At 56.5% G+C, this 42313-nt stretch carries 33 protein-coding genes; 15 read left to right on the forward strand and 18 right to left on the reverse strand.

Going from position 1 to position 42313, the window contains the following annotated elements; translation table 11 throughout:
* On the reverse strand, positions 1-732 hold a 732-nt coding region (locus QM579_RS08190; protein WP_414998678.1), incomplete at its 3' end, for a pyridoxal phosphate-dependent aminotransferase.
* 182 nt (positions 733-914) lie between these two features.
* Positions 915-1355: a universal stress protein gene (locus QM579_RS08195; protein WP_414998679.1), complete on the reverse strand. Its 441-nt coding sequence runs from the start codon at positions 1353-1355 to the stop codon at positions 915-917.
* 299 nt (positions 1356-1654) lie between these two features.
* Here QM579_RS08195 and QM579_RS08200 point away from each other — a divergent pair, with 299 nt between their 5' ends.
* Complete coding sequence (locus tag QM579_RS08200; protein WP_414998680.1) at positions 1655-2191, forward strand: hypothetical protein; 537 nt, start codon at positions 1655-1657, stop codon at positions 2189-2191.
* A 333-nt stretch (positions 2192-2524) separates the two neighbouring features.
* Here QM579_RS08200 and QM579_RS08205 read toward each other — a convergent pair whose 3' ends face one another.
* From QM579_RS08205 to QM579_RS08215, 3 genes are all read right to left on the reverse strand, one after another.
* Positions 2525-3127, reverse strand: coding sequence for a hypothetical protein (locus tag QM579_RS08205; RefSeq protein WP_414998681.1), 603 nt, complete (start codon positions 3125-3127; stop codon positions 2525-2527).
* A 257-nt stretch (positions 3128-3384) separates the two neighbouring features.
* A complete protein-coding gene (locus QM579_RS08210; RefSeq protein WP_414998682.1) occupies positions 3385-3582 on the reverse strand; it encodes a hypothetical protein in 198 nt (65 codons plus the stop codon).
* Positions 3583-3645: 63 nt separating this feature from the next.
* Positions 3646-3870: an SHOCT domain-containing protein gene (locus QM579_RS08215; protein WP_414998683.1), complete on the reverse strand. Its 225-nt coding sequence runs from the start codon at positions 3868-3870 to the stop codon at positions 3646-3648.
* Between the two features lie 305 nt (positions 3871-4175).
* On the opposite strand from QM579_RS08215, the gene QM579_RS08220 reads away from it, so the two are divergent.
* Both QM579_RS08220 and QM579_RS08225 read left to right on the forward strand, forming a co-directional pair.
* Complete coding sequence (locus tag QM579_RS08220) at positions 4176-6254, forward strand: ATP-binding protein (protein ID WP_414998684.1); 2079 nt, start codon at positions 4176-4178, stop codon at positions 6252-6254.
* 236 nt (positions 6255-6490) lie between these two features.
* On the forward strand, positions 6491-7852 hold the full coding sequence (locus QM579_RS08225; RefSeq protein WP_414998685.1) for a sigma-54-dependent transcriptional regulator: 1362 nt from the start codon (positions 6491-6493) through the stop codon (positions 7850-7852).
* A 321-nt stretch (positions 7853-8173) separates the two neighbouring features.
* Here the strand turns inward: QM579_RS08225 and QM579_RS08230 are convergent, their stop codons facing one another.
* The 7 genes from QM579_RS08230 to QM579_RS08260 all read right to left on the reverse strand — a co-directional run bounded on the left by QM579_RS08230 (position 8174) and on the right by QM579_RS08260 (position 17099).
* Positions 8174-8938 carry a 4Fe-4S dicluster domain-containing protein gene (locus QM579_RS08230; protein WP_414998686.1) on the reverse strand — a complete coding sequence of 255 codons (765 nt, stop codon included), beginning with the start codon at positions 8936-8938 and terminating at the stop codon, positions 8174-8176.
* A 9-nt stretch (positions 8939-8947) separates the two neighbouring features.
* Positions 8948-10645: a hydrogenase gene (locus QM579_RS08235; protein ID WP_414998687.1), complete on the reverse strand. Its 1698-nt coding sequence runs from the start codon at positions 10643-10645 to the stop codon at positions 8948-8950.
* Positions 10646-11004: 359 nt separating this feature from the next.
* On the reverse strand, positions 11005-12498 hold the full coding sequence (locus tag QM579_RS08240) for a proton-conducting transporter membrane subunit (protein WP_414998710.1): 1494 nt from the start codon (positions 12496-12498) through the stop codon (positions 11005-11007).
* Positions 12499-12503: 5 nt separating this feature from the next.
* Positions 12504-13127, reverse strand: coding sequence for a hydrogenase-4 component E (locus QM579_RS08245; RefSeq protein ID WP_414998688.1), 624 nt, complete (start codon positions 13125-13127; stop codon positions 12504-12506).
* 4 nt (positions 13128-13131) lie between these two features.
* On the reverse strand, positions 13132-14073 hold the full coding sequence (locus tag QM579_RS08250) for a respiratory chain complex I subunit 1 family protein (RefSeq protein ID WP_414998689.1): 942 nt from the start codon (positions 14071-14073) through the stop codon (positions 13132-13134).
* Positions 14070-16118 carry a proton-conducting transporter membrane subunit gene (locus QM579_RS08255; protein ID WP_414998690.1) on the reverse strand — a complete coding sequence of 683 codons (2049 nt, stop codon included), beginning with the start codon at positions 16116-16118 and terminating at the stop codon, positions 14070-14072. Before QM579_RS08255 ends, QM579_RS08250 begins: the two co-directional genes overlap by 4 nt.
* A 24-nt stretch (positions 16119-16142) precedes the next feature.
* Positions 16143-17099 carry a UDP-glucuronic acid decarboxylase family protein gene (locus QM579_RS08260; RefSeq protein WP_414998691.1) on the reverse strand — a complete coding sequence of 319 codons (957 nt, stop codon included), beginning with the start codon at positions 17097-17099 and terminating at the stop codon, positions 16143-16145.
* Between the two features lie 190 nt (positions 17100-17289).
* Between QM579_RS08260 and QM579_RS08265 the strand changes: the two genes are divergently transcribed.
* The 8 genes from QM579_RS08265 (at position 17290) to gcvH (ending at position 25421) form a co-directional block, all read left to right on the forward strand.
* Positions 17290-18111, forward strand: coding sequence for a TatD family hydrolase (locus QM579_RS08265; RefSeq protein WP_414998692.1), 822 nt, complete (start codon positions 17290-17292; stop codon positions 18109-18111).
* Positions 18112-18829: 718 nt separating this feature from the next.
* Positions 18830-19666 carry a phosphate ABC transporter substrate-binding protein gene (locus tag QM579_RS08270; RefSeq protein ID WP_414998693.1) on the forward strand — a complete coding sequence of 279 codons (837 nt, stop codon included), beginning with the start codon at positions 18830-18832 and terminating at the stop codon, positions 19664-19666.
* Positions 19653-20615: a PstC family ABC transporter permease gene (locus QM579_RS08275; RefSeq protein WP_414998694.1), complete on the forward strand. Its 963-nt coding sequence runs from the start codon at positions 19653-19655 to the stop codon at positions 20613-20615. The genes QM579_RS08270 and QM579_RS08275 overlap by 14 nt, the downstream gene beginning before the upstream one ends.
* Positions 20612-21499, forward strand: coding sequence for a phosphate ABC transporter permease PstA (gene pstA / locus QM579_RS08280; RefSeq protein ID WP_414998695.1), 888 nt, complete (start codon positions 20612-20614; stop codon positions 21497-21499). The genes QM579_RS08275 and pstA overlap by 4 nt, the downstream gene beginning before the upstream one ends.
* Complete coding sequence (locus QM579_RS08285; protein WP_414998696.1) at positions 21496-22260, forward strand: phosphate ABC transporter ATP-binding protein; 765 nt, start codon at positions 21496-21498, stop codon at positions 22258-22260. Before pstA ends, QM579_RS08285 begins: the two co-directional genes overlap by 4 nt.
* 316 nt (positions 22261-22576) lie before the next feature.
* Entirely contained in the window at positions 22577-23563 is a 987-nt protein-coding gene (locus QM579_RS08290) for a lipoate--protein ligase (protein WP_414998697.1), read from the forward strand.
* A gap of 270 nt (positions 23564-23833) precedes the next feature.
* Entirely contained in the window at positions 23834-24916 is a 1083-nt protein-coding gene (gene gcvT, locus QM579_RS08295) for a glycine cleavage system aminomethyltransferase GcvT (protein WP_414998698.1), read from the forward strand.
* A gap of 118 nt (positions 24917-25034) precedes the next feature.
* Positions 25035-25421 carry a glycine cleavage system protein GcvH gene (gcvH, locus tag QM579_RS08300; RefSeq protein WP_414998699.1) on the forward strand — a complete coding sequence of 129 codons (387 nt, stop codon included), beginning with the start codon at positions 25035-25037 and terminating at the stop codon, positions 25419-25421.
* Positions 25422-25588: 167 nt separating this feature from the next.
* On the opposite strand, the gene QM579_RS08305 is transcribed toward gcvH, so the two are convergent.
* The gene (locus QM579_RS08305) at positions 25589-25768 is read right to left on the reverse strand and encodes a hypothetical protein (protein WP_414998700.1); all 180 of its coding nucleotides are present in this window, start codon (positions 25766-25768) and stop codon (positions 25589-25591) included.
* Between QM579_RS08305 and gcvPA the strand changes: the two genes are divergently transcribed.
* Positions 25762-27093: an aminomethyl-transferring glycine dehydrogenase subunit GcvPA gene (gene gcvPA / locus QM579_RS08310; protein ID WP_414998701.1), complete on the forward strand. Its 1332-nt coding sequence runs from the start codon at positions 25762-25764 to the stop codon at positions 27091-27093. The genes QM579_RS08305 and gcvPA overlap by 7 nt on opposite strands.
* Positions 27090-28538, forward strand: coding sequence for an aminomethyl-transferring glycine dehydrogenase subunit GcvPB (gene gcvPB / locus QM579_RS08315; RefSeq protein ID WP_414998702.1), 1449 nt, complete (start codon positions 27090-27092; stop codon positions 28536-28538). Before gcvPA ends, gcvPB begins: the two co-directional genes overlap by 4 nt.
* A 288-nt stretch (positions 28539-28826) precedes the next feature.
* Here the strand turns inward: gcvPB and secA are convergent, their stop codons facing one another.
* Both secA and QM579_RS08325 read right to left on the reverse strand, forming a co-directional pair.
* A complete protein-coding gene (gene secA, locus QM579_RS08320) occupies positions 28827-31400 on the reverse strand; it encodes a preprotein translocase subunit SecA (protein ID WP_414998703.1) in 2574 nt (857 codons plus the stop codon).
* A gap of 638 nt (positions 31401-32038) precedes the next feature.
* A complete protein-coding gene (locus QM579_RS08325) occupies positions 32039-32404 on the reverse strand; it encodes a molybdenum cofactor biosynthesis protein MoaE (RefSeq protein WP_414998704.1) in 366 nt (121 codons plus the stop codon).
* An 85-nt stretch (positions 32405-32489) separates the two neighbouring features.
* Between QM579_RS08325 and QM579_RS08330 the strand changes: the two genes are divergently transcribed.
* A complete protein-coding gene (locus QM579_RS08330) occupies positions 32490-35240 on the forward strand; it encodes a hypothetical protein (protein WP_414998705.1) in 2751 nt (916 codons plus the stop codon).
* Between the two features lie 544 nt (positions 35241-35784).
* Here QM579_RS08330 and mdlC read toward each other — a convergent pair.
* Positions 35785-37398, reverse strand: coding sequence for a benzoylformate decarboxylase (gene mdlC, locus QM579_RS08335; RefSeq protein ID WP_414998706.1), 1614 nt, complete (start codon positions 37396-37398; stop codon positions 35785-35787).
* A gap of 281 nt (positions 37399-37679) precedes the next feature.
* On the opposite strand from mdlC, the gene QM579_RS08340 reads away from it, so the two are divergent.
* The gene (locus QM579_RS08340; RefSeq protein WP_414998707.1) at positions 37680-38027 is read left to right on the forward strand and encodes a DVU0772 family protein; all 348 of its coding nucleotides are present in this window, start codon (positions 37680-37682) and stop codon (positions 38025-38027) included.
* 302 nt (positions 38028-38329) lie between these two features.
* Here the strand turns inward: QM579_RS08340 and mgtA are convergent, their stop codons facing one another.
* Both mgtA and QM579_RS08350 read right to left on the reverse strand, forming a co-directional pair.
* Positions 38330-41032, reverse strand: coding sequence for a magnesium-translocating P-type ATPase (gene mgtA / locus QM579_RS08345; RefSeq protein ID WP_414998708.1), 2703 nt, complete (start codon positions 41030-41032; stop codon positions 38330-38332).
* A 735-nt stretch (positions 41033-41767) separates the two neighbouring features.
* The coding region (locus QM579_RS08350) for a hypothetical protein (RefSeq protein WP_414998709.1) at positions 41768-42313 on the reverse strand (546 nt) is incomplete at its 5' end.

The following is a 42313-nucleotide window of genomic DNA, read 5'->3' on the forward strand; positions in this document are numbered from 1 at the left end:
CAAAATGCCGTAGCCCACACGCATGCCAGCCAGGCCGAAGCTCTTGGAAAAGGTGCGCATGAATGCCGCATTTTCTGGCAGTTCGCCACTGGCAAGAAGAGAAGAATCCGGTTCGCTTTCCGCAAAGTCCATATAGGCTTCGTCAATCACAAGCAGGCAGGCGGGCGCAATTTGGGCGAGTTTGGCGGCCAGTTGCGCCACTTCATCACGAGGAGGGCAGTAGCCTGAGGGATTGTCTGGCGTGGTGATGAAAACAAGACGGGTATTGGCGTCTACCTTGGAAAGCAGCCCGTCAAAATCAAAAGAAAAATCAGCATTGAGAGGATGGCGGCGCACTTCAACGCCACTGATGCGGCCCTGAATGGGGTAGATGCTGAAGCACGGTTCAAAGCAAACCAGGTTGTGCACGCCGGGTTCGGCCAGAATGCGAATGAGCAGGTCTATGATTTCGTCGGAGCCGTTTCCCACAACCACGTGCCGTGGATCAAGCCCGTGGCGTTTTGCCAGAGCTTCCACCAGACGGGGATTGCCCCCCTGGGGATACCGAAAGCCCATGCCTGCATGGCGTTGCACGGCTTCACGGGCCAGAGGCGGCATGCCCAGCGGATTTTCGTTGCTGGCCATCTTGATGACCTGGGCAAGATTGTACTTTTGCTGGATTTCGGCAATGGACAGGCCGGGAACATAGGCCTTCAGGGCAAGAATTTCCTGCCGCACGCTGATCTGGGACATGTCTTCTCCACAGCCGGGGCATAGGCTCTCGGCAACAAGGGGATTGTTTACGGGCCGTGTCTCTTTTGTGTAGAGACACGGCCCTGAGTGCTGTTTTGCCTGGGTACCCTGTTCCGCGCTCGGGTCAACCCGGCGAAACGGTATGCCTTAAATCACCGCCGTGGCGGGCGGGAGGCATGTTTTTAGGAAGGACGAACGGTCAGTACGGGCATGTCGGCGTTTTTGACCACCTTTTCAGCAACGGAGCCGAAGAGGATTCTGTCAATACCCTTACGGCCATGCGTACCCATAACAATGACGTCAGCCGCTTCTTCCTTGGCATGAGCCAGGATTTCTTCGGCGGCGTAACCGATGAGAACCTTGCCTGTGGCAGTTACGCCGGCAAAATTTTCGGCAACGAAAGATTCCATTGATTTTTCAGCGCCAGAAACTATTTCGCCTACAAAGTTTTCAATGGTGTTGGGAGGCACATGAAAGCCAACGTACTGGCTCAGCGAGGGAGCGGTGTATACAACCACGACGCTTGCGTTCAATCCCTTTGCAAGCAGCACGGCGTATTCGGCTACATCCTTGCTGTGTTCGGAGAGGTCTACCGCGCAAAGAATCTTTTTGATTTCCTTCATGGCAAGCTCCTGTTCCCCGTGGGATGATAAGGTTAAAAAAGCACAGCCTGTGAATTACGTTCAGTTTGACCGCCATGCTGGCGGGGTTGAGGCTGTTTCGCGTAATCTTTGTTAAATTCTAGGTTTTTTTACAGCAATAGACAAGGTCTTTTGCAGAGCATATGCTTGGGGCAAGGGAAAAAATTTCCCTTCAAAATGTATGGCAAGGTTATAAAATCAGGCAGTTGAGTGATATAGAACCTTGGCAGGCTTTTTGCATAATAAGGCTACAAATGCGGAACGCCAACCCTGGAGGCGACATGAAGATCAATAATGAACAATTGGAAGCCCTGCTTCGCCAGCAGGAGCAGTCCTCCGGCACAGTCCGCAAGCCGGGCAGCCAGGGAGCAGGCTTTGAAGCCGCCCTGGCCGAACAGTTGGGGCTTGGCGGCGTTGGGGCGTCTTCTACTGCCGAGGGTACGCCCTCTATTGGCAGCATGCAGACGGCCCAGGCTTCCCAGGCGTCCATGATAAGCCAGATGCTGCTTGGCGCTACCGGTGAAGCTGATGAAGCAAACCCCACTGAAGATGTTCTGAAGGATGCCTTTAATCAGGCTTCCGGCACATTGGATATGTGGGATTCTTACGTCAGCACCCTGGGTAATGCCGGCGAAAATGGTTCCCTGCGCCAAGCATATGCCCTTTTGCAGGGCATTGACGGCCAGGTTGCCTCACTGAAGGAAAACACTGCGGGCTTGCGCGGGCAAAATCCCGGCCTGGATACCCTGGTGAACAATCTGGAGGTGCTTGCCACCACAGAAAAGTTCAAATTCAACCGCGGGGACTATAACGTCTAGCTTTTCCTTGGCATCGCAATGCAAAAAGGCCGTGAACATCAGGGGTTCACGGCCTTTTTGGTTTGTGGGAGTGGAGTGTGAAGGGATTTGCGTGTCAATTCTTGCGTGTCAGGGTTTTCATGTTTGAATTGGCTCCGCCAGTCTTTGGTGGGCTGGTTTGTTCTGGCGGAGCCGTTCAGGGAACGTTTATTCTGAGGGTGGCTTTCTCAGGATTGCTATGGGTTTGTTATGCCAGGCCAGTACAGGCAAATTGTGACTGGTCCGGTTTGGCTTGGTCTGTTTGAGAGGGCGGCTGTTTTACAGCCGCCCATTTTTTTGCTTGGGCTGGAAAAGTTAGTTCTTCTTGGCGTCAGCGGGCGCGCTGGTTGTGGTTTGGTCCATCATGCCGTTCATGTACTGGCCATTACCGTGCATGCCGGGGCCACCGTGGCCGCCGTGGCCCTTGCCGCCCATCATGCCCTTGCCGCCCATGCCGGGGCAGTCCATGCCGCCCATACCACCCATCATACCGCGGCCCATGCCGTGGCCACCCATAAAGGGCACGCCCTTGTCCTGCATCTGCTTGCGCATGGCGCTGTCAAGCTGATACAGCTTGTTGTCCACGTCCTTCACGTCTTTCTGCAGGCTCAGGATTTTGGGGTCGTCTGCCTTTACACCCTGGTAAAGAAGGGCATTGATTTCAGCCTGTTTGCCGTACTTCTGCTGGAACAGGGGCTGCATCTTGGGGCCAAATTCCTGATGTATAGCCTGCATGGCGTTCATCTGCTCAGTGGTCATATTCATGTGCGGTCCCATGTGGGGGCCCATCTGAGAGCCCATCTGGCCGCCCATCGGTCCCATGGGGGCTTGATCCTGGGCGCTGGCGATGCCAGCGGTGCCGAGCAGGGCTACAAGGGCGAGAGCTGCGGAAGTGGAAGCAAGTTTAGATCTTTTCATGGTGATGTCCTTTATGGGTTTCGGCAGAGGCCGAAGTTTTTTGTTTGCGTTGAGGGCGTTGCCGCCATCAGGCGTCGTTACTGTGTCTGCAAGTGGGTAATATAGGGGGCCGTATATGCCGTTTCTGCCTTGCCAGCCCGACCCCCTAAGGCCGCTGCAGCCGAACAGTGACGCCGCTGTTGTGTGTATCTGCCAAGAACTTTTTTAAGGCGTCTCATGTGTTGTCCTTGGTTTTGCAGGGCGTCTGCAGCCGGGGCTTACCAGCCCATGTGATTTCCGCCGTGGGGGCCGTGGGAGCCATTACCACCGTTGCCGTTGCCATTGCCGCACCAGGGAGAGGCAGTTCCGGTGCTTGTGGCATTTTGGGCCTGGGCAGGCAGAGCGGTGAGGGCCAGGGCGAACACAAAGGCCAGGGATGCAATAAGCAGGGAAGGTTTGAGGGTAGAGGTTTTCATGACAGTCTCCTTTGTTCTATCTATATGTTAGGTGGTCTTGACCATTTCCTGTTGCCAGGTGGGTCAGATCACGTTTTTGAGCTTTTCGTATTCTTCCTGCGTTATTTCGCCGGAAGCAAGGCGGTGTTTCAAAATGTTCAGTGTATCCCGGCGGTCAAAGTTACAGGGTTTGCGGCTGAAAAGTCGGCATACAAAGTAAATAGCCAGAGCCAGTACCGCGACCGCAATAAGCATTCCTGTCCAACCGCCGCCCCATCCGAAGTAATCCATAAAATTGCAAGTATGCATATATCCTCCCGGTGAGGTCGGGCGCGCCCTGCATCCGGGCTGGGTGGCGCTGTCACCTGTTTGCGCGTTTTCACGCGCTCTTGCCCCCTATAAGGCAAAGCGCGTGCCAAAGTTGTTCTGTTCTTGTAAATACTTGTAATATATTATTTTATTTATATGGGGCGCTCTGAGGGCGCTATGCAGGAATCCGTGATTTGTCCGTTTTTTACTCATGTGGCATTTACTGTGTCCTATTTTTACCACCGGGCTTGACCCTCTGGGTAAAAAATACATAATACAGGCATCCCACTTCGTAAGGACGCCCCATGAAGAGCAGATTTTCAAGAGTATTTTCCGCCAGAGGATTAAAAGCCCTGCACTTGGGGCTTTCTCCCTGGATGGTTGTGGGCATGGCGATCATTCTTGGTCTGGCCATTTCAGCCCTGGCCGTGCGCAGTAACCAGCGCGGCAAAACCTATATGATTCAGAACCTCATGGACCGGGCCGAAGCCCTTATATGGGCTCTGGAGGCTGGCGCTCGCACTGGCCTGTGCACGCCCCTGGGCACCCCGGACGGCTTGCAGTCACTGCTGACAGAAACAGCCAAACAGCCCGGCATTGTTTTTATGGCAGTGGCCGACAATGCAGGCGAAATACAGGCATACAGCGTGCCCTTGCGTGTTCGCGAAAGAAACCGGGCCGGAGTTGACGCGCTCATACCGGGGCAAGGAAGCTCTGACAGCAGCGGAAGCAGCGCGCAGGTACAGCAAGGTGAAAAGGCTCTGGCCCTCATTATGCCCACGGGGGTGCAGGTGACGGAAAAACCCGCGTGGCGCTTGCGTCAGTGGGGAGACAGGAAAGTTTTTGAGGTATACCGGGCTTTTGTGCCTCTGGAAGACGATCGTCCCATTCCCATGCCCATGCGTGGGCACGGACAACACATGAGCCGGAACCGGGGAATGATGGGAACAGATATGCCGCATGGGCCCATGTCGCCCAGAAGAATGGTTCCCCCGGACCATGCCCCGCCAATGGGTGAAAATATGTATGGCGGCATGGGTGGTTTTTCGCCTGGCGGCAGACCGGGAGGAAGCGGCGCTGAAGCCTTGGGAGGCTCCAGCGCGTGGAAGCCTGCTCCTCTACAGCCGGGGCAACCCAGACAACAACAGGGCGTAGTTGTGGTCGGCCTTGACCTTAAACCGTTTGAGGCAGCCCTGGCAGCCGATTTACGCTACAACGTTCTGTCAGCGCTTATGGTGGCTGCCTTGGGTCTGGCTGGCTTTGTGTCCCTGTTCTGGGCGCATAACTACCGGCGCTCGCGCCGCATGCTCCGCGACTCCCGCGCAATGGCCTCGGAGGTGATGGCCAATCTGCCGCTGGGTCTTTTGACCAGCGATCCGTCAGGTAGGGTAGCTATGGTCAATGACATTGCCCTTGGCATGTTCGAACTCGACCGTGCCACAGCTGTGCATGCTCCGTTGACAGGGCTGCCCGGGTTGGACTGGACAGCGCTTGTGGCGGAACTTGCCGGGGGCCGCAAGGTGTTTGAACGTGAGTGTGTGCTTACAACCGGGCGCACGGGCGCAGTCATCAGCCTCAGCGCAGCCTCCATAAGCAATCAGGATGGGGTTTTTCTGGGTAATGTGTTCATTCTGCGGGATATTACCGAAGTCAAACGTCTGCAGGCAGACGCGCAGCGTAATGACCGCTTGTCTGCTTTGGGGCATCTGGCCGCTGGCGTGGCGCACGAAGTGCGTAATCCCCTGAGCACCATCAAGGGCGTGGCCTTGTATATCGCCAAGCGTATGATGCCGGGAGGCCGCGAAGAGGAAGCCGCGCAACGCATGATTGACGAAGTAGACAGGCTGGACCGCGTGGTTTCCGAACTGCTGGAATTCGCCAGGCCGGGGGCCATCAATACGGCTGATGCCGACCTTGCCGAGGTCATCAACCGTGCCCTGCGTCTGGCCGAGGCAGACGTGAGCGCCAGAAATATACAAGTCAGCCTTAACGTGCCTTCCGGTTTGCCTCCGGTGCGTGTCAATACAGAGCGCCTTACCCAGGCCCTGCTCAATCTCTTTCTCAATGCCGTACAGGCTATGGGTGAGGGCGGGCGCCTGCGTGTTGGGGCGCGCCTGTCGCCAGACGGACAGACCTTCAGCATCACTGTGGGCGACAATGGCCCCGGAATCCCGCGGGATATTCAGGCGGCCATTTTCACGCCGTATTTTACCACCAAACCTTCGGGCACTGGCCTTGGCCTTGCTATTGTTTATCAGATTGTCGAAGGCCACGGCGGAAGCGTCAGCGTGAATTCAGCACCGGGACAAGGCACTGAATTTATTCTTGTGTTTCCGGTGCGTGGCAAGGATGTAGCGACTCCGGCGGGTCTGCATCAGAAGTAGGGCATATTCACATTAAAATGCCCTGGCCATTGGGTGAGCGCAGCTTCAGCCGTTGCTCCCGAGTGTTACGAATGAAGACAGTTCGTCTGTTTATTTGCTCTCTTAAGCGCCGTAACGAATGTGTTTTAAGCTTTGAGAATATGCGTTCTCAAAGCTGATCTGCCTCAGATTCGGGGCGCCGGGCCAGGCGGCGCGGCGCCATTTGATACAAACCAAGACTATTGAGGAATGCCTTCATGAGTGCAACTTCGGCTGTTAAACTGCTGGTGGTGGACGACGACCACAACCACCGCGAAATGTTGCGCGCCCTGCTTGAAGAGTGGGGCTATGATCTCGTCACTGTAGATAACGGCGAAGAAGCCGTGGCCCTGTGTCAGGAAAGCCCCTTTGACCTCATCCTTATGGACGTGCGCATGGGCGGCATGAGCGGCATTGAGGCCACCCGCGCCATCAAGAGCTATAACCCGGCTATCCCGGTCTTGATCATGACTGCGTACTCCGATGTGGCCAACGCAGTAGAAGCCCTCAAGGCTGGCGCTTACGACTACCTCACCAAGCCTTTGGCCTTTGACGCCCTCAAACTTGCCCTGCAACGTTCGCTTGATCACGCCAATCTGCGGGATGAGGTACGCGCTTTGCGTCATGAGCTGGCCGCGAATGTCGATTCCCGTAACGTCATTGGTCAGAGCCCGGCCATGCGTCAGGTGCTTGGGCTGGTTTCAGCCATTGCGCCTTCCGAAGCTACTGTGCTCATCACTGGTGAATCCGGCACGGGCAAGGAAGTCATCGCCAAGCTCATTCACGCCAACAGCAATCGAGGCAAGGGGCCGTATGTGGCGGTAAACTGTGCCGCTCTTTCGGAAACTCTGCTGGAATCCGAGCTGTTTGGCCACGAAAAAGGAGCCTTTACCGGAGCGGAAAAGCGGCGCGAAGGGCGCTTTCTGGCGGCCAACAAGGGCACTATCTTTCTGGATGAAATTGGCGAAATTCCCCTGTCTATGCAGGTCAAACTGTTGCGCGTCATTCAGGAGCGTGAACTGCAACGCGTAGGCGGTGACCAGACTCTCAAGGTAGATGTGCGCATTCTGGCAGCTACAAACAAGGATCTGGCCCTTGAGGTGGAAGAGGGGCGTTTTCGGCAGGATCTTTACTATCGGCTTAATGTGGTTTCCTTGCAGCTGCCGCCCCTGCGCGAGCGGCATGAGGATATTCCCTTGCTGGCCATGCATTTCATGAAGATTTTTGCAGAGCGCAACGGCAAAATGGTCAAGGGATTCACCCCCGCGGCTATGGACCGCCTCGTCAAACACACATGGCCCGGCAACGTGCGCGAGCTGGAAAATGCCGTAGAACGGGCCGTTGTGCTGCTGGTGGGCGAATATATCAGTGAGCGTGAATTGCCGCCTACCATTGCCGAGGCCGAAGAAGAAAGCCCGCGTCCGTCACGGCTGGATTTTGCCAACATGACGCTGGATGAAATTGAGCGGCTGGCCGTGCAGGATACCCTTGAACAGGTCGGCGGCAACAAAAGCGAAGCTGCGCGCCGCCTGGGCATCAACCGCAAAACCCTTCTGGCAAAGCTGGGCGATGGGAAGTAGGCGAGTTATTGCATGGTAAGCGGCACAGTGAACGACTTGAAAGTTTTGAGAGCTGTATTCTCAAAGTTAAGTTGCGTTAATTGGTCCCCGAATATTTTGGCATCGCACGGTAGCATAGTAGATGCTTTTGAGGCCAAGGGGCGCTCCCCGGAGACTCTGTTTCAGGTCAGGAGAATTACTGCAAAAGATTGAAGCAGGAGTATGCAGTCCCGGTGAGGCTCCTTTGGAAAAAAGTTCCTCTCTGCAACACATTTCAGGATAAACGTCTTCTATAAGGCGGATCATCTCTTTGGGGTGATCCGCCTGTTTCTTACGGAGATTTTATTTCCGCAGGGCCAGCAATCCGTCGAGTATGGTCCAGGGATTGGGCGGGCAGCCCGGCACAAAAAGGTCTACGGGCAAAATATCCGTAATGCCGTTATTGCACTGTGCTCCGTCGCGGAAAAGCCCGCCCGATATGGCGCAGGCTCCTACCGCCACTACTAGACGCGGTTCGGGTATGGCGTTGTAAGTATCTATGGCGGCCAGACGCATATTTTCAGAAACAGGCCCGGTCAGCACAATGCCGTCCGCATGACGCGGCGAAGCGACAAAGTCGATGCCAAATTTCGGCAGGTCGTAAACCAGGGTGCCGAGCACATTGCAGTCGGCCTCACAGGCGGCACAGCCCGCAGCACTGATCTGGCGCAGCTTGAGCGAGCGCCTGAAGACGGAAAATTTGCCGGGCACGGCTGGCGTAGCCCCCAGTGGAGCAGGCTGACCCGGAACAACCAGCAGGTCTTCACGCCTGAAGACAGCCATGCGGTGCTCACCCGTGAAAGCTATGGCCTGTTTGGGGCAGGCAGCGCGGCAGGCCCCGCAAAAGGTGCAGCGTCCCATGTCCAGCGTGGGCGTGCCGTGCGGCGCAGCTTCCGTGGGCAACAAGGCCCCTGTGGGGCAGGCTGCGTAGCAGGCGCGGCAGTCGCCGCAGTCAACAGCCGTGAGGCTGGGTCTGCCCATAAACTGGGGCGACAACGTGGGCTGCTTACGGGGATAATCCAGAGTATGGTACTTCTGGCGAATGCGTTCCTTGATAATGCGCAGCATGTCAAAACCTCACAGGTCATGCCCGCAATAAGAGAGGTTGAAACTCTTGTTGCAGAGGGGAAAGTCTGAAATCTGGTTACCACGCAGAGCTATGGCCAATCCTGTCCAGTTATGGAACGAGGGATCTATTGCCTTGTAGACCAGCAGGCGGCCTTGCGAGTCAGTGACGGACACGTGGCAGACTTCGCCACGCCAGCCCTCCACCTGGGCAACAGCAAGCGTATGTGGTGGCAGATCTGTAAAATCGCGGGGCGTATCAGAATTTTTTTCTGGCGTAGCGAGGGACGAGTTGTCCTGACGATCTGCTGGATCGGCGGAAGGTGCGCCTGCCTGTACTGGCAGGGCAGACAAGCGGGGGAGGTCAAGTTCCAGCAGGCGCAAGCTGTCGTCCAGCTCGCGGCTGCGCACTTTGGCCCGGGCCATAACGTCGCCCGTTATTTCCAGCCGGGGGGCGCATCCTTCACAGGGTAGATTGCTGAGCGGCGCGTGAAAGCGGGCGTCCACATCCAGGCCGCAGGCGCGGGCGGGCACTCCCACCATATTCAATTGGCGGGCGGTGCCAGTTTCAAGCATGCCAATGTCCACAAGGCGGTCGCGCACTGTCACGGCTTCCAGCATGACATCTACTGCCCCACGCACGTCCTGCCAGGCTGCCCGCGCCCGGTCGAGCAGGTTTACGCATTCCTGCGAATCAAGGCCGTATGCCACGCCGCCGGGGCGCAACAGGCCTCGCCCGAAGCGATTGCCGCACAGGCTGGCGGTCATGTTCAGAAAATCTCCACGAATCCGGCCATTCCAGGAGGACGTGGGTAGAAAACCAGCATCCCCGGCAAGGGCTCCCAGATCGCCTGTGTGGTTGGCCAGACGTTCCAGCTCCAGACCAATGCGGCGCAGCAACTGGGCGCGTTCGTCGGGGGCGTGCCCCGTCATGCGCTCAAGCAGGACGCAATGGGCCGTGGCATGGGCAACGGTACTGTCTCCGGCGGCGCATTCCAGCAAGTGAAGGCGCCGGGCGGCGGGGCCATAAACAAGCATGTCCTCCAGCCCGCGGTGCTGGTAGCCCAGGGCAACTTCCAGATGCAGTACATTTTCGCCATAGCATTGAAAGCGGAAATGCCCCGGTTCGATGATTCCTGCGTGCACCGGGCCTACGGCCACCTCGTGCACCTCCGCCCCCTCAACCCGGTAAAAGGGGTAGGGTTGGGCGGTGGGCTGGGGCGTTGCCGTATTTTCCGTTACAGCGGCTGCTGGCAGGCCTTCAGCTGCGGGGCTGGTTTCGTTGCCAGCTGCTGCCGCCGCATTGCGGGCCTGGGCCTCTGAGCTGTCAGGGGTGCGCCTTACGCTTTTGAGCCAGGGGTGATCTACTGGCTCCACACCCCATTGTTCATAAATTTCACGCTCAAAGTAGTGCATCTGGGGCAAATCGGGCGTCAGCGACATGAAGGCCGTCACCGGATTCGTACAGCGGGCCATGAGGCGGCGCGTGCCGTCATGTGCCAGAACGCAGCACAAAACAATGGGCACGGGGCGCGTGGGGGCAATGCCCGCGTCGCGCTGCCCGTTAACGATTTTTTCTTCCGGGATGCCGAAAAAAGCCAAGACGCGCCAGCCGCCAGCCAGGGCATGACGGACATGATCGCGCAGTTCCGCCACGGAAAAGCGCGTTACTTTTTTCAGGTCAACCGCCTCGCGGTAGTCGAACGACATTATATCCTCCTAGAGCAGATCCACTTTGAAAATATATATTCTCAAAGTGGATGACACGCTCACTACGGCGTTTAACCGCGCAAATGAATAGCGGTGCTGTCTTCATCCGTAGCTTCCTGCGTCGCAACGGCTGAAGCTACGCTTACGCCTCCGCGGCGGGCGTCTGCTCACGCAGCCACCGGAGCATTTCAAAGTTGAAATGCTCTAAGGAAGCACTGATTAAAGAGCCTTTTGGAAACGCGCAGTTATTTCGTTTGGCAAGGCGCGATCTTTTTTTGAACCAGGAGTGGACTCTTCCGTCCCCGACTGTTTCAAAAAAGCGAAGGAACGCCGCCAAACGGAATAAAATCAGCGTTTCCCTAACCGCCTATAAGGGCTGCGGCCTGCCGCAAGAAATTCCACAACCAGTCGGGTATCCACAAACCGAGGGTAAGAACGGCCACCCCCAGAATCAGGGGCGGCAGCACGCTCAGCAGGGGTTCCTTTTGGCTTTGAGGCATGTCTACGGGGCGATTGCCCTGCACCATGCGCAGCACTGCAACGGAAAGGCCGACAAAAATTACGGCAAGGGCCAGCAGATAGGTTGTGGCAATCAGGGGAGAATCCGCTGCCAGCATGCCCTTGAAGATGATGAACTCACTGATGAAGATGCCGAAGGGCGGTGAACCGGCCACGGCCAGAAAACCAGCCATCCATAACGCCCCGGTCACGGGCATGGTCCAGCGCATGCCCCGGATGTCATAGCTTGAAAACGTGTGGTAGCGGGCCAGAATATTGCCGGAAAGCAGAAAGAGCATGCATTTGGTCAGCGAGTGGCAAACGGCATGCAGCATGGCCCCTGATACGGCCAGCCCGCCCACGCCTACGCCAAGCGCCAGTATGCCCATGTGTTCTACGCTGGAGTATGCCAGCATGCGTTTGTAGTGGCCCTGCCCCACAATAAAGATGGCCGCTGTAATGAGCGACAGAAGACCGAAAAAGCTGAGCAACCCGCCGCTGAATCCCCCAAGCCCGGCAGCCAGCATGATCTGGTGACCGCGCAGAATGCCAAGCATGGCGCAGTTGAGCAGCGCGCCGGAAAGCAGTGCAGAAACCAGCGAAGGAGCCTGACTGTGCGCGTCGGGAAGCCAGTTGTGCAGTGGGGCCAGACCCATTTTGGTGCCGTATCCCACAAGCAAAAAAATAAAGGCCGCTTTGAGCCACGTTTCTTCCGCTGCCCGGGCATGGCTGACAAACCAGCCCAGCTGGTCCATACCTTCCACCATAGCTTCCATACCTTCCGGCGTATAAAAAGCCACGGAAAGCAGAATGTTGCCTACCATAGCCAGAGCAATGCCCACAGAGCAGATGATGAGGTACTTCCACGTAGCCTCAAGAGAACGTTGATGCCTGTGAAAATATATGAGCGGCGCGCTGGAAAGTGTGGTGCCTTCTATGCCTACCCATAAAGCGCCCAGATGGGGAGTGGTGGTTACAAGCGTTATGGATGAAAGAAAAAAGCAAAGGCAGGCGGCCAGACGGCGTTGCGGCGCGTTGGTGAAACCGGGGCCGCCATGAATATCTGCGTGAACTTCCAGCCGGTCTTCTTCACGAAGGTAGTAGACTGCGTAAACAGAAGCCGCCAGAAAAAGAAGGCTGGCAAGCATGAGAAAAAGCGTGCCAAGCGGGTCGGGGGCCAGCAGACCGTTCAGGGCTTTGGGTTCGGCTCCTGCACCAACGGCATGCGTCGTCCAGGTGGCCAAAACTACATGTCCAAGAGCCGTCAGGGGCAGAAGAACCCGGCACATGGCCTTGGTGCCGAGCAGGATGATACATCCCGCACCCAGCGGAAGAAAAAGCAAGGCTTCCAGCATGTCCATCAGTCCCTGAGGTTGCGAAAACGGCCCACGTCAATGGATTCAAAGGTGTTGCCGATGTGGTTGATGGCAATGCCCATAACAAAAACAGCCACAAACACGTCCAGCAGCAGGGCCAGTTCAAACCACATTGTGCCTGAGGTCATGAGGGGCATGCCCAGCAGAAAAATTCCGTTTTCTGCAATCAGGTATCCGATGACCTGAGACAGGGCCGTTGTGCGGCCTACCACCAGAATAAGCCCGCAAAAAAGCGTAGTCAGGGCCGTGGGCAGCAGTTGCGGCGGAAAAAGGGCGGGCAAATTCACCAGCCGCGCTTCAAGCCACAATGAAAGCACAAGGCCGCCCATGCCAGCCAGCACTCCCACTGCCACGTGCAGACGGGGCTTCATGCGCTGGTGCGAATGCAGGCGCTTGCGGGTGCGCCAGAGCAGACTGGGCAGAAGAGCGCCCTTGATAAGCAGCACAGCTCCGGCCAGCAATGCATGTTCCAGGCTCAGCAGCATGCCTGCCAGCAGTATGCCCTGAAAGGCAGTCAGGCGTATGAGCCACATGAGCCGTGTTGTGCCCAGCATGAGCAGGTTGTTCAGCATGAGCATGAACAGAAAACTTTGCAGTGCGGATTCCATGCCTCTACCTCGCCTGCGTCAGGATAAGGGCCAGGGCTGCCATAGCCGATGCGCTGCCAAGCAGGTAGGGCACACGGTCCATACGCAGACGGGCCATGACGGATTCCACAATGCCCACAATGACTGCCAGCAACAAAACAATGACAACGCGCAGGCCGGCCTGTTGCCACAGGGGCAGGGCGGGCGTCAGCAGGCCAGCGATAAGAGCGGCGAAAAACCAGAGTTTGAGAGCCGCGCCGTAAACGATCATGGCCAGATTGGGGCCAGAGTGGTCCAGTACCATCGCCTCGTGGATCATTGTCAGTTCCAGATGGGTATTGGGATCGTCCACAGGAATACGGCAGTTTTCAACCAGCAGCAGAATGAAGAGAATGCAGGGCAGAAGCAGCAACTCTGCCCGGCCCGTAAGCCAGGCTCCTGCGATTTGTCCGCCGAACAGGGACGAAAGCGAAAACGCCGTGTACGGGCCGTGCCCCATATCCAGCGTTACACTGGTAAGCACAAGAAGAATCAGAAAAAAAAGAGGTTCTGCCAAGGCGGAAAATGTAGCTTCGCGGCTTGCGCCCATACCTTCAAAGGCAGCGCCTGTGTCCAGGGCTGACAGCATGATGGCAAAGCGCCCCATGCCCAGCAGGTACGCGGCCAAAATGAAGTCCCCGGTGAAGGCCAGGGGCGAGGTAGCGCCGCCAAGAGGCAGCAAGGCTATAGCGCACAGGGTTGTAGCCAGAGATATGGCGGGGCCGCAGGCGAAAATCCAGGTGGTGGTGCGGCTGATGACCTCGCCCTTGCGCATGAGCTTTGCAAGATCATAGTAGGTTTGCAGTATGGGCTTGCCGTGCCTGCCCGCAAACTTGGCCTTTATCCTGTTAATGATGCCGGGCAGCAGAGGTGCAAGCACAAGGGCCAGCACAAACTGCACAAAATAGACGATTAGGCTCTGTTTCATGCGCTCAACCCCCATATAAGCAAGCCCACCACAGTGGCCAGGATATACAGGATGTAGAGGTGAATCTTGCCGTGCTGGATAATTTTGCAGGCATTGCACACACGCTCTATGCCCTCGAACAGAGGGGTGTAAAAGCCGTTGCGCAGGCGGTCAGGCGCGGTGACGCTGGCCGTGGCCCTTTCCGGGAACAGCCGGGAATCCAGATTCAGGCGTACGTTAAGGCCCATGCCAGGCGCAAAAACTTTACCCAGCGGTTCGGAGAATCCGGCGTCAGTATACTGAATGCGGGCGGTTCCACCCTGATAACCACAGCTCCATGTAGGCATGGAAGCAACCTTGCGCCGCTTGAGCATCCGCTTGCGCAGAATGATGCCAGCCAGGGAGAGGCCAAGGGCAATGGAACCCACAAGAGAGACCATAGCCAGGCTTGTGCGTGCCTGCTCCTGCCCCATTGCGGCTCCTGCCTGCATGTCATTGGGCATGGGTAGGGCGGCAAGGCCCGTCATGGAGGCGAGATCAAAAAACGCCGGGGCAGCCAGCCCACCAGCTATGCAGACGATGACCAGAAGCGCCAGAGGCCAGAGTATTCTCCAGCCCAGGGGGCGGGCATTGGCTGCAAAGCCTGTGCGGGGCTCTCCCAGAAAAGTGATGCCGTAGGCCTTGGTGTAGAGGGCAACGGCAAGGCCGCTGATAAGAGCCAGACCCGCCAGCGCCAGCAGCAGACCCACCTGCCGTTCCAGACCGGGAAGGTTGGGGCCGTCAAGAAATGAGAGCGCCAGCACAAGTTCGCTGGCAAATCCGCTCAGGGGGGGCAGACAGGCAATGGACGCCACCCCGAGAGCAAAAAAAGCCCCCAGCAGCGGCAGGCGCTTCTGTAATCCGCCCAGCAGTTCCATACGCACGGTGCCCGTGGCGTACAGCACTTCGCCAGCGCACAGGAAGAGCAGCCCCTTGAACCCCGCGTGGTTCAGCATGTGCATGAGGCAACCCGCCATGCCGAGGGTTGCTATCCAGGCGTTGCCGCAGGACAGGCCAATAAGGCCCGCGCCCAGGCCCATAAATATAAGGCCCATATTTTCAACGCTGGAGTATGCCAGCAGGCGCTTGAGGTTACTCTGCCCCAAGGCCTTCAGAATCCCAACAATGCCCGTGCCCAGGCCGGTCAGCAGCAATGCCCATCCCCACCATTCGGGCGCAGTGCCGGGTGGAGCCAACAGGCCAAGGCTGCGTATGATGCCGTAAGGGCCAGCGTTAATCATAGCCCCTGAAAGCAGGGCCGACACATGTATGGGCGCAGCCGGATAGGCCTCCGGCAGCCAGACATGCGTTGGCCCAAGGCCCACCTTGGCCCCGAAACCCAGAACCGCCAGCACAAAGAGAGCCGTCAGAACGCCGGGGCCAGCGTTGCGCACAACCCCCTGCATGACAGCGCCGCCTTGCAGCACTTCAAGTGACGTTGTTCCCGTGCTTTGCCAAAGCAGAACAAAAAAGGCCATGAGGGCAACAGCGCCCAGATGGGCTGCCACAAGGTAGACCCACGAAGCGTCGCGCACCTGACGGTCGCCGTCATAAAAATCAATGAGAAAGAAGGGCGCAAGGGACATGAGCTCCCACGACAGCATGAAAAACACGGCATCGCGCGCGGCCATGACGAGGGTCAAACCCAGAAGCAGCAGCAGGTAGAAAAACCAGTGCGCCGCCAGATTGTGCTCCTGTGGCCGTTCGTGGCGCAGAGCCATGCCGCCGGATATGGAGCACACCAGTCCCAGGCCGAATACGGGCAGCAAAAAGATGCGGCTCAGAGGGTCGAGCCCCAAGGTAAAGGCCCCTATGGGCAGGCCCCAGGGCAGACTCAGCGAAACTGCTTCACTCCACGGAGAGAATGCCAGCGCGCACAGCCCTGCCAGGCAACCTGCTGTGGCTCCGGAGGAGCCCAGCAGGTTGGCGGCCCGTCCGTTGCCAGCCGTTGGCGGCAGTAGTGCCAGCAGTGCCGTGGCGGCGGACGTGGCCGTCAGGATGAGCAGGGTTATAATAAAGAGCGTCATAGCATTGGGGGTTATGGGTGGCGGTTAGGCCATGCCCTGTTTCAGCATCTCGTCAAAGTAGGCGATGGTTTTTTTCAGTCCGTCTTCCAGCTTGACCTGAGGTTCCCAGCCCAGTTTTTCGCGGGCAAGGGTGATGTCGGGCTTGCGCTGTTTGGGGTCGTCGCCGGGCAGGGGTTCGTAGCTGATGACAGACTTGCTGCCCGTCATTTCCACAACTTTTTCCGCCAGTTCGCGGATGGTGAATTCGCCGGGATTGCCCATATTCATCGGGCCAATGAAGTCTTCGGGCGAGGCCATAAAACGCACCATACATTCAATGAGGTCATCGACGTAGCAGAAGGAGCGGGTCTGGCTGCCGTCACCATAAATGGTGATGGGTTCACCCTTGAGGGCCTGAATGATGAAGTTGGAAACCACTCTGCCGTCGTTGGGATGCATCTTGGGGCCGTAGGTATTGAAAATGCGTCCTACCTTGATGGGCAGGCCGCCCTGACGCCAGTAGGCGAAGAACAGGGCCTCGGCGCAGCGTTTGCCTTCATCGTAGCAGGAGCGGATGCCGTTGGGGTTCACATGGCCCCAATAGTCTTCGGTCTGCGGATGGATTTCGGGGTCGCCGTACACTTCGCTGGTGGACGCCTGATAGATGCGCGCCTTGAGCCGTTTGGCCAGGCCCAGCATGTTGATGGCCCCGTGAACGCAGGTCTTGATGGTCTGCACCGGGTCGTGCTGATAATGTATGGGCGAGGCCGGGCAGGCCAGGTTGTAGATTTCGTCCACTTCCACATAGAGGGGAAAGGTCACATCATGACGGATGAGTTCAAACCTTCTGTTGTCGAGAAACTCTTCAACGTTGGCACGGGCACTGGAAAAGAAATTGTCCATGCAAAGAACTTCGTGCCCTTCGTTGAGCAGCCGTTCACACAGGTGAGAACCCAGAAAACCTGAACCGCCTGTAACCAATATACGTTTGCGGAGATGCATATTTCCCCCGGAAAGGTTATGTTAAATCATACGTTGGGATTATAGAAACACGTAAGCATAGTCCTATTGCCCTTGCTTGGCAATGGCGCTGAATGCCGCCTGGAATCGTTCGCAGTAAACCTTTTCCGGGCTTGCCCGGTCCGGCTTGCCCTTGCCCACGCGCATTGATATGTATCGGCGCGAGGTAAGTATGTCCAAGAAATCCGTTGAACGCATTGATCCCATCTCCGTAGCCCTGCCGCTTGAAGGCGTGGACAGCCATGCCCATCTGGACGGTGAAGAATTTGATCAGGACCGGGAGAGCGTGCTTGAGCGCGCCCGCGCCTGTGGCGTGGCCCACGTGGGCAACGTTTTTCTGGGGCCGGAAGATTTTAACTCCAGACGGCACTATTTTGCCGGCCACCCCGAGGTGTTCTTTCTGCTGGGCATCCATCCCTGTCACGGGCAGGAATGCATGCCCGACACGCTTGAGGCCATGCGCCGTGCCTTCAGCGAGGAGCCCCGCCTGAAAGCGGTGGGTGAGATAGGTCTGGATTTTTACTGGGACGACTGCCCCCGCGAGGTGCAGTATGAGGTTTTTTCCGCCCAGTTGCGGCTGGCGCGCGAAGTGGAGCGGCCTGTGGTCATCCATTGCCGCGAGGCCGAAGAAGAAACTCTTATGGTTCTGGAGTCGCAGGGGTTTAAAGATTACCCCCTGCTGTGGCACTGTTTCGGCAAGGGGCCGGATCTGGCCCGGCGCATCATAGGCAACGGTTGGCATATTTCTGTACCTGGCCCGGTGACGTATAAAGCCAATGAAGATTTGCGGCAGGCCGTGATTGGCATCCCGGCTGACCGCCTCATGCTGGAAACGGACGCTCCCTATCTTGCGCCCCTGCCCTGGCGCGGCAAACGCAACGAACCTGCCTTTACGGTATTTACCGCGCGAACCGTTGCAGAAACACGTGGAGAGGAGCCTGAAGACCTCTGGCGCATGTGCGGGCAAAATGCCCGTCGGTTTTTCGGCGTATAATCGCCTGCAGGAAAAGCTGGCTGTTGGTGTTTTACTATACATGCAGTACAGGAAAATGGATTTTTACCTTCCTTGACCAGGCAAAAACCATCAGATACTCTTTTAATTATGGTTGTCCTTTGTAATACATTGGTAAATTCTCTGTGGAGAAAGTGCCGGAGCAGTGTTCCGCTTTTTGCGAAACCTGCCGCCGTCAAAGGACACCTGTTCCGTTTTTCCGGCGTCACCTGATCGGCTGTCAGGTGGGGCTGGATGTCTCCCGTGCTCGGTTAGCGAACAATTGTAAACACAGTTCGCAAGGGCGGCTTCTTTCCTACACCTGACTTCCGGCGGCGTGGTCTCGCCTTTTAGGGCATTTTCGTCTTGAAATGCTCTGGCGGCTGCGTGATCTGACGCCCGCTGTGAAGGCGCAAGCCTGATTTATTGGCGCGGCAAGCACAGCAACAAGCGTGTCTTAGAGTCGATTGACGTTGAAATGCATCACATTTCAACGTTACCGTTCTGCACTGTCGTTCTGCCGACTGCCGGAAAAAACGACGTTGTCAGAATCCACGGCGCGTTGCGGCAAGCTGCACTTTTGTGTAGCGTTAGAGTATTTAACTTTTTCAAAATTTACGTGCTCTAAAATTTGAGTATATACGTTTTCAACGTGAATCCAGTCTGTTGAGTAGTGCGGCGCACACGCGTCATCCATTCATACTAACCGTAGGAGACAGTCATGAAACGTGGAATCCTTGCGGCTCTTTTGCTCTTGTGCGGCATGGGCACAGCCTTTGCCGCTGCCCCGGCCACTCCCCTTGATGCCTTTAAAGGGCAAAAAGGCGTCATAGACATTGCGGGGGGCACCGCCCATATTCCCGTCATGAAAGAAGCCGCCAAGCAGATTATGGAGGCCAACCCCGACGTGCGCATTACCGTGGCCGGGGGCGGTTCTGGTGTGGGCGTGCAGAAGGTGGGCGAGGGCATTGTGCAGATCGGCAATACTGGCCGCGCCCTCAAACCTGCGGAAGTGGAAAAATACGGCCTTGTAACCTTTCCTTTCGCCATTGACGGCGTAGCCGTGGCGGTCAACCCGGCCAACAAGGTTGCGGGACTGACCAAGGCTCAGATCAAGGATATTTTCTCCGGCAAGGTAGCCAACTGGAAAGACCTGGGCGGGGCCGACGCTGCCATATCCCTCTATGTGCGTGAAGACGGCAGCGGCACCCGCGAAACGTTTGAAGAGCGCGCGATGGACAAGGGCACATCCGCTGCCGGGGCCAATGTGGTCAACTCCAACGGAGCAATGAAAACTGCCATCAGTCAGGACCCCAATGCCATCGGCTATGTGGGCATCGGCCATCTGGACAAAAGCATCAAGGGCCTGAACGTGGACGGCATGGCTCCCAGTCAGGAAAATGCCGCTTCCGGCCAGTACACCGTCACCCGCCTGCTGTACATGAACACCAAGGGCGAACCCCAGGGCATTATCAAGGGGTTTGTGGACTATATCTTTACGCCTGCCGGGCAGGAGATAGTGTCCAAGGCTGGCTACATACCCTATGTCAAAAAGTAGGGGACCCGCAGTTTGTCAGGCTGGAAGCGCTACGGCGCTTCCGCCTGCGGGCCCGCAAGGGGCGGACCATACAGACAGCCCTGGCTGGGTCTTGCGTTTATCTGCCTGGCTGGCAGTGCTGGCCGTAATTCTGCTTTTTGTCATGATTTTGGCTGCGGCCCTGCCCGCAATACAGGTTTCCGGCCCTGGCAGCCCTCTGGATTGGGTCTGGCAGCCTGCGCAAGGGCGGTACGGCATCTTGCCAATGTGTGTGGGTTCGCTGGCGCTGGCAGCTCTGGCCTTGTTGCTTGGCTGGCCATTGGCCGTGGGCCTGAGTTGCTGGCTGCTTACCGAAGAGAATTCCAAATTTCTGCCTCTGGTTCGTTTTGTTCACGGGCTGGTGCGCTTCATGACCACGGTGCCCACTGTGGTTTACGGCTTTGCCGCCGTTTTTCTGCTTACGCCCCTTGCGCGAACAACGCTGGGCGGCACAGGCATGTGCCTGGCTGCTGCGGCTCTTATGCTGGTTCTGCTGGTTTTACCTACAATGACGCTGATCCTTATGGCGGGCTTGCGCCCCCGGCTTGACAGGCTTTGCCCCTGGGGTCTGGCGCTGGGGTTCAGCCGTTTTGACCTGATGCGTCTCTTTGTGCTGCCCAGGTCTGGCCGCAATTTGGCCAGTGCCGCAGTTCTGGGCTTTGGCAGAGCAGTGGGCGATACATTGATTCCCCTTATGCTGGCGGGCAACGCCACGCAGGTTCCCGGCGGTCTTTCTGAAAGCATGCGCAGCCTGACAGCGCATATGGCTCTGGTTACTGCCAATGAGGTGGGCGGGGCTGCCTACAATTCCCTTTTTGTGGCGGGGCTTGTGCTGCTGGCGGTCAATACCGCGGCAAGCCTGGCCTTGCGCCGCCTTGTGCGCCGGGAGGCTTCCACGGGTCCTGGCACGAAACAGGCGGTGACAGCATGAGGCGCGGTGTTTTTTCGCAGGGCTTTCTGCGTTGGCTGCTGCGTCTTTGCGCGCTGATCCCCTGCGTGACCGTGCTTTTTTTGCTGGGTTTTCTGATTGTTAAGGGTGCGCCCCAACTGGGCCTGCATCTGCTTTTTGACACTGTACCGCCTTTGGATGCCTTGCTGGGCCGCCGTCCTGTTTGGGACGGACTGTGGCCTGCCTGTGCCGGAACCCTGTACCTTGTGGCCCTGACTATGGCGCTGGCCCTTTTTCCCGGTGTGGGCTGCGGGCTGTATCTGGCCGAGTTCGCTCCGCCGCGTCAGGCCGCGCGCATCCGTCTGGCTATGGACGTGCTGGCGGGCACGCCGTCCATTGTTATGGGGCTGTTTGGCTTTACCCTCATACTTTTTTTGCGTCACTCTGTCTGGCCGGGAGCCAATACGTCCCTGCTGCTGTCGGCCTGTTGTCTGGCTCTGCTGGTTTTGCCTGTGGTTGTGACTACAACCAGTGAAGCGCTGGAGGCTGTGCCCGGCAGCCTGCGAATAACGGGCGCGGCTCTGGGATTTACGCGGCGGCAGCTCGCCCGCCGGGTTTTACTGCCCGCCGCCGGACCCGGCATATGGGGCGGAATCATTCTGGCCACGGGCAGAGCGGCGGAAGACACGGCGGTTATCATGCTTACGGGAGTGGTAGCCAATGCCGGATTACCCGCCGGGCTGGCAGACAAGTTTGAGGCCTTGCCCTTTTCCATATATTATATCTCTGCGCAGTATCAGGATAATGATGAACTGCTGCGTGGTTTTGGCGCGGCTTTGGTGCTGCTTTTGCTGTCAGCGGCCTTGCTTTTGTGCTCCCGTTGGCTGGAAAAACGCTTCCGTCGCCGCTGGCAGGGAGTATCATGAATATGGCAGTCCGTATCAGTGACCTGTGCGTGGACTTCGGTTCGCGCCGGGTGCTGCAACACATATGCATTGAAGCTCCCGCGAGGGGCATTACCGTGCTTGCCGGGCGTTCCGGCTCGGGCAAAACCACATTGCTTCGTGCCTTGAACCGGCTCAATGAGGCCTTTCCTCATTGCCGTACTTCCGGTCTTGTGGAGCTTGATCTGGGGCATGGCCCTGAGGCTATATACCCGTCGCCCGGCGTGAACGTGCGTCCCCTGGCCCAGCTTCGCCGCCTTGTGGGCATGGTCTTTCAGACGCCAAACGTGCTGCCCGTCAGCGTGGAGCGCAACCTTGCGCTTCCCCTTGAAGTGGTGGCGGGTCTGCCGCAGAAGGCGCAGCGCCATAAGATTGAAGAAGCCCTTGTGGGCGTTGGCCTGTGGAACGAGGTGAAGGACCGTCTTGATATGCCCGCTGCAAGGCTTTCCGGCGGGCAGCAGCAAAGACTGTGTCTGGCGCGGGCTTTGGCTCTGGAGCCAGGCATGCTGTTGCTGGACGAACCCACGGCTTCGCTGGATGTACACGCCACGGCAGACATTGAAGACCTGCTGTTACGGCTTGCCCGTCAGTATCCGCTACTGGTGGTTTCGCACAATCCGGAACAGGCAGTACGGCTGGGAGAGCGCCTGATAGTGATGACAGGCGGTCAGGTTCGGCAGACATTTGAGCGCGGGCAGGCAGATGCCGATACTTTGGCCCGCGCCCTTGATGCGACAGGATAAGATAGGGTAGGGGCACATAGGGTGGGTAAAGCCGAGTAGGGCCGCACAAGACCGGATAGCGCCGGATAATGGCGGATAAAACCGGATAAGGCCGAGCCGGACAGGACATGGCAGATCAGCCTTCTGACAATGAAGCCTGATTTTACCTTTACAGCTTGCCAAAGGGGCACGGTGCGCGGCTTTTGCTGGCAGCCAGCTTCACAGGCTGGCGAAAAACCTCAAGCTTTCACGAAATTTGTCAATAATCTTGGAAATATCCCGCCGCTCCCTTGACCTCTGCACCTGAAGCACGGCATTCTCGGTTTGAGGAGGAAGCATGGAACACCTGACTTTTTCGACTCTAGACCCGGCCTTCAACCTTGCCCTTGAAGAAGTCCTGTTTCAGACCCTTCCCGTCGGCCATCCCGGCTATTTTTTGCTTTGGCAAAATGGTCCTTCCGTCATTGTGGGCCGTCATCAATGCACTGTCGATGAAGTGAACGCAGACTTCATCCGGCGCGAAAACCTGCCTGTAGTACGCCGCATAACCGGTGGCGGAGCCGTATATCACGATACGGGCAATCTTAATTTTTCCTTTATTGAACACGCCAATGGCCGCGAAAAGGTGGACTTCGGGCGCTATTTGAAACCTGTGTGCGCAGCGCTGGCTGACCTTGGCGTGCAGGCCGAAATATCGGGCCGTAACGACGTCGAGGCCGGTGGCCGAAAAATTTCCGGCAGCGGGCAGATGCTGCGCCGGGGCAAGGTATTGCACCACGGCACCTTGCTTATAGATGTCAATTTTGAGCGTCTTGTGGAAGCTCTTAACGTAGACCCGGAAAAGATGCGCTCCAAAGGCGTTGCCTCGGTGCGTTCGCGGGTGGGCAATATTTCGGAATTCTGGCGGTCAGGCAGCGACATTGCCGCGTTGACTGAAGCGCTGATACGCCACTGCGCACAACAGCCTGGCTCGGCGGCAGAGACCGTCATGGCCGAGGCTGACAGGCTGGCTGACGAAAAATACCGCCAGTGGAACTGGAACTACGGGGCCATGCCCAATTTTACCGAGCGCAAGCGGCAGCGGTTTGATTGGGGAACGGTAGAGCTGCGCCTTGATGTGAAGGACGGACATATAGCGGCCTGCAAAATTCTGGGAGACTTTTTCTGCAATGCCGGCGAGGGCATTCAGGAACTGGAGCAATGCCTTGCGGGTATTTCGCGTGAGCCTGCGCAGCTTGAAAAAACACTGGTGCAGGCCCATATGGCCAGATATTTCAGCGGTTGTGACCCTGAAGTGATGACACGGTTTTTTGCACAACCGTGAGAACTTTAGAGCAGGTTAATTTTTACGGCGTTCTTATAGTTCAATATGCCTGGCGCGGTGAAGAATATTGTGCTGCGTTTCCAATAATTCGCGCTGGCGGCCAGAACAGCCCCCAGCGGTGGATGCTGATAATTTTTTCACGCTTCTTGTGTCTGCCCTGTGCAGATGGTATCCTTAGTTTATCAGTGCGTTGTCGGTGTCTTTAGGGTGCTGCATCCGGTGCATTGCACGCCGCAGTTATTTGTAATCACACCCAATCAAGGAGAAAACATGTCGGATTTGCGTACCCCGCTGACCTCCTGGCATGAAGCTCAAGGCGCGAAAATGGCTCCTTTCGCGGGTTGGCTCATGCCCATTCAGTATGAAGGCATTCTTGCGGAACATCTGCATACCAGAAAACATGCCGGGCTTTTCGATATCTGCCATATGGGCGAGTTCCGCATTGAAGGGCCGGGTGCCGCAGAAGCCCTGTCCCGTGCCGTGAGCCACAACCTTGAAACCCTGGCCCCCGGAAAATGCCGCTACGGCTTTTTGCTCAATGAAAAGGGCGGTGTGCTTGACGACGGCATCATCTATCGCTTTGGCCCGGAATCCTTCATGGCCGTGGTCAATGCCGCCTGCGCTGCCAACGATCTGGCCACCTTGCGCGCCCGGTTGCCCGAAAGCGTGAATATCACCGACATTTCGAACGAAACGGGCAAGGTAGACCTGCAAGGCCCGGATTCGCTGGATGTGCTTGAAAAACTCATGGGCGAAAATTTTCATGACCTCGGCTATTTTGGGTTCCGCGAAGCCCAGTGGCAGGGCGTGCCTGTTCTGGTTAGCCGTACGGGCTACACTGGCGAACTGGGCTATGAGCTTTATCTGCCCGCTGGCAAAACCGAAGACTTCTGGAAAGCCCTGCTGGCCGACGAACGCGTGAAGCCCGTGGGCCTTGGCGCTCGCGACACCCTGCGCCTTGAATCCGGCCTGCCGCTTTACGGGCATGATCTGGATGAAGACCATAGCCCTGTCGAAGCGGGCATGGGCCGCATGATGACAAGCCAGGCTGACTATGTGGGCAAGGAAGGAGCGCAGGCTGTGCATGAAGTTCTGGTGCCCCTCAAGATTGAAGGCCGCCGCGCCGCCCGCCACGGCGACGACATCGCCCTGCCTGATGGCACGGTGGTGGGCCGTGTTACCAGCGGTTCTTTCGCGCCCTCCCTTGGCTATGTTATTGCCTTTGGCTGGGTGGATGCCGCCCATGCGAACGGCGAAAATTTTGTGGTTCGAGCCGCCAGAACGGAACTGCCCGCCCATAAGGTGGAAATTCCTTTCTACAAGGAAGGCACGGCCCGCAAAAAGCTGGCCTGACTCCACGTGGCGCGAGCAGCGGCACAATGAGCCGCAGTCTCCGCCTTGCTGAATTTGTGATGGTTCGCGTACCGCCACGGTGCGCACAGTGTTTACAACTACTTTCAGGAGAATACACATGGCTACCAATCCCACGGATCTGTTGTACAGCAAAAGTCACGAATGGCTGCGTCTTGAAGGCGACGAGGCAGTAGTGGGCATCACCCACTTTGCCCAGGAATCCCTTGGCGACATCACCTATGTGGAATTGCCCCTGGTGGGCGACGAAGTGAGCGAAGAAGCGGAATTCGGTTCTGTTGAATCCGTCAAGGCTGCCAGCGACCTGGTTTCTCCGGTCAGCGGCGATGTCGTCGGCATCAATACCGCTCTGGAGCAGGCCCCGGAAAAATGCAACGGCGACCCCTACGGTGAGGGCTGGCTCATGCGCGTCAAGTACTCCCGTAAGCCTGAAGGCCTTATGGACGCGGCTGCGTACGAAGCTTTTTGCGCTACTGAAGGCCACTAGGCAATTTTAGGGAAACGCTGATTTATTCCGTTTGGCGGCGTTGCTTCACTTTTTTTGAAACAGTCGAGGACGAAAGAGTCCACTCCTGCTTCAAAAAAAGATCGCGCCTTGCAAACGAAACAACTGCGCGTTTCCAGGAGGCTCTTTAATCAGTGCTTCCTTAGAGCTTACTCAATGCCTTGAGGAACCGGTAACGGCCCCGGGGTTGCGGCCCAGAATTTATCGATGCGGTGTACCAGCCCGCCAGCCCTGAGCGGGCGGGCGCAGCCGCAGCTGATTGCAGCGGATACGCCCTTGCCCCTCAAGCACACGTCACGCGTAACATGTTCAAGGAGCAGATATGCCATATATCCCCCATACGCAGGAAGAGTTGCACGAGATGCTCTCCGTGGTTGGGGTGCGCGATCTGGACGGCCTTTTTGCCGATATTCCTCCGGAAATGCGCCCCAAACAGTTCAATCTGCCCAAAGGTCAGTCCGAAGCCGCAGTTTGCGCCTACTTTGAGGGGCTGGCCGCCAAAAACTGTCCAGATATCATGTCCTTCCTTGGCGCGGGCTATTATGCCCACGACATTCCCAAGGCTGTGGACGCTCTTTCTGGCCGTAGCGAGTTCTATACCTCCTACACGCCCTATCAGCCGGAATGCTCGCAGGGCACTCTTCAGGCTATTTTTGAGTTTCAGACTGCCGCAAGCCGCCTTATGGGTATGGATTGCGCCAATGCCTCTGTCTATGACGGCGGTTCCGCCATTTTTGAAGCGGCCATGATGGCTGTTCGCGCCACCCGCCGCCGTGTGCTGGTGGTGGACGAAGCCGTCAACCCCATCTGGCGGGTCATGCTGGCTTCCTACATTTCCAGCCTTGATCTTGAGCTCAAGACCGTGAAACAGGAAAAGGGCGTGAGCCGTCTTGACGCGCTCATGGCTGCCATTGACGACACCACTGCAGCCGTCATTGTGCAGAACCCCAACTTCTTCGGCGCTGTGGCCGACTACACCCAGGTGTTCGCCAAGGCCCGCGAGCACAAGGCGTTCGGCGTTATTTCCGTTTACCCGGTCATGCAGTCAGTGCTGAAAACTCCTGGTGAAATGGGTGCGGACGTTGCCGTAGCCGAAGGGCAGAGCCTTGGCATGCCCCTTTCATTCGGTGGCCCCTATCTGGGCATCATGACCTGCCGCAAAGAGCACATCCGTCAGTTCCCTGGCCGCATTGTGGGCCGCACCAACGATCTTGACGGCAAGACCGGATACGTGCTCACCCTGCAGGCTCGCGAGCAGCACATCCGCCGTGCCAAAGCCACGTCGAACATCTGCTCCAACCAGGCCCTGTGCGCCTTGCGTTCCCTTATCTATATGTCGCTGCTTGGCCCCTGCGGCCTCACGCGGCTGGCGGAAAACAACATGGCGCTTACACGCTATGCAGTGGAACGTCTTACCGCCATCAAGGGCATTGAACTGCTCAATGACGCGCCTTACGGCAACGAAGTGGCCCTGCGCCTGCCCATGCCCGCGCAGTCGCTGGTAGATGCTCTGGCGGCGCATGGATGCGTGCCCGGCTATCCTCTTGGCCGATACTATCCCGGTATGGAAAACGTGTTGCTGCTGGCCTGCACAGAACGCAACAGCCGTCAGCAGATCGGCATGCTGGCCGAAACCGTGGGAGGTCTGTTGTGAAAACCATCTTCGCAAAATCCGTGCCCGGTCGCAGCGCCTTTTGTATAGAATCCGACGCCCCCAAGGCTGCGGACATGCTGCCTGCGGGCCTGCTGCGCAAGGAAGAACCCCGTCTGCCCCAGTGCTCTGAACTGGACGTGGTGCGTCATTTTACCGGTCTTTCCAAGCTCAATTATTGTGTAGACGCCAATTTCTATCCTCTTGGCTCGTGCACAATGAAATACAACCCCAAGTTTACGGAATACGTGGCCTCGCTACCCGGCTTTACGCGCCTGCACCCCATGCTGGCGCAAATGGGCCGCAGCATCGGTTGCACGCAAGGCGCGCTTGAATGCCTTTATCAGGCTGAAAACATGCTTTGCGAACTGACCGGCATGAAGGCCTTCACCCTGCAACCGATGGCAGGAGCCAACGGCGAATTTGTGGGCGTCAAGCTCATCGCCGCCTACCACAAGGCCAAGGGGCGCAATCCCAAAAAGATGCTCATTCCCGATGCCGCTCACGGCACCAACCCTGCTTCGGCGGCGCTGGCGGGTTTTGAGGCGATCAATCTTGAATCCCGCGACGGCATGGTTGACCCGGATGCCATTGTGGCCGCCATCCAGAAGTACGGCGATGATGTGGCGGGCCTCATGATGACCTGCCCCAACACTCTGGGGCTTATGGAAGTGCATCTGCCACGCATTGTGGCGGAACTGCGCAAGATTGACGCCCTGCTGTACTATGACGGCGCCAACATGAATGCCATTATGGGCAAGATGCGCGTAGGCGATGTGGGCTTTGACGTGGTGCACCTCAACGTGCACAAAACCCTGTCCACCCCGCACGGCGGCGGCGGCCCCGGCGCTGGCCCTGTGGGCGTGAGCGAGTGCCTCATTCCCTTCCTTCCTGCCCCCCGTGTGCGCAAGGGACAGGACGGAGCCTTCCATCTTGACTATGACGTGCCGCAGTCCATTGGCTACATGGGCCCCTTCTATGGCAGCTTTGGCATTATGGTAAGAGCGCTTGCCTACATGCTGCGTCTGGGCGGCGATGGCCTTACCAGAGCTTCAGAATACGCGGTGCTCAACGCCAACTATCTGAAAAAGCGTCTGGAAATGACTCTGGACATACCCTATACCAACAGGCTGTGCGCCCACGAATTCGTGGCTTCGGCTCCCGAGGGCACCCGTGCTCTGGATATTGCCAAGGCTTTGCTGGACCGTGGCTTCCACGCGCCCACCATCTACTTCCCGCTGATCGTGCATGAGTGCCTTATGGCCGAACCCACGGAAACGGAGAGCAAGGAAACTCTGGACGCCTTTGTACAGGCTCTGCAAGACATCATGCTGCAAGCGAGGAGTAACCCGCAGGCTTTGCTGGATGCTCCCGTGACCCTGCCAGCCCGCCGTATGGACGAGACCGCAGCGGCCCGCAACATGATCCTTACGGAAGATATGGCCTAACGTCTTCTTTTTGAATGGTTAGTGGAGGAGGGGCTTTTTAAAAGACCCTCCTCCATATCTCCTTCTTCGAACACTTTTATTCCTGTTGCAATCTTTCGCAGACAGTGCCGTCTCGAACTCCTTTCGGAAATGACACGGCAGACTCAGTATAAATAAAAGGGGCCGCGCTTTGCGCGGCCCCTTTTGCTATCGGGCTGCTTCAGGTTCGTGATGTCTTGGTCTCTCGTTCGAAACTGGGCTTACAACCGGGACAACATGCCGGGAAGGCATGGCTCTAAAAACAGATTGCTATTTGTCCACGCCGCAGCATTTTTTGTACTTTCTGCCACTGCCGCAGGGGCAGGGATCGTTGCGGCCTATGCGGGGCGCAGCCTTGGCAGGAGTATTGGAAGCCTCTGCGGATTCGCCGCCGCCAGAGTAGGAGAGCTGGCTGGTGTCTTCCTTATGGCGGAATTCGCGCGCCAAAGGCTGACCCTGGGCTTCGGCGGTTTCAGGAGCCACCTCAATGGCGTCCACAATTGGCTCGGCAGGCGCTACGCGAATTCTGGTAAGAGCGCGGAAGACGTTTTCGCGGATCTGAAAGAGCATGGACTGGAACAGTTCAAAGCCCTCACGCTTGTATTCCAGTTTGGGGTCGCGCTGGCCGTAACCGCGCAGGCCAATGCCGTCACGCAGAGCGTCCATGTTACGCAAATGTTCCTTCCAGCAGCGGTCAAGTTCTTCCAGCATGAAGTAACGCTGAATGTCACGGTAGCTGTCGCTGGTTTCAGTCCTGAGGTCTTCCAGAATCTTGTGAACCAGCGGGCCACATTCTTCGCGTTCAGGCAGGCGGGCGTTTTCAGGCAGTACGCGGTCAAGGTTGAACACGTCGCGCAGACGGGAAAAAGCCGCGTGACGCACGCCGTCCTGATCGTCCACGGGCACGCTGTCCAGCGAGCTGTAAACATCGTCCAGCACGTCGTTCATGAATTCGTCCAGAACGGGGTCAAGATCTTCTTCGACCATCAGTTCACGGCGCAGTGCGTAGATAACTTCACGCTGCTGGTTCATGACGTTGTCATAGTCCAGCAGGGTTTTACGGATTTCAAAATGGTGCGCTTCAACGCGCTTTTGCGCGCCTTCAACCGCGCGGGTGACCATAGTATTTTCAATGGCTTCGCCGTCGCGCAGGCCCAGTTTTTCCATAAGGCCCTTGATGCGGTCAGAACCGAAGAGACGCATGAGGTCGTCTTCAAGCGACAAATAGAAGCGCGAGGAGCCGGGGTCGCCCTGACGGCCCGAACGGCCGCGCAACTGGTTGTCGATACGGCGGCTTTCGTGCCTTTCAGTGCCAAGAATGTGCAGACCGCCCAGGCCTACCACTTCTTCGCCCAGCACAATGTCCGTTCCACGCCCGGCCATGTTGGTGGCAATGGTGACCTTGCCGGCCTGACCAGCCTGGGCCACGATTTCCGCTTCTTTTTCATGCTGCTTGGCGTTGAGCACATTGTGGGGAATGCCAAGCTTGCTCAGGCGGTGTGAAAGCATTTCGGACGTTTCAATGGAAATGGTGCCCACAAGCACGGGCTGGCGGTTTGTATGCAGCTCGGCAATGGCTTCCACAATGGCGTCAAATTTTTCCTGACGGCTGCGGTAGATCAGGTCGGGATAGTCTTTACGAACCATCGGGCGGTTTGAAGGAATGGAGATGACTTCCAGATTGTAAATCTGGTGAAATTCCACGGCTTCGGTATCAGCCGTACCGGTCATGCCCGAAAGTTTTTCGTACAGGCGGAAGTAGTTCTGGAACGTGATGGAGGCCAGCGTCTGGTTTTCAGCGGCAATGGTCACGCCTTCCTTGGCTTCCAGAGCCTGGTGCAGGCCGTCTGAATAGCGGCGGCCCGCCATGAGGCGGCCCGTGAATTCGTCAACAATGACAACCTGATCTTCCTGCACGATATAGTCCACATCGCGCTTGAAGATCTGGTGCGCCTTGAGCGACTGCATGACATGATGCTGCGCCGTGATATTGGCGGGATCAAAGAGGTTGTCGAGCTTGAGCATTTCTTCGCAGTAGGCCACGCCTTCATCAGTAAGCATTGCGGTGCGTGCTTTTTCGTCCACAGTATAATGCTCGGGCTGGAGCTTGCAGACTATTTCGTCCACAACGCGGTAGTAGCCCACAGATTCGTCAGAAGCGCCTGAAATGATGAGCGGGGTTCGGGCTTCGTCAATAAGGATGGAGTCCACTTCGTCCACAATGGCGTAATTGTGGCCGCGCTGTACCAACTGATGCCCATAGAACTTCATGTTGTCGCGCAGATAGTCGAAGCCGAATTCATTATTGGTGCCGTAAGTGATGTCAGCGGCATATTGCTGCTTGCGCTCGTCATCATCGAGGCCGTGGACGATAACGCCCGTGCTCAAACCCAAAAATCCGTACAGCTGGCCCATCCAGGCCGAGTCACGTTTGGCGAGGTAATCGTTGACCGTGACCACGTGTACGCCCTTGCCAGACAGGGAGTTGAGCACCACAGGCAGGGTAGCCACAAGGGTTTTACCTTCACCTGTCTTCATTTCGGCGATCTTGCCCTTGTGCAGAACCATGCCGCCTATGAGCTGCACGTCATAGTGACGCATGCCCAGCACACGGCGAGATGCCTCGCGCACCAGAGCAAAAACTTCGGGCAGCAGGGCGTCCAGACTCTGGCCTTCTTCCTGAACGGCCTTCTTGTACTGAAGTATTCGGGCGGCAAAATCCTCGTCCGCCAGCTCTTGCATTTGTGGTTCCAAGGCATTGATACGCTGTACTTGGGGGCGCAGACGGCGCAAATAACGTTCGTTTTTGCTGCCGAAAATTTTCTTAAAAAGAAAGCCGAACATGAAGTCTCCTCTGTTGGGCACTGGCAAACCGCCTTTGGCCCGAATGTGCACGCTTGTAGGGCGCGTCAGCGCGACCTCAGAACCCACGGTCCTGAGCAGCCTGAGGGGCTGGCGGCATCTCACTAAAATAAGACATAAATGCCGGGTTGGCAATGCAGGCGGGCGCGGGCCCGGCAGGAAAATATGAAATTTGCTGGTATAAGGTGGGGGACACGGCCAGCGCATGCTGCGGGCCGTGCCCAGTGGCGCTCAGTTCCCGGTCAGCTATGCGAAAATACCTGCGGCACAAGGCCGCAGGGCTTCTAAAGGCAGGGCGATTTTAAAGCCGGGATATGCTCCTAGTCCAACGTCTGCATTTCAGGCAAGAGTATTTTTCGTAACCTGCTGAAATAAAACTCTCAAAATAGAGGCATAGAGGTGTGAGGATGAGCCCCCTTTGCAAAAGACTCTCCCATAACGCAGTTCAAAGTAAAATGATTTATTGAAGCAGCATATGCCGCGCCCCGTGCGCCGCTGGCATACGGCGACAAAAATCGTGTAAGGGCTTATTTTTCTGTAATGGCAGCCGATAGAACAGAAAAGGAGCCTCCTGCGGGACGCTCCTTCATTGGCTTGCTGGCGTTGTGCAAGTGTAGCCCTCAGGCTTGCAGATGTTCCTGCTTTATGACGGCTTCAGCCTTGATTCTGTCCAGCAGCTCAGCAAAGACGGCTTTGACGTTTTCGCGAATGTCGCCGGCAACTACCAGAAAGAGCACGTCATCGCCGGGCTTGAGCAAGCCTTCTTCGGCATCGGTCACAATGGCGAAAATGCCGGGGCGCTGCTCCATTTCGTGCACAATGGCAGCCATTTTTTCCCTGTCAGGAGTGATGTGCACCGCACTGACAGGCGCCTGGTCATTACGGGACCAGCCCCGTACCACGCCGTTGTGAACCAGCATCATGCCCACGTGATCGGCGAAGCCGGGACGGGCTTTGAGTTCCTGAAGAGTTTTGTTAATATCCATATGGACCGCCTTGGTTTGATCCACGTCTGATTGTGGCATTCCGGCAGTATATACCAGGCCCATGCCTCCATAAAGGATTTTGTTCATGGCCCATCTATCACAGTTATTGTCTCGTCTTCCTGAAACCCAAGACATGCGCATGAGCACGATGGGGCATGTTGTTTGGGTTTGCTGGCACGGCAAACTGGCCCCGGCTGTTGGGCAAACCCTGCTGAACTACGGCGGCATGCTGGTGGGTGAAGAAGAGGAACAGGCCCTGTGGTTCTTCTTTACTGACGACGTTTTTTTGGCCCTGGCCCGCCTTATGGTCTGGGGAAATTTTAATGAACTTCCTGTTAGCATTGAGCTTTTTCCTGGCAGGTTGCAGTTTGGCCGCAAGCGCGATGTAAGCCTGCTGCTAGATGCTGCGCTTCAGGCGCAGGAAATGCTGGTGCGCGACAGCCTTGAAGTATGGGTGCACCCCAAGAGCCGCGAAGGCAAAAAAAATCTTCCTGGCATTGATTTCGAGCGCAGTTCTGGCCGTCAGGGCATGAGCCCTGTGGATTGGGCCACCATGCTGGTTGACGTGCGCATGCCCTATGCCTCCACGCAGGCATGGTTTGCCATCCTGCATCCCTTGGGCAGCCCGTTGGACAAGGCATTCCAGAGTGGCTGGAGCGCCATGTTCAAAAAAATAGAGGGCTTGCTCCAGCGGCTCAAGATAAAATCCATCGTCAGCGGCTCCTTTGTGATGCTGGCTGTGGACAATCTGTTAATGCTGCGCACCTTTTTGCGCGACTATCTGCACAGTTTCGATAAAGAAAACGGAGAAGGCGGCGCATGCTGGCCCTGCGTTTGTGTGGTGGCTGACCGCAATAATTTGAATTTCAACAGTGACTTGCCCAAGAAGATCGGTTTGCAGTGGGACAACCTCATGCCGGACTTCCCCTACCTGAGCTATCGCAACGCCTACTTGCTCGGCGAAGGGTTCACTGTGCGCGACCTGCGCTACACTGGCGAACAGATGAGCATGGACAGCTGGTGCAATGTTCTTCTGGATGAGAACAGCCTCAGTGAGCGCTCCATACCGTTGCTCATGCCTTCGCAATTGACAGGCGGCGATGCGGCGGAAACTGGCTGCTTTTACTGCGGCGTTCACAGTCACACTGCGGTTCTGTGCCCCACGCGCTTCTGTCAGCCCAGCCCTCAGGATTTGTGGGAAAAGGTGGGCAATCTTGATCTGGACGCCATTAACGAGGGCTTCCGGCATATCGAGCAGGTGCTTACGGGGCAAGGCGTGGCGGGCTATGACACGCTGCTGGCTGAAGACAGTGATGCGGCGCTTGTGTTGCAAGGGGTGCTGGACATCAACGGCCCGTGCCAGTTGCGCAATGTGCCGCGGCATTGGCTGTACCGTATGCGCGAGCCCGAGTTTGATGAAACTCCTCCGGCCCGTGACGACAGCCCTGCCTGGGATTTGCTGGACAAACTGGTCGCTACCCCGCCCGAGGGACTGACGGACCTTGAAAAAAAGATTACCCAGGCCATCAGCCGGCATCAGCGCGATTCGCGCTTGCGCATGGTTTTGGGATTTTGTCATGTGCAGCGGCAGGATCCCGCCCGCGCTTCCAGCGCCTTTGGCGAAGCGGCCATGCTTGCGCCTTCCCCGATGCTTCAGGCCTGGAACGAATTTTTACAGGCCAGGCTGGAAGAAGAGCAGGGGCATTTTGGCGCCGCCATTGAGCAGTACGGCCAGATATGGCGTGTTATGCCCCAGTGGCAGGAAGTTCGCTACCGCGAAATCGTGTGCAAGGTCAAAATGGGCTTTGCCGAAGCGGTGCTGGATGCGCTGGTCAAACTTATTCGTGAAGATTCCACGTACTTCAACCGTGTTCTGGTGGACCCGGCTCTGGAGCGGGGGCGCCTGCTCATCCTTTCCTCCCTGTATGACCTGTGGGCCGAAGCCAAAAAGAAGGCCGAGGCTGACGGCGCAGCCATTACAGCGCTTGATTCACGGCTTAACGACTGGTTCTCACCGGAGCATCCCGTGCAGTTGCAGCTTGGGGCAAAGGTGCGCCAGCTGGAAAAACTTGCCAATACCAATAATTACATTGCCTATCTCAAGGTTGTGGAAGTGCGGCCAGTTCTGGAAAAAGAACTGGAGGAATGCATAAACCACGAAGTAGAAGAGCTGCGCAATAAATATAAATATTATCTTGATATAATTCAGGAAATAAGAGACGAAGCCTCGTGGTTTCCTTTTCCTACAGCCTTGCGTGATTTCAGCCGCGACTTCAACGAGAGTGCAGGCATCATAAACCGGGCCTTTTCTTGCAATTTTAAAGAAGCCGCTGCGTTTAAACGTACGCAGGCCGATACGCCGCGTCTGGCGGAGCTGCTGCGCAATCTTCGCAAGCGGCTGCAATTTTTGCGCATGGTACGCGATGGCACCTTGTTTGGCCTTACTATGGGCAAAACTTTTTTATGGCTGGAAATCGTAGGCCTGCTGCTTTGTTTTATCGGCGTGCCCGTAGTGGTTTTTTGGGGCGACAGTTTGCGGCTGAGCTGGTTGCGCGAAATTTTGGGCGACGACCAGTGGTCCATACAAAAGGTGCTTATTCTTATTGTGTCTGTCGTAGCTTTTGGTCTTGCGGCCTTGCGCACCACCCTTGTTTTTGACGGCAAGCGCGAAAAGCTGCTGGACCAGGCCAGAGTGCAGCGAGAGCAGGCACAGCAGGCACGGCTTGAGCGTGTGCGAAAGCAACGCCGGGCCGAAGAAGAAAAAGCCCGCCGAAGCCGTGAAGCTGTGGCAGCCCGCGAGGCGCAGCGTAAGCTGAAAGAGCGGCAGGGGGCATAGCTTTTTCAGGGCGTTGCAGATGCCAGAAATCCTCTGGCATCTGCCTTTTGTCCTTGAAGGATTGCGCCCGGCCTTTATTACGTTCTTATGGTGCATGCCTGAATGCAATACTTGGCAGATGAAAACAGTGTGCTCTTGTGGAACGATGCGAGAGTAGATCTGTATGCTTGGCGGGAGTAAATCCTGCCCGTCTGTATTAGCTGTCACAAGGCAGAGTAACTTTGAAAGGCATCATATTTCAAAGTTGTCATTCTGCCACCAAATAAAATTTTGTCAGAATAAACGCTGCGCTGTATTCTTATGCAGTATTAGAGTGTTTAGACCTTTTTTAAGTTTAAGTGCCCCAAGGCCTGAAAATTTTGCTGATAAAGCCCCGGACTGCACTGTGCAGTCCGGGGCTTTATGTTTTGTATTGCCTTGGCGGCATTTGGCCCGGCAGAGCAATTTCAGGCAGAATCCACGCCGCGTTGCTGCGTGCAGCACTTTCGTGCAACGTCGAGCATTTCAGTTTTTGAAAAATTGCAATGCTCCAACGTGAACTGCGCTAAATAAGTGGGGGAATCACAGGCGAAATGGGCACTTCCAGCACCGTGGGGCCGAGGCGCGTCAACGCCTGAGTGCAGGCCTTGCGAACATCTTCTGCCGTTTCCGCACGCACAGCCTCGCAGCCGTAGCCCTTGGCCAGCGAGACAATATCAAGCCCCGGCAAATCAAGCCCCGGTACCCCAGGGGTATTTTCAAGCGCGGCAAAGGATTTGAGTATGGCGTACTGCCCGTTTCTGGGAATGACAAAAAGCACAGGCAGGCCTTGCTGTGCCGCTGTCCAGAGTCCTTGGACGGAGTACTGCATGGATCCGTCACCTATGACGGCCACAACAGGGCGGTTGCGTTTGCTGTCCCGTTCGGCCAGGGCAATGCCGACGCTGGCGGGCAAACCCCAGCCCAGACTGCCGCTGGCGAAAGTATAGAAGGAATCAGGGGTGTTGATAGTCCATACTTTTCTCAGGGCTCCAAGATTGGAAGGTGTTTCTGCCACAAGAACCGTTTCGGCGGGGGCGGCTTCCCGCAGGGCTGTGTAAAGTTCCCGTGGGGTCAGCAGGCCGCTCGTATCGTGTGAGGCTGTGGTCTGCTTGCCCGGGGCAACTTGCGCCGGGGCGGGGTGGTTATTTCTTGGATGTACGCAAGCTGCAAGAGCTTCCAGTGCCAGTACCGGGTCGCTGAGCATGCTGTCGCCCACCGGGGCGCGTCCTGTTTCAGCTGGGTCGTCAGAGATGTGCAGTAGGCGCAGCCCCTCAGGAATGTATGGCCCAGGCACATAGGGATAGTAGCGAAAAACAGGAGCGCCTATGACAATAGCCACATCGTGCCCTTCAAGTTTTTTGGCCAGGGGGGCGGTGGCAAAGGGCAGCGCTCCGGCATACAGGGGGTGGTTTTCAGGAAAGGGCGGGCGTTCCGTGGCAGGCGCGGCCCATACGGGAGCGCCAAGCTTTTCCGCCAGGTCCACGGCCTGTTGCCAGCCGTTGCCACGCGCTATGGCTGCACCATAGACAAGAACGGGGTTTCGGGCTGCCGACAGTATAGCGGCGAATTCGTCAATGCGAGCCGGGTCAGGCCCAATGCGGCGGGTAACGCTGCGCAATATTGCCTCCCCCTTGGCTGGTTTGTCCCAGTCATCAAGGGGAATGGACAGAAAAACCGGCCCTGCCGGGGGCTGCAAAGCCATCGCATAGGCCTGCATGATGGCAGCCGGAACGTCTTCGGCCCGCACCGGTTCGTAGCTCCATTTTACCCAGGGTTTGGGCAGTTCAGCAGGCTGCACGTTGGTGAGCCACGGTTCCATAAGGAGCATTTCGCGAGTCTGGTTGCCCGCTGTGATGATGAGCGGAGTTTTATTCATGCTGGCCGAGAGAATATTGCTCATGGCGTTGCACACGCCTGCCGATGTATGCAGGTTTACCAGAGCTGGCTTGCGCGTGGCCTGGGCATAGCCGTCGGCGGCGCCCACGGCTGATGCTTCTTGAAGTACTTGTATGTAGCGAAAATCTTCTGGAAAATTTTTAAGAAATGTTTCTTCCGTGGATCCGGGGTTGCCGAATATGGTGGTGAGTTCAAGCTGGCGTAAGAGATTGAAGGTAACCTGGCGGATGGTTTCAGCCATAATGTCCTCCACAGTTGGTGGTAAGTTACTATTACTCCTAACATGTCTGTTATTACGCGGCAATAGGGGCAGAGTCCGCTGCCAGAAGTGCCGGAGGCTTTATGACGCATAACGGTATGTATTATATGTAAATTAATAATCTATAGTAAAAGTTATTAAAGCCAAGATGTCTCACTTAATTTATTTATTATTCAAGTGTGTTGCAGTGTTTTTCTCCTATTGGGACTTGCCAATTTTTCCAAGAATGATTATTGATAATATAAGCCAATGAGGAGGACACTATGTCGCAATTAAAGGACTTCGCACTTTTTGATATAGACTGGAATCTGACCCCCGAGCATGCTGTAACCATGTATCTTGAGTGGGGCAATAACGATTGGCATTCGGAGTATCCTCCGGTTCGCTCCAAGGAAGACGTGGCCCACTACTTTGTGGTCGACAGCTGGCAGAGCCCGCCTATGGTGCGACTTGTGCGACGTAACTCCGAAAGGGCCGATGATCTTATCAGCCTGCCCCTGCCCACGAATCTGATGGATGATTTCCGCAAGGAGCATGGCGACTGGCGTGGCATCAGCACCCCTACCCCTGAAGTAAAGTCCTGGCTCAAGCATGAGCTCGGACAGGAATAAACCAAAGGGCGGCAAACAGGCCTCCCCGGTTAAAAGCACATAAAAGCTGCGGAATGTGGGACAACCACAGCCGTACTATGGAAGTGAAACGCGTAAGGGGCCGCATAGCGGCCCCTTGTTTGTTAACCCGGCACCCCGAAATGGGCTTGCCGGGTTTTGTGTTATGCAGCCCATAGGTTGTTTGGCCTATGCAAATTGCTGCCTCACGATTTTGCTCTGTTTTAACAGTACTCTCTGACGTTTCCCACGCAGCAGAACGGCTGCTTGGCAATCTTGACCCGGAACGGCTTACTGCGGCGGGTCTAATGCCAGCGGCCAAACCTGCGGATGTAGACGACCTTCATTCCTTGCGCCACAAAGCAGTAGCAGAGCAGTGTGCCCACCAGCCAGGGAAAATAGCTCCAGGGCAGGGGCTGAAGTCCTACCATTTCGCCAAGTCCGGAGAAGGGCAGGTAGATGCCCAGGGCCATAACCGTTCCGGTCAGCAGCAACACCGGAAGCGCCGCCGTGCTCTGCACAAAGGGTATTTTACGCGTACGCAGCATGTGCACGACAAGAGTCTGGGAAAGAAGTCCCTCAACAAACCAGCCGGACTGGAAAAGTGACTGCATCTCCACGCTGGTAGCACCAAAGACAAACCACATGAGGGCATAGGTGGTGATGTCAAAGATGGATGACGTGGGGCCTATCCAGACCATAAAGCGCCCGATGTTTTTTGCGTCCCATTTACGGGGCTTTTGCAAGAACTCCTTGTCCACAGTGTCCCACGGCAGGGAAAGCTGCGAGAAATCATACATGAGATTCTGGAGCAGCAACTGAATGGGCAGCATGGGCAGAAAAGGAATGAACGCGCTGGCTACCAGCACCGAAAACACGTTGCCGAAGTTGGAACTGGCAGTCATGTTGAGGTACTTCATGATATTGCCAAATGTTTCTCTGCCCTTGATAACCCCCTGTTCCAGAACCATCAGGCTTTTTTCAAGCAGTATGATGTCTGCTGATTCTTTGGCGATGTCTGCGGCGGTATCCACAGAAATGCCCACATCCGCATCGCGCAGGCCGGGAGCGTCATTTATGCCGTCGCCAAGAAAGCCAACCGTGTGCCCGCCCTGTTGCAGGGTTTTGATGATCCGCGACTTCTGCATGGGGGTCAGCCGCGTGAAGACGTCGTGCCGCCGTGCCGCCGCAAGCAGTTCCTGATCGTTCAGGATGTTCACATCGTCTCCGGTGAGCACAGTGCCCGGATCAAGCCCGACTGAACGGCAAATCTTGGCCGTGATAACCGGGGTATCTCCTGTAAGCACCTTGACGCCCACGCCGTGTTCGCGCAGGGCGGCAATGGCAGCTTCCGCACTGTCTTTGGGCGGATCGAGGAACGTGAGAAAACCTCTGATGACCAGATCTTTTTCCGCTTCTGCGGTATATTGCTCCTGAGCGTCATTTTCGCTGATAGCCTTGGTGCCCAGAGCCAGCACCCTAAAGCCGTCGCTGTTGTAGGTTTCTGCCAGTTTCGTAAGCTTCTGTCGCCACTGAGCGTCCATCGGGAGGATTTGCCCCTGCACGTAAACCCCGGATGCTATGGACAGCATTTCTTCCACAGCGCCCTTGCAGACGAGAAGGTGTTTCCCGGCATCGTCGGACACTATGACGGAAAGGCGGCGGCGTACAAAGTCAAAGGGGAGCTCGTCCACCTTGTTCAGATGCCGTGGCAAACCGTTTTCAGGGTGTTGCTCGCCAAAGTGGACAATGGCCCTGTCCATAAGGTTTTTCATGCCGCTCTGATGAAAACTGTTGAGCCAGGCGAGGCGCAGCACGTCATCATCCCTGTTTCCCAATGCGTCCACATGGCGCTCAAGAATGATCTTGTCCTGCGTCAGGGTTCCGGTCTTGTCGGTGCACAGTATGTCCATAGCGCCGAAGTTCTGGATGGAGTTAAGGCGCTTGACCACAACCTTGCGGCGCGACATGGCTACAGCGCCTTTGGCCAGATTGGCGCTGACAATCATAGGCAGCATTTCGGGCGTGAGGCCCACGGCAATGGCCAGAGCAAACATGAAGGCGTCGCTCCAGTCGCCCTTGGAGATGCCGTTGACCAGAAAGACAACAGGCACCATGCAGAGCATAAAGCGAATCAGCAGCCAGCTCACGCTGTTGACACCTCTGTCAAAGGCTGTCTGGGCGCGGCTGCCCACAATGCTTTTGGCCAGCGAACCGAAGTAGGTATTGGCCCCCGTGGCGACAACAATGGCCGTGGCCGTGCCGCTGACCACATTGCTTCCCATAAAACACATATTGCCCGAGTCAAGCGTGCGGCCGGAAGAAGATTCGCCTCCGTCTGTATTGGCGGATTTTTGCGCCACCTCGCCAAGGGTATCGTATTTTTCTACAGGCAGCGACTCCCCGGTAAGGGCCGCCTGGCTGACAAAAAGGTCGCGGGATTGAATGAGCCGGATGTCGGCGGGAATCATGTCCCCGGCGGAAAGCCGCACAATATCTCCCCGAACCAGTTCACCCAGCGGAATTTCTCTGGTTTCAGACTGTTCCTCTTCATTGCGGCGCGTGACTGTGGCCGTTGTATGCACCATTGCTTTCAGAGCTTCGGCGGCCTTGTTGGAGCGGTATTCCTGCCAGAAACGCATAATGCCGCTCACAAACACCATCACCAGCACAATGATTGCCCCGGTGCCGTCGGTTTCTTCTCCGGCGCTCAGAGGAAGCCAGTAATCACTGTAAAAACTGACGGCACTGATGATGAGCAATACATAGATGAAGGGATTGTTAAAGGCTTTGGCAAGCTGGATCAGGGGGTGGGGCACACGCTCGCGGGCAACATCATTGCGGCCCTCGGCTTCCAGACGGGACAGGGCCTGAGTGTCAGTCAGGCCTTCACGGCATGCGTCAAGGCTGGCCATGAGCTCGCTGAGGCTTTTTTCAGAGGTATTGATGGCCAGAGGAGCCGTGCTGGTGCATACATGGCGTATTTTTTTGCAGAAATTGAAAAACATTGGCATAGCCTCCTGCCGCTTCAGACGCGCGGCGGAAGCATGCCTGTCTATTGGGAATAGAAGGAATGCAGCCTTGCGGCCGAAACAGCGGTAAAAAAGTTTCTGATTGCCATGCCCGCTACGAATGCTGGAAAGCTATTCGCTGCGGGGCAACTAGGGGGATGGTCCATAACTTTGGAACTCCTTTGCGGGGTGTCGCCTCTGTGGCGGCGGTTTGTGCGCCAGGGCACGTTAAGGGAAGCAGTTTTCGCAGGCTGAAGGCATTACCTTGCAGGCGCGACACAAGACGCCGCAGGCTCCGTGCCAAAAGCACGAAGAGTCCGGGGTGACGCTGTCAGCACCAGAAAGAGATTGCCGGCGAAAAAGGCTATGGCCAGCGCGATACAGAGAATGAGAGAGGTTTTCATGGCTCGCCTCCGATGCCCGAAACAGGCTGCGGCGAGCGGGAAGGAACCGTTACTGGCCGTGGCGTGCTATTTCAGGCAAACTGATTGCAACGTTTTGTCTACTACTGGGTAAACTGTCCATACGGTCCTTATCTTTGAAACAGAATTAAGAAGACAGCAAAGCTCTAGGTAATTTTGTAAAAACAGTCAAGGCCTCTGAAAAAAATTCATCATGTTCTGTAATAACAGGCGCGTAGAGGGTTATGTTAGGCAAGAAAACAGATAAAGCCGTTCACACTTCATATATGTGAACGGCTTTATCTTATAGATAGGTAAATTTTTTGAAGAACTACTTGCTAATAAGTTCGCGCGTTTGCGGCGTGAGACCTTTCAGGCTGTTAAACACTTCCAGAGCACCGAGATTTTCCGGGTCTTGAATAATGGCTATGAATACCATGTCCTTTGTGGCGTTAACCTTGGTCAGGGCAGAGGCTTTGAAGCCCTGGGTGCGCGGCTCGCCACTGAAAGACCAAAAATGGCCATCCTGCCGCGGTTCTGTGGCGTCAGCCTGAAACTGGGTCAGGTCCTGAGCAAGGTTTTCGCTTGTGGCCCCTTTTTCATTGGGCAGAACAAAGATGCTCACAAGAGCTCTGTAGTTGTCCTCGGCCTCATCCTTGAGGCCCAGAATCAGCATGCATTCTTCATCATTGCCGGAACGGAAGCCGGTGCGCTCCTCACCGTCCCAGCCTGCAGGCAGATTGGCGCTAAAGCGGGTAAAATCTCTGGATGTGGCCGCGGGCGTTTCCGGGGCCGCCTGCGCAGTCAGGGCACCAGAGCCGATGCTCAGGGCGCAGACAAAAAGAAGCAGAAGAAAGAGGGGAAAGCGCATTGAAAC

This window comes from Desulfovibrio sp., from assembly GCF_047607245.1.
Classification (GTDB): Bacteria; Desulfobacterota; Desulfovibrionia; order Desulfovibrionales; family Desulfovibrionaceae; genus Desulfovibrio.

Bases quoted from the DNA above. Each gene is read 5' to 3' on its own strand.
- QM579_RS08265 (WP_414998692.1), top strand. From the start codon at position 17,290: ATGTCCAAGAAATCCGTTGAACGCATTGATCCCATCTCCGTAGCCCTG.
- pstA (WP_414998695.1), top strand. From the start codon at position 20,612: ATGAGGCGCGGTGTTTTTTCGCAGGGCTTTCTGCGTTGGCTGCTGCGT.
- secA (WP_414998703.1), bottom strand. From the start codon at position 31,400: ATGTTCGGCTTTCTTTTTAAGAAAATTTTCGGCAGCAAAAACGAACGT.
- QM579_RS08200 (WP_414998680.1), top strand. From the start codon at position 1,655: ATGAAGATCAATAATGAACAATTGGAAGCCCTGCTTCGCCAGCAGGAG.
- QM579_RS08220 (WP_414998684.1), top strand. From the start codon at position 4,176: ATGAAGAGCAGATTTTCAAGAGTATTTTCCGCCAGAGGATTAAAAGCC.
- QM579_RS08195 (WP_414998679.1), bottom strand. From the start codon at position 1,355: ATGAAGGAAATCAAAAAGATTCTTTGCGCGGTAGACCTCTCCGAACAC.
- QM579_RS08290 (WP_414998697.1), top strand. From the start codon at position 22,577: ATGGAACACCTGACTTTTTCGACTCTAGACCCGGCCTTCAACCTTGCC.
- QM579_RS08205 (WP_414998681.1), bottom strand. From the start codon at position 3,127: ATGAAAAGATCTAAACTTGCTTCCACTTCCGCAGCTCTCGCCCTTGTA.
- gcvPA (WP_414998701.1), top strand. From the start codon at position 25,762: ATGCCATATATCCCCCATACGCAGGAAGAGTTGCACGAGATGCTCTCC.
- QM579_RS08260 (WP_414998691.1), bottom strand. From the start codon at position 17,099: ATGCATCTCCGCAAACGTATATTGGTTACAGGCGGTTCAGGTTTTCTG.
- QM579_RS08240 (WP_414998710.1), bottom strand. From the start codon at position 12,498: ATGCTGGAAGCCTTGCTTTTTCTTCCGCTGGGTGCGGGATGTATCATC.
- QM579_RS08325 (WP_414998704.1), bottom strand. From the start codon at position 32,404: ATGGATATTAACAAAACTCTTCAGGAACTCAAAGCCCGTCCCGGCTTC.
- QM579_RS08305 (WP_414998700.1), bottom strand. From the start codon at position 25,768: ATGGCATATCTGCTCCTTGAACATGTTACGCGTGACGTGTGCTTGAGG.
- QM579_RS08270 (WP_414998693.1), top strand. From the start codon at position 18,830: ATGAAACGTGGAATCCTTGCGGCTCTTTTGCTCTTGTGCGGCATGGGC.
- QM579_RS08330 (WP_414998705.1), top strand. From the start codon at position 32,490: ATGGCCCATCTATCACAGTTATTGTCTCGTCTTCCTGAAACCCAAGAC.
- QM579_RS08210 (WP_414998682.1), bottom strand. From the start codon at position 3,582: ATGAAAACCTCTACCCTCAAACCTTCCCTGCTTATTGCATCCCTGGCC.
- QM579_RS08340 (WP_414998707.1), top strand. From the start codon at position 37,680: ATGTCGCAATTAAAGGACTTCGCACTTTTTGATATAGACTGGAATCTG.
- QM579_RS08215 (WP_414998683.1), bottom strand. From the start codon at position 3,870: ATGCATACTTGCAATTTTATGGATTACTTCGGATGGGGCGGCGGTTGG.
- QM579_RS08230 (WP_414998686.1), bottom strand. From the start codon at position 8,938: ATGCTGCGCATTATCAAGGAACGCATTCGCCAGAAGTACCATACTCTG.
- QM579_RS08285 (WP_414998696.1), top strand. From the start codon at position 21,496: ATGAATATGGCAGTCCGTATCAGTGACCTGTGCGTGGACTTCGGTTCG.
- QM579_RS08235 (WP_414998687.1), bottom strand. From the start codon at position 10,645: ATGTCGTTCGACTACCGCGAGGCGGTTGACCTGAAAAAAGTAACGCGC.
- gcvH (WP_414998699.1), top strand. From the start codon at position 25,035: ATGGCTACCAATCCCACGGATCTGTTGTACAGCAAAAGTCACGAATGG.
- QM579_RS08245 (WP_414998688.1), bottom strand. From the start codon at position 13,127: ATGGAATCCGCACTGCAAAGTTTTCTGTTCATGCTCATGCTGAACAAC.
- QM579_RS08225 (WP_414998685.1), top strand. From the start codon at position 6,491: ATGAGTGCAACTTCGGCTGTTAAACTGCTGGTGGTGGACGACGACCAC.
- QM579_RS08255 (WP_414998690.1), bottom strand. From the start codon at position 16,118: ATGACGCTCTTTATTATAACCCTGCTCATCCTGACGGCCACGTCCGCC.
- mgtA (WP_414998708.1), bottom strand. From the start codon at position 41,032: ATGTTTTTCAATTTCTGCAAAAAAATACGCCATGTATGCACCAGCACG.
- QM579_RS08250 (WP_414998689.1), bottom strand. From the start codon at position 14,073: ATGAAACAGAGCCTAATCGTCTATTTTGTGCAGTTTGTGCTGGCCCTT.
- QM579_RS08275 (WP_414998694.1), top strand. From the start codon at position 19,653: ATGTCAAAAAGTAGGGGACCCGCAGTTTGTCAGGCTGGAAGCGCTACG.
- mdlC (WP_414998706.1), bottom strand. From the start codon at position 37,398: ATGGCTGAAACCATCCGCCAGGTTACCTTCAATCTCTTACGCCAGCTT.
- gcvT (WP_414998698.1), top strand. From the start codon at position 23,834: ATGTCGGATTTGCGTACCCCGCTGACCTCCTGGCATGAAGCTCAAGGC.